This window comes from Kiloniella laminariae DSM 19542, assembly GCF_000374005.1.
Classification (GTDB): Bacteria; Pseudomonadota; Alphaproteobacteria; order Kiloniellales; family Kiloniellaceae; genus Kiloniella; species Kiloniella laminariae.
This window is the reverse complement of record NZ_KB893168.1, coordinates 1-57,400: the sequence shown is the minus strand read 5'-3', so window position 1 is coordinate 57,400 and position 57,400 is coordinate 1. Positions and strand designations below refer to the sequence as shown.

55 protein-coding genes (1 of these 55 cut by a window edge) are annotated in these 57,400 nt (G+C 49.1%); 37 read left to right on the top strand and 18 right to left on the bottom strand.

The features are described 5' to 3' along the window. A protein-coding gene (gene eutB, locus B152_RS0118140; RefSeq protein ID WP_020593862.1) for a hydroxyectoine utilization dehydratase EutB crosses the window boundary here: on the bottom strand, window positions 1-656 show its 5' portion. Its footprint begins 352 nt before the window's first position; 656 of the gene's 1,008 nt are visible here — the first part of the coding sequence; it begins with the start codon at window positions 654-656; the stop codon falls past the left edge of the window. 177 nt (window positions 657-833) lie between these two features. Between eutB and B152_RS0118135 the strand changes: the two genes are divergently transcribed. From B152_RS0118135 to B152_RS0118125, 3 genes are read left to right on the top strand one after another with little or no spacing between them, the layout of a single operon-like run. Then, the gene (locus tag B152_RS0118135) at window positions 834-1,952 is read left to right on the top strand and encodes an aminotransferase class I/II-fold pyridoxal phosphate-dependent enzyme (protein ID WP_020593861.1); all 1,119 of its coding nucleotides are present in this window, start codon (window positions 834-836) and stop codon (window positions 1,950-1,952) included. A 31-nt stretch (window positions 1,953-1,983) separates the two neighbouring features. After that, complete coding sequence (locus tag B152_RS0118130; protein ID WP_020593860.1) at window positions 1,984-2,607, top strand: helix-turn-helix transcriptional regulator; 624 nt, start codon at window positions 1,984-1,986, stop codon at window positions 2,605-2,607. A gap of 33 nt (window positions 2,608-2,640) precedes the next feature. Beyond that, entirely contained in the window at window positions 2,641-3,594 is a 954-nt protein-coding gene (locus tag B152_RS0118125; RefSeq protein WP_020593859.1) for an ornithine cyclodeaminase family protein, read from the top strand. 19 nt (window positions 3,595-3,613) lie between these two features. Here B152_RS0118125 and B152_RS0118120 read toward each other — a convergent pair whose 3' ends face one another. Beyond that, complete coding sequence (locus B152_RS0118120; RefSeq protein ID WP_020593858.1) at window positions 3,614-4,300, bottom strand: cupin domain-containing protein; 687 nt, start codon at window positions 4,298-4,300, stop codon at window positions 3,614-3,616. A 112-nt stretch (window positions 4,301-4,412) separates the two neighbouring features. On the opposite strand from B152_RS0118120, the gene B152_RS0118115 reads away from it, so the two are divergent. From B152_RS0118115 to B152_RS25565, 8 genes are all read left to right on the top strand, one after another. Beyond that, window positions 4,413-4,964 (top strand): TetR/AcrR family transcriptional regulator, encoded by a 552-nt coding sequence (locus tag B152_RS0118115; protein ID WP_020593857.1) that lies wholly within the window; start codon window positions 4,413-4,415, stop codon window positions 4,962-4,964. 291 nt (window positions 4,965-5,255) lie between these two features. Continuing rightward, on the top strand, window positions 5,256-5,975 hold the full coding sequence (locus B152_RS0118110; protein WP_157231163.1) for a hypothetical protein: 720 nt from the start codon (window positions 5,256-5,258) through the stop codon (window positions 5,973-5,975). Then, the gene (locus B152_RS0118105) at window positions 5,968-7,227 is read left to right on the top strand and encodes a DUF4350 domain-containing protein (RefSeq protein WP_020593855.1); all 1,260 of its coding nucleotides are present in this window, start codon (window positions 5,968-5,970) and stop codon (window positions 7,225-7,227) included. The genes B152_RS0118110 and B152_RS0118105 overlap by 8 nt, the downstream gene beginning before the upstream one ends. Then, entirely contained in the window at window positions 7,214-8,170 is a 957-nt protein-coding gene (locus B152_RS0118100) for an AAA family ATPase (protein WP_020593854.1), read from the top strand. Before B152_RS0118105 ends, B152_RS0118100 begins: the two co-directional genes overlap by 14 nt. Next, window positions 8,170-9,486 (top strand): DUF58 domain-containing protein, encoded by a 1,317-nt coding sequence (locus tag B152_RS0118095; protein ID WP_020593853.1) that lies wholly within the window; start codon window positions 8,170-8,172, stop codon window positions 9,484-9,486. Before B152_RS0118100 ends, B152_RS0118095 begins: the two co-directional genes overlap by 1 nt. Before the next feature lie 18 nt (window positions 9,487-9,504). Further along, on the top strand, window positions 9,505-10,512 hold the full coding sequence (locus B152_RS0118090; RefSeq protein WP_020593852.1) for a stage II sporulation protein M: 1,008 nt from the start codon (window positions 9,505-9,507) through the stop codon (window positions 10,510-10,512). Further along, a complete protein-coding gene (locus B152_RS0118085; RefSeq protein ID WP_020593851.1) occupies window positions 10,497-11,537 on the top strand; it encodes an RDD family protein in 1,041 nt (346 codons plus the stop codon). Before B152_RS0118090 ends, B152_RS0118085 begins: the two co-directional genes overlap by 16 nt. 135 nt (window positions 11,538-11,672) lie before the next feature. Beyond that, window positions 11,673-12,443, top strand: coding sequence for a DUF7847 domain-containing protein (locus tag B152_RS25565; RefSeq protein ID WP_020593850.1), 771 nt, complete (start codon window positions 11,673-11,675; stop codon window positions 12,441-12,443). A 56-nt stretch (window positions 12,444-12,499) separates the two neighbouring features. On the opposite strand, the gene B152_RS0118075 is transcribed toward B152_RS25565, so the two are convergent. Both B152_RS0118075 and B152_RS0118070 read right to left on the bottom strand, forming a co-directional pair. Further along, on the bottom strand, window positions 12,500-12,928 hold the full coding sequence (locus B152_RS0118075; RefSeq protein WP_026261688.1) for a DUF1801 domain-containing protein: 429 nt from the start codon (window positions 12,926-12,928) through the stop codon (window positions 12,500-12,502). A 78-nt stretch (window positions 12,929-13,006) separates the two neighbouring features. After that, the gene (locus tag B152_RS0118070) at window positions 13,007-13,750 is read right to left on the bottom strand and encodes a pyridoxine 5'-phosphate synthase (protein WP_020593848.1); all 744 of its coding nucleotides are present in this window, start codon (window positions 13,748-13,750) and stop codon (window positions 13,007-13,009) included. Window positions 13,751-13,854: 104 nt separating this feature from the next. On the opposite strand from B152_RS0118070, the gene B152_RS0118065 reads away from it, so the two are divergent. The 6 genes from B152_RS0118065 (at window position 13,855) to B152_RS25560 (ending at window position 18,999) form a co-directional block, all read left to right on the top strand. Further along, window positions 13,855-15,231, top strand: a complete 1,377-nt coding sequence (locus B152_RS0118065) for an aminotransferase-like domain-containing protein (RefSeq protein WP_020593847.1) — start codon at window positions 13,855-13,857, stop codon at window positions 15,229-15,231. A gap of 181 nt (window positions 15,232-15,412) precedes the next feature. Further along, window positions 15,413-16,003: an HD domain-containing protein gene (locus B152_RS0118060; protein WP_020593846.1), complete on the top strand. Its 591-nt coding sequence runs from the start codon at window positions 15,413-15,415 to the stop codon at window positions 16,001-16,003. A 138-nt stretch (window positions 16,004-16,141) separates the two neighbouring features. After that, window positions 16,142-16,492, top strand: a complete 351-nt coding sequence (locus B152_RS0118055) for an ArsR/SmtB family transcription factor (RefSeq protein ID WP_020593845.1) — start codon at window positions 16,142-16,144, stop codon at window positions 16,490-16,492. Beyond that, window positions 16,493-16,999, top strand: coding sequence for an SRPBCC family protein (locus B152_RS0118050; RefSeq protein WP_020593844.1), 507 nt, complete (start codon window positions 16,493-16,495; stop codon window positions 16,997-16,999). Between the two features lie 75 nt (window positions 17,000-17,074). Then, window positions 17,075-18,031 (top strand): LysR substrate-binding domain-containing protein, encoded by a 957-nt coding sequence (locus B152_RS0118045; RefSeq protein ID WP_020593843.1) that lies wholly within the window; start codon window positions 17,075-17,077, stop codon window positions 18,029-18,031. Between the two features lie 275 nt (window positions 18,032-18,306). Then, window positions 18,307-18,999 (top strand): substrate-binding periplasmic protein, encoded by a 693-nt coding sequence (locus tag B152_RS25560; RefSeq protein WP_157231162.1) that lies wholly within the window; start codon window positions 18,307-18,309, stop codon window positions 18,997-18,999. A 15-nt stretch (window positions 19,000-19,014) separates the two neighbouring features. Here the strand turns inward: B152_RS25560 and B152_RS0118035 are convergent, their stop codons facing one another. The 5 genes from B152_RS0118035 to ugpB all read right to left on the bottom strand — a co-directional run bounded on the left by B152_RS0118035 (window position 19,015) and on the right by ugpB (window position 24,079). After that, on the bottom strand, window positions 19,015-19,824 hold the full coding sequence (locus B152_RS0118035; RefSeq protein ID WP_169337436.1) for a DeoR/GlpR family DNA-binding transcription regulator: 810 nt from the start codon (window positions 19,822-19,824) through the stop codon (window positions 19,015-19,017). A gap of 50 nt (window positions 19,825-19,874) precedes the next feature. After that, window positions 19,875-20,939, bottom strand: a complete 1,065-nt coding sequence (locus B152_RS0118030; RefSeq protein WP_020593840.1) for a sn-glycerol-3-phosphate import ATP-binding protein UgpC — start codon at window positions 20,937-20,939, stop codon at window positions 19,875-19,877. 20 nt (window positions 20,940-20,959) lie between these two features. Continuing rightward, window positions 20,960-21,808, bottom strand: coding sequence for a sn-glycerol-3-phosphate ABC transporter permease UgpE (gene ugpE, locus B152_RS0118025; RefSeq protein ID WP_020593839.1), 849 nt, complete (start codon window positions 21,806-21,808; stop codon window positions 20,960-20,962). Further along, the gene (ugpA, locus tag B152_RS0118020) at window positions 21,808-22,689 is read right to left on the bottom strand and encodes a sn-glycerol-3-phosphate ABC transporter permease UgpA (protein ID WP_026261686.1); all 882 of its coding nucleotides are present in this window, start codon (window positions 22,687-22,689) and stop codon (window positions 21,808-21,810) included. The genes ugpE and ugpA overlap by 1 nt, the downstream gene beginning before the upstream one ends. 88 nt (window positions 22,690-22,777) lie before the next feature. Continuing rightward, window positions 22,778-24,079, bottom strand: a complete 1,302-nt coding sequence (gene ugpB / locus B152_RS0118015) for a sn-glycerol-3-phosphate ABC transporter substrate-binding protein UgpB (protein ID WP_020593837.1) — start codon at window positions 24,077-24,079, stop codon at window positions 22,778-22,780. Between the two features lie 356 nt (window positions 24,080-24,435). Between ugpB and B152_RS25555 the strand changes: the two genes are divergently transcribed. Both B152_RS25555 and B152_RS0118005 read left to right on the top strand, forming a co-directional pair. Next, window positions 24,436-26,883, top strand: a complete 2,448-nt coding sequence (locus B152_RS25555) for a mechanosensitive ion channel family protein (protein WP_020593836.1) — start codon at window positions 24,436-24,438, stop codon at window positions 26,881-26,883. A 146-nt stretch (window positions 26,884-27,029) separates the two neighbouring features. Further along, window positions 27,030-27,788: a DeoR/GlpR family DNA-binding transcription regulator gene (locus B152_RS0118005; RefSeq protein ID WP_026261685.1), complete on the top strand. Its 759-nt coding sequence runs from the start codon at window positions 27,030-27,032 to the stop codon at window positions 27,786-27,788. Between the two features lie 40 nt (window positions 27,789-27,828). On the opposite strand, the gene B152_RS0118000 is transcribed toward B152_RS0118005, so the two are convergent. Beyond that, window positions 27,829-29,115 carry an NAD(P)/FAD-dependent oxidoreductase gene (locus B152_RS0118000; protein WP_026261684.1) on the bottom strand — a complete coding sequence of 429 codons (1,287 nt, stop codon included), beginning with the start codon at window positions 29,113-29,115 and terminating at the stop codon, window positions 27,829-27,831. A 63-nt stretch (window positions 29,116-29,178) separates the two neighbouring features. Beyond that, window positions 29,179-30,525 carry an NAD(P)/FAD-dependent oxidoreductase gene (locus B152_RS0117995; protein ID WP_026261683.1) on the bottom strand — a complete coding sequence of 449 codons (1,347 nt, stop codon included), beginning with the start codon at window positions 30,523-30,525 and terminating at the stop codon, window positions 29,179-29,181. Window positions 30,526-30,769: 244 nt separating this feature from the next. On the opposite strand from B152_RS0117995, the gene B152_RS0117990 reads away from it, so the two are divergent. Further along, window positions 30,770-30,997 carry a hypothetical protein gene (locus B152_RS0117990; RefSeq protein ID WP_020593832.1) on the top strand — a complete coding sequence of 76 codons (228 nt, stop codon included), beginning with the start codon at window positions 30,770-30,772 and terminating at the stop codon, window positions 30,995-30,997. Window positions 30,998-31,148: 151 nt separating this feature from the next. Here B152_RS0117990 and gcvA read toward each other — a convergent pair whose 3' ends face one another. Then, window positions 31,149-32,051 carry a transcriptional regulator GcvA gene (gene gcvA / locus B152_RS0117980; protein ID WP_020593830.1) on the bottom strand — a complete coding sequence of 301 codons (903 nt, stop codon included), beginning with the start codon at window positions 32,049-32,051 and terminating at the stop codon, window positions 31,149-31,151. 258 nt (window positions 32,052-32,309) lie between these two features. On the opposite strand from gcvA, the gene B152_RS0117970 reads away from it, so the two are divergent. From B152_RS0117970 to B152_RS0117960, 3 genes are read left to right on the top strand one after another with little or no spacing between them, the layout of a single operon-like run. After that, the gene (locus B152_RS0117970) at window positions 32,310-33,497 is read left to right on the top strand and encodes an acyl-CoA dehydrogenase (protein WP_020593828.1); all 1,188 of its coding nucleotides are present in this window, start codon (window positions 32,310-32,312) and stop codon (window positions 33,495-33,497) included. A 45-nt stretch (window positions 33,498-33,542) separates the two neighbouring features. Beyond that, entirely contained in the window at window positions 33,543-34,784 is a 1,242-nt protein-coding gene (locus tag B152_RS0117965; protein WP_020593827.1) for a CaiB/BaiF CoA transferase family protein, read from the top strand. A gap of 46 nt (window positions 34,785-34,830) precedes the next feature. Next, window positions 34,831-36,465, top strand: a complete 1,635-nt coding sequence (locus B152_RS0117960; protein ID WP_020593826.1) for a thiamine pyrophosphate-binding protein — start codon at window positions 34,831-34,833, stop codon at window positions 36,463-36,465. Between the two features lie 102 nt (window positions 36,466-36,567). On the opposite strand, the gene B152_RS0117955 is transcribed toward B152_RS0117960, so the two are convergent. Together B152_RS0117955 and B152_RS0117950 are read right to left on the bottom strand one after the other, a co-directional pair. Beyond that, entirely contained in the window at window positions 36,568-36,777 is a 210-nt protein-coding gene (locus B152_RS0117955; protein WP_020593825.1) for a cold-shock protein, read from the bottom strand. A 230-nt stretch (window positions 36,778-37,007) separates the two neighbouring features. Then, entirely contained in the window at window positions 37,008-37,901 is an 894-nt protein-coding gene (locus B152_RS0117950; RefSeq protein ID WP_020593824.1) for a choline/ethanolamine kinase family protein, read from the bottom strand. A 116-nt stretch (window positions 37,902-38,017) separates the two neighbouring features. Between B152_RS0117950 and B152_RS0117945 the strand changes: the two genes are divergently transcribed. The 5 genes from B152_RS0117945 (at window position 38,018) to B152_RS0117925 (ending at window position 42,297) form a co-directional block, all read left to right on the top strand. Continuing rightward, complete coding sequence (locus tag B152_RS0117945) at window positions 38,018-38,566, top strand: MEKHLA domain-containing protein (RefSeq protein ID WP_211212241.1); 549 nt, start codon at window positions 38,018-38,020, stop codon at window positions 38,564-38,566. 276 nt (window positions 38,567-38,842) lie between these two features. Next, on the top strand, window positions 38,843-39,844 hold the full coding sequence (locus B152_RS0117940) for a GlxA family transcriptional regulator (RefSeq protein WP_020593822.1): 1,002 nt from the start codon (window positions 38,843-38,845) through the stop codon (window positions 39,842-39,844). A gap of 170 nt (window positions 39,845-40,014) precedes the next feature. Beyond that, complete coding sequence (locus tag B152_RS0117935; RefSeq protein ID WP_020593821.1) at window positions 40,015-40,935, top strand: NAD(P)-dependent oxidoreductase; 921 nt, start codon at window positions 40,015-40,017, stop codon at window positions 40,933-40,935. A gap of 3 nt (window positions 40,936-40,938) precedes the next feature. Then, a complete protein-coding gene (gene otnI, locus B152_RS0117930; RefSeq protein ID WP_020593820.1) occupies window positions 40,939-41,727 on the top strand; it encodes a 2-oxo-tetronate isomerase in 789 nt (262 codons plus the stop codon). Window positions 41,728-41,838: 111 nt separating this feature from the next. Further along, window positions 41,839-42,297 carry an Rrf2 family transcriptional regulator gene (locus B152_RS0117925; RefSeq protein ID WP_020593819.1) on the top strand — a complete coding sequence of 153 codons (459 nt, stop codon included), beginning with the start codon at window positions 41,839-41,841 and terminating at the stop codon, window positions 42,295-42,297. Window positions 42,298-42,361: 64 nt separating this feature from the next. On the opposite strand, the gene speB is transcribed toward B152_RS0117925, so the two are convergent. The 4 genes from speB to B152_RS0117905 all read right to left on the bottom strand — a co-directional run bounded on the left by speB (window position 42,362) and on the right by B152_RS0117905 (window position 46,705). Next, window positions 42,362-43,333, bottom strand: coding sequence for an agmatinase (speB, locus tag B152_RS0117920; protein ID WP_020593818.1), 972 nt, complete (start codon window positions 43,331-43,333; stop codon window positions 42,362-42,364). 116 nt (window positions 43,334-43,449) lie between these two features. Then, complete coding sequence (locus B152_RS0117915; RefSeq protein WP_020593817.1) at window positions 43,450-43,998, bottom strand: cupin domain-containing protein; 549 nt, start codon at window positions 43,996-43,998, stop codon at window positions 43,450-43,452. 42 nt (window positions 43,999-44,040) lie between these two features. Next, the gene (locus B152_RS0117910; protein ID WP_020593816.1) at window positions 44,041-45,315 is read right to left on the bottom strand and encodes an NAD(P)/FAD-dependent oxidoreductase; all 1,275 of its coding nucleotides are present in this window, start codon (window positions 45,313-45,315) and stop codon (window positions 44,041-44,043) included. A gap of 4 nt (window positions 45,316-45,319) precedes the next feature. Then, entirely contained in the window at window positions 45,320-46,705 is a 1,386-nt protein-coding gene (locus B152_RS0117905; protein ID WP_020593815.1) for a glutamine synthetase family protein, read from the bottom strand. A 285-nt stretch (window positions 46,706-46,990) separates the two neighbouring features. Between B152_RS0117905 and B152_RS0117900 the strand changes: the two genes are divergently transcribed. From B152_RS0117900 to B152_RS0117860, 9 genes are all read left to right on the top strand, one after another. Further along, on the top strand, window positions 46,991-47,752 hold the full coding sequence (locus tag B152_RS0117900) for a gamma-glutamyl-gamma-aminobutyrate hydrolase family protein (RefSeq protein WP_020593814.1): 762 nt from the start codon (window positions 46,991-46,993) through the stop codon (window positions 47,750-47,752). Between the two features lie 27 nt (window positions 47,753-47,779). Continuing rightward, a complete protein-coding gene (locus B152_RS0117895) occupies window positions 47,780-49,126 on the top strand; it encodes a glutamine synthetase family protein (protein ID WP_020593813.1) in 1,347 nt (448 codons plus the stop codon). A gap of 41 nt (window positions 49,127-49,167) precedes the next feature. Next, window positions 49,168-50,541, top strand: coding sequence for an aspartate aminotransferase family protein (locus B152_RS0117890; RefSeq protein WP_020593812.1), 1,374 nt, complete (start codon window positions 49,168-49,170; stop codon window positions 50,539-50,541). 98 nt (window positions 50,542-50,639) lie between these two features. Further along, a complete protein-coding gene (locus B152_RS0117885) occupies window positions 50,640-51,737 on the top strand; it encodes a polyamine ABC transporter substrate-binding protein (protein WP_020593811.1) in 1,098 nt (365 codons plus the stop codon). Window positions 51,738-51,806: 69 nt separating this feature from the next. Further along, on the top strand, window positions 51,807-52,955 hold the full coding sequence (locus B152_RS0117880) for an ABC transporter ATP-binding protein (RefSeq protein ID WP_020593810.1): 1,149 nt from the start codon (window positions 51,807-51,809) through the stop codon (window positions 52,953-52,955). A 9-nt stretch (window positions 52,956-52,964) separates the two neighbouring features. Further along, window positions 52,965-53,867: an ABC transporter permease subunit gene (locus B152_RS0117875; protein WP_020593809.1), complete on the top strand. Its 903-nt coding sequence runs from the start codon at window positions 52,965-52,967 to the stop codon at window positions 53,865-53,867. Then, complete coding sequence (locus B152_RS0117870) at window positions 53,864-54,679, top strand: ABC transporter permease subunit (protein ID WP_020593808.1); 816 nt, start codon at window positions 53,864-53,866, stop codon at window positions 54,677-54,679. The genes B152_RS0117875 and B152_RS0117870 overlap by 4 nt, the downstream gene beginning before the upstream one ends. A 342-nt stretch (window positions 54,680-55,021) precedes the next feature. Then, window positions 55,022-56,272, top strand: a complete 1,251-nt coding sequence (locus B152_RS24260; RefSeq protein WP_020593807.1) for a methyl-accepting chemotaxis protein — start codon at window positions 55,022-55,024, stop codon at window positions 56,270-56,272. Between the two features lie 274 nt (window positions 56,273-56,546). Next, window positions 56,547-57,400, top strand: an 854-nt coding sequence (locus B152_RS0117860) for a dihydropteroate synthase (RefSeq protein WP_020593806.1), incomplete at its 3' end; no start/stop codon positions are given.

Below are 57,400 nucleotides of genomic sequence, written 5' to 3'. Positions count from 1 at the left end.
TCCATCGACACACCAACAACACGGGTGTGGGAGGAAAGGGATTTTGTTGCCAAGGCAATTCCGGCAAGCAAACCGCCTCCGGACAAAGGCGTTACAATCATGTCGCAATCGGGCATATCCTGCAGAATTTCGAGACCGATTGTCCCCTGGCCTGTAATGATTACCGGATCATCAAAAGCTGAAATCCAGACCAGTTTTTTCTCCAGGATCAACCGCTCTGCTTCTTCCTGCGCCTCATCCTGGCTGTTTCCAGCTATATGAACAATAGCGCCATAGGATCTGATGGCCTCGACCTTGTTTTCAGGCACAAGCTTTGACAGACAAATGGTTGCTTCAATCCCGGCCTTTTGGGCCACCTGTGCTACTGCACGCCCGTGATTTCCACTGGAAACTGTTATAATTCCGCGCCGTTTTTCTTCTTCGCTGAGCTGGAGAATACGGTTTGCAGCGCCCCTTATTTTAAAACTGCCCGTGTTCTGGATGTTTTCCAGTTTCAACCAGATCTCTGCTCCTGTCTCTTTCGACAAAGCTCTGGAGTAGATCAGAGGTGTTCTGAGGATATAAGGTGTAATTCGGTTGCTCGCCAGAAGGATAGCTACAGCTGATATAGGGCCGGAAAAGGCACCTTTGGTCGAAGTGGTCTTGATGGATGTCATTGTCTGTCTGTCCAATAGGGAACCATATTTGATCGGGACAATAAATCACGAAATATACTAATTGTCCAATATAGACTTTTTTGTCCATTTGCTTTGTGTTAGATCTGCAAGGACAATTTGGCGTCCCTCTCTAACTTGATCTGGAAAGAGGGCAATTAATCAGAAAGGTTTTGTCCTGTGAAAATCGAAGAATTTTCTCTCGAACGTATTCAGTCCCTCTATGAAAATGTTGTTGAGTACAACCTTTCTGATAGCGGTGTGCATCCTTATTCTTTGCGGGAGCTTCTGAGCACGCAAGAACAGCAACAGCTGCTGGATATCGAGCTGGGCTATGGCTGGACCAACGGTGCGGTAGAACTGCGCCAGACAATCAGCCGCCTTTATCAGGCGAGAGACGAAGACAATGTAATTGTTACAAACGGATCTGCTGAAGCAAATTTCCTGATGGTTATGTCCGTGCTTGAACCAGGGGACGAATTGATTGTTTTTGTGCCGAACTATCTGCAGATTTGGGGGTGGGCCAGATCATTAGGTGTTGTCGTCAAAGAGGTTGTCCTGAGAGAAGAGCTGGACTGGACACCGGATCTTGAGGATTTGAAAAAAGTAATCACGGCAAAAACAAAAATGATTACAATTTGTCATCCGAACAATCCTACGGGCAGTCTGTTGAGCAGAACGGCAATGGATGACCTGGTGCAGGTTGCCAGCGATCATGGGCTCTATCTTCACGCCGATGAAGTCTACAAGGGATCAGAACTTGTGGGCCCGGAAACACCAAGCTTTGCTGATCTTTATGAGAAATCGATTGTCACGAATGGACTTTCAAAAGCAATGGCTCTGCCGGGTCTTCGGCTCGGCTGGCTGACGGGCCCAAAAGAGGATATCTACAAAGCCTGGCAACGCAAGGATTACACCTCGATCACAACCTCTGCCGTCAGTGAATTTGTTGCCCAGATTGCTTTGCAACCGGAATGCCGGGCCAGAATTCTCAACCGTAGCAAACGCATTCTCAAGGAAAATCTGGCGCTGCTTTCTGGTTGGGTGGAACGCAACGGCAACAGGTTTTCTTTTGTACCACCTAAAGCCGGGGGGATGGCTTTTGTCCGCTATGCCCAGCCGATCAACTCAACCAAACTGGTCCACCGTTTGCGCGAAGAACGCAGCATTTTGCTGTTGCCGGGTGATGTCTACGGACTTGATGGTTATTTTCGTGTCGGTATCGGTGCTCCGGCGGACCACCTTGAAGTCGGACTGGAGCGACTGGCAGAGTTCGTAAAAACGGAAATCGAAGACTAACTTCTTATCAAAAACATCAAGGTTTTACCCTATGAGCCCGGAATTACAGCGTTATGTTGATGTCTGTGAAGCAATTGCCAAGCTGTTCCAGCCCTATGTCGAGGTTGTCCTGCACGACTTGGAAAGCGAGACTGCGGCCCATATCGCCAATAACTTTTCCCACCGGGAGTTGGGCGAACCCTCCCTGTTACACGAGATAGATTTTCGGGGTGGAGAAGCCGTAATCGGGCCTTATGAAAAGGTGAACTGGGATGGACGGCGGATCAAATCCATCAGTGTTGTTGTCAGGAACGACAAAGCCAAAGCCATTGGTGTGCTTTGCATCAATATGGATGTTTCTCATTTTCACCAGCTTCAGCAAGTGATGGAACTGCTGTCTTCTGTTCCGCAGAATACCGAGAAACCTGAAGCTCTTTTCAAGGAAGACTGGCACGAGCGGATCAATGAATTCATTCTGAGCTGGACCTGGGAGCGCGGGGTAAGCGTAGAGACACTGACACGTCAGCAAAAACGTGAGTTGGTGGAGGAGCTGGCAGGGCAGGGAGGTTTCAGCGGCAAGAACTCAGCTAATTATGTGGCACGTATTCTCAATTTGGGTCGGGCGACCATCTACAACTATCTCAAGGATCAGAAAGAAAAATCCAGGATCAGTTAACCAGTTCAGAAAAATAAACAGCTAGAGATTACCATGCAGATAATTGAAAGATACCAGATTGAACAGGCGTTGGACTTGCCGGGCATCTATCACGCCCTGAAACAGGGCTTTATAGATTTTTCTGCAGGACTTGTTACTGTTCCACCTGTAGGGCATCTCGGTTTTGACAATCCTCCGGGCGATTGTCATATCAAATATGGCTGGATCAAAGGCGACCCGCATTTTGTTATCAAGATTTCCAGTGGCTTTTATGACAACCCCAAACAGGGTTTGCCCAGCAGCACCGGGATGATTCTGGTCTTTTCTGCCACAACAGGAGTGCCAGTTGCTCTGCTGAATGATGAAGGTCTTCTGACAGATATCAGAACCGCATTGGCAGGTGTTTTGGCAACAGAAACCATGAGCCGCCCGGACAGCCGAATTGCCGGGATTGTCGGCACGGGTATTCAGGCACATCTGCTGATCAATTATCTTGCCCGGTTGTCAAGATTTGATCGCTTTGTTGTCTGGGGCCGCAACAGGGAAAAGCTGGCGCGTTGCGTGGATAATCTTCAGGCAAAAGGACTTGATGTGGTTGCTGAACCGGAGCTTGAGCAACTCTGTGCTGATGTTGACAGTATTCTGACGGTCACACCCTCAGAAATACCCCTACTCAAACGGGGCTGGATCAAACCGGGGACACATATCACAGCGATCGGGGCTGATGCCGAAGGCAAGCAGGAACTGGATGTGGAGATCCTGGCCGCTGCGGAACGGGTCGTTGCCGATTCAAGATCGCAGGGCTGTCATCACGGTGAAATTTCCCATGCCTACAAGGCCGGAATTCTCACCGAGAATAATATCCTTGAATTGGGAGAGTTGCTTAACTCTGAAAAATCTTTTGTCCGTAATCCCGAGGCAATTTCCGTTGTCGACCTGACGGGTGTTGCAGTACAGGACATTGTCATTGCCAAGTCAGTTTATCGGGCTGTTAGCAAAACTGTTTGAGTGATTTATAAAGGGGACATCAAACAGCTGGTGCCTCGATGCGTTCGAGCAGATGGCCGGTCTTGCAGAAAAATGTACAGTCTTCGGGACAGTTAAACATCAGCCTGGTTGCTGCGGGGAAACGAAACCATGTTCCTTTCGGGTATATCCTTGCTGGATCTGCTGCCTCAATCAGGCGACCTTCAAGAAGCAGGATTTCCATTCCGCCATCGAATACCAGCCGGTCGATTTTACTTCCTGCCTGCCAGCGTTCCATAGTGACCACTTCATTTTTGAAATGGTGCAATTTCAGAATTTCCTGACCTGATTGATGGCCAGGTTTCCAGGTGGATTTGTGCGTATTAACGGAGATCTGTTTCTGGTCTTCCGGGTCAAATTGCCAGAGTTTTACAAAAATGGTGCAGCCCGGGATCGTGTGAGGAGAATGGCTGGTTCCAACCGGGTTTCGGACGTAAGTACCAGTCGGGAAATCCCCGTACTGGTCAGAAAACACGCCATCCAGAACCAGATATTCTTCGCCGCCATCATGGCTGTGTTCCGGGAAGAACTTATCCGGAGCAAAGCGGACAATGGTCGTTGCCCGGGCAATTTCACCGCCGATACGATCCAGCATAAAGCGCTCGACCCCGGCAACGGGCGAAGGAGAACTCTGTCGTTGCTCAGGAGTAATAATAACAGTCTGGTCAAAGTCGGCATTTAAACGCATGGACGGCTCCTTAATTGTATCAATCTATGCATAGATAGCTATGTAATTATTATTTAGGGCTTTAAAGACATTGCGCAAGAAGTTATCTATCAATCAGTAGAGAGAGGTTGATATGAGCAGTAATTCAGAAACCGCCACAAAAATTATGGATGCGGCCGAAGGTTACATCCGTACAAGAGGCTACAATGCCTTCAGTTTCCGGGATATTGCCGCAGACGTTGGCATCAAGACCGCCAGTATTCACTATCATTTCCCGACCAAAGGCGACCTTGGTGCCGCTGTTGCAAAGCGTTATACGGACAGATTTATGGCACATCTCGGTCCTGCTGACGCGCATTCTCCTCACCAACAGCTGGAGCGCTATGTACAGGCCTTCAGATCCTCTTTAGCAGATGAAGATAAAATGTGCCTCTGTGGGATGTTGGGAGCTGAAATATCCTCTCTGCCTGAGAATGTTGTTCTGGTGTCCAGGGAGTTCTTTTCAAAAAATTTGTCCTGGTTGACCGCAGTTTTTTTGAGGAATGAAACAAAATCGGGAACAATTACAGATCCAGAGACCAGAGCCCTGAAAACTCTTGCTCTGCTAGAGGGTGGACTTGTCCTTGCACGCAATCTCGAGGGACTTTCAACCTTTGACCAGCTGACGGCGGGTGTCTTTGATTAATCAGAAGCCTTTGAAAAGAAGTTCAAAATTCTGAATTTCATGTTGTACCCTAGTTTTATTTCGGAATGATAAAATCGTGGACAGATTTCCTATGGCTGTGTCATGGTTGCCCCTGTTCCCGTCAGGGTTAGGGTGATTGCGATTCCTGCTGGCAATGATGGCTGGAAATCCACCATTAATAATGTAGTACCTGGTATTTTTGTGGGGGATTGTTTTCCAGTGCTATTTTCTGGAGAAAATAACAAGATCAAGGGCTGGTTTTGCGCTTTAGGCAGAACGGTCTTTTTTTGCGTGTTTTTTGCCCTGTCAATACTTCAGGTTACGTTTTCCTCTTCGGCAAGTGCTGCGGCACCGGCCATCGAGGATGCCCTGAAAGACATCTATGCCGATCAAAATTATCAACAGGATCTCCCGCTTCGGGAGAGTGTCGGCTCAAGCAGTCAAAGTCCGGCCACCCCGCAAATAGAACCCGCCAAGCCCCCAAAAAAATCAGAACCAAGAGACCTGTCGGCTCTGGAGTTTCTCGGGCAGATCGTCCTGATCGGCTTTGCTGTTCTCGTTGGAATTCTTGTGATCAAGGCTCTGGGGAATTACCTGAAGGATCGCAAGCGCCGCCCGCAGAAACAAAAAATTGCAGAAGAACAGGTGTTATCACATTCCCGCTTTGCCAGTATATCCGAAGAACTCAGTGCCGAGACACTGGATTATGTGGATAGTCTGGCACAAAAGGGAGAGTTCGAAGCTGCTATCCGGGCGCTGCTGTTTTGTTGTTTCAAACACATCCGGGAAAGTTATCAGGCTGTTCTGCCGTCCGCCCTGACCAACCGCGAAATTCTGGCGCTCGGCTGGCTCCATCCTGAGATATCCCGGCAGCTTGCTGTTATCGTCGGTACGGAAGAGCTGACGCAGTTCGGTGGACGCTCGGCAGGAATGCCAGAGTTCACCACATGCCGTGAAGCTTTTATGGTTTTTGTCCAACCCCGGACTGACGGGGGAAAAGCACATGGATGACCGGATTTTTTCCTCCCGTACGCTTCTGTGGCTGGTTCTGATCGGTATTCTTTCTTTTGCGGGTGCTTTTGTTGCTTCGCTCTATCAGGACAAGATTATCCACTTGAGTTCGATCGGCACAAACTCCTATTCAAAGTCCGCTATTGGGCATAATGCCTTTAGCAGTTTGATGAAAAAGATGGAATACAGGGTTCGGACCAGTCGAAAAACCTGGGACAGAGCCGGTTATGTCGATGTCAGCCTGTTTATCGAGCCGGAAGATGCCAAGAGTGTAGAAGCCGTCCTTGAAGAATTTTATGGCGCAGGAACCCTTATTGTCCTGCCAAAGTGGCATGCCTATCCCGACCCGGATAATGAAAAATGGGTACGTTCTGCCATTTTGAAGTCTCCCGTTGAAGTCGAAAATATTATCCGTAGCTTTTCAACTGATATTGAGCTTGTACGGGGGGCATCCAAAGATGTGCTTGAGGACTTCAGCTGGGATAAGGATATCCTGACATTTGACCAGCAACCCTGGATACAGGCCCCACAGTTGATCCGGGCAGATGGTGATGTCTTGCGGCCACTGGTCTATAGCGATAAAGGCATTCTTCTGGCCGAACTTGTGCAGACCAATGATCTTCTGGATGGCATTGAACGCACCTGGATACTCAGCGACCCGGATATCCTCTCCAATCACGGGCTGGATAATGGCGGCAATGCCTATCTGGCAATCGGCATTATTGACGTCCTTACCCGAAACGGCGTTGGTGGTGTTGTGATTGATGAAACATCCCATGGTTATGCCAGCGAACCCAGTCTCTGGCGCCGGATGTTCGAGTTTCCCTTTGCTGTTGTCACCTTGCTGCTGGCTGTTGCCGTCGGGCTCTTGGGCTGGGCCAGTACTTCGCGCTTTGGCCCGCCACAGACAACAGAAAAAAGTTATCAGACGGGCAAGGGGTTCCTGATCGATAACACAGCAGATCTGCTGGCTTTTGGCGGGCATGGTGCCTTGATGTTAAAGCACTATGCCGAGCGCTCGCTGCACAGCGTTGCTCTGGGACTACACGCGCCAAAAGATCTGGAAGAATACGAGCTCTTGCAGTGGCTTGACCGTGTCGGACAGGCGCGGGGATCAGATCTGATCAGTCACGAAATTATACGAAACGCCCATTCTATCACCGAGGCTCCGGTGTTTGATGTCATGCAGGCACTCAAGGCAGCCCGGGATATTCATCGTTGGAAACAGGAGATGTTGCATGGAACTGGATGAACTCCGGACCATCAGTGAGAGTCTTAAAAATGAAGTGCGCCGCACCATTGTCGGTCAGGAAGGAGCGCTTGATCTGATGATGGTCAGCCTCCTGTGCAAGGGGCATCTGCTGCTTGAAGGGGTTCCGGGGACGGGAAAAACGCTGCTTGTGCGTTCTTTCTCAAAAGCCTTGAGCCTGAATTTTGGGCGGATCCAGTTTACGCCTGATTTGATGCCGGGTGATGTACTTGGGACAAATCTGTTCAACTTTCAGAGCAACGAGTTCTCCCTCACCAAGGGACCGATTTTTACGGATCTGTTGCTGGCCGATGAAATCAACCGGACCCCGCCGAAAACCCAGTCTGCCTTGCTGGAGGCCATGAGCGAACGCTCGGTGACGATTGATGGCACCAGCCATGATCTCGGTCCCGGATTCCTGGTTATCGCGACACAAAATCCGATTGAGCAGCAGGGGACCTACCCGCTGCCGGAAGCCCAGCTTGACCGTTTCATGTTCAAGTACATCCTGACTTATCCAAGCCGGGATGAAGAGAGGGCGATTGTTGCCCGTCATGGACATCAGACCTCCATGCCGGTTCTGGATGAATTCGGCATCAGAAGTGTTACCAATCTGGATAAGCTTGAGGAAATGCGCAAGCTTGTGTCTTCGGTGAAGATAAGTTCGGAAATTATTGATTATATTGTCGAAGTTGTTCGTCGAACCCGTGAGCATCCGTCGCTACAGTTCGGGGGATCCCCCCGTGCAGCAACCATGATTGCCGCTGCTTCTCGTGCCTATGCCGCACTGCAGGGCCGGGATTACGTCATTCCGGATGATGTGAAATTTGTTGCTGTTCCAGGCTTGCATCATCGGGTCGTGCTCTCCCCAAGTGCCGAAATTGAAGGTATCCGGACCACCCGGGTGATTGAAGAAATCCTTGAGCAGACGGCAGCACCAAGATAATGCGACCGACACTGCGAGCCGCTTTTCTTGTCGGTCTTGGTATTCCCCTCAGTCTTGTTCTGATTGTCGGGAATGAAGATCTCTGGCTGTTTGGCGTGCTCTATCTCTTTTTTGTCCTTCTTCTGGTCGGTTATGACAGCCTGAACATGGTTGTACCTTCCCGGTTGAACCTGCAGCAGGATATTCCTTCTTTGCTGCATGCTGGCGGGGATGACTATGCCTATTTCAAGCTGACGGTTGATACAACCCAGCGGGCTTTTGGTCTTGAAGCCCTTCTCGAGGTGGATGAAACCTATCTGAAGCGCCCGGAGCCAGCTTATGTTCCTCGCCTGGAGCGCAGTCTTCCTGTCGATCTGGCCTTTCCCCTGATGGTAAAAAGACGCGGCAGCTGTCAACTCTCGCGTCTTTGGCTGCGCTGGTACAGTCCCTGGGGATTGATAGAACGCAAAACAACCTGGAATTTGGAAAAGAACGTAACGATTATTCCGAATATTACCGCGGTTAAAAGTGCAGCTTTACAGCTGAGCAGTCGGGATGCTTTTCATGGTATCAAGGTGCAAAAACAACAGGGAGACGGGACCGAATTTGATGCCCTGAGGGAATACGTACCCGGTTTTGACCTGCGATCGGTAGACTGGAAACACTCCGCCAGGCACCGCAAGCTTGTCTGCAAGGAATTCCAGGTCGAACGCAACCACAATGTAATCCTGGCTTTTGATACCGGCCACCTGATGTGTCGCCCGCTCGATGGTTTGCCCCAGCTTGATCATATGATCAACGCGGGGTTGCTTCTGGGCTATATGGCTTTACGGGGCGGGGATCGTGTCGGCCTTTATGGCTTTAATTCGCGCATTCAGATGTTTGCCGAACCGCTTGGCGGCAGTCGGGCCTTTCATCACCTGCAAGCCAACTGTGCCCGGCTTGACTATCAGCATGATGAAACCAATTTCACCCTGGGACTGGCGAACCTTCTTGGCAAATTGCCTCGACGTTCGTTGATTGTAATTTATACTGATTTCGTCGATACGGTGACTGCTGAGTTAATGGTCGAGAACATAACCCGGCTGGCCAAACGCCATCTGGTTTTGTTTGTCACCCTTTCTGACCGGGAATTGATGAATATCTCGCAGCTTCGTCCCGGCTCCGTGACTGATATTGCCCGCTCTGTTATCGCCGATGATTTCCTGCGCGAACGCCGGATCGTTTTTGAAAGGCTGCGCCGTCTGGGGGTGCATTGCCTGGAAGCGCCAGCCGCATCCGTAAGTGCTGCACTTGTCGAACGTTATCTCGAGATCAAACAACAGGAACTGATATGATGAAGGAAAGATCAGGGAATGTCTGAGTTTGCCTTGAAGAGTTCTCGTTTTCGTGCCGAGCGGGAAAGTTCCTGGAAAGAGCTCCAGGCACTTGTCGAACGGGTTGAAAAGCAGGGGTTAACGTCTCTCTCTGCAGAAGAGTTGACGCGTCTGCCCAATCTCTATCGCTTTACTCTGTCCTCTCTGTCAGTCGCACGGGGCGTTTCACTGGATCGCAACCTGCTGGAATACCTTGAGCTGCTTTCTACCCGGGCATATTTTTGTATATACGGCGTCCGGGCAAGTTTTGGTGGAGAGATCATCAAATTTCTGGCCGAAGATTTCCCTGCAGCCGTCTGGCAAGTACGCTGGCGCACACTTGCCTCAACCTTGATCTTCTGCCTCGCTGCTTTTCTGGCTTTCTATCTGACAAACAGCAACGAGGAATGGTACTACACCTTTGTTTCTGACGGTATGTCGAGCGGGCGTACACCGGCAACCTCTACCGAAGACTTGCGTAAAGCTCTTTATGATGGTGGAGACGCCAATGCTGGTGATCTAAACTGGTTTGCTTCTTATCTTTTCTCGAACAATGCTTCTGTCGGTATGTTGTCTTTTGCACTGGGCTTTGCCCTTGGGGTGCCGACTGTCATGCTGATTTTTTATAATGGCGCTGTTTTGGGAGCTTTTGTTGCTCTTTACGTTGGCAGGGGCCTTGGGCTGGATATTGCAGCCTGGTTATCTATTCACGGCACAACAGAACTGCTGGCTATTATTCTCTGTGGTGCCGCCGGACTTGGTCTTGCCAAAGGAATTATCTCTCCCGGACGCGAAAGCCGCCTTGCCAACCTTGCCAGAGAAGGCCGGGAGGCTGGAAAACTGGTTATCGGCTGTGTCCTTATGCTGCTGATTGCCGCCCTTCTTGAGGCCTTTGGTCGACAGTGGATTACCGATATTACTCTGCGCCTTGTTATTGGCGGCGGCCTGCTTCTGTTTTGGCTGGGTTACTTCGGGTATCTGGGGAGAAAAGTATGTCTCGAACGCTAAATCCCGCCACAGGACATCAAACCAAGAGCCCCGGTTCAGGGGCGCAGCCCGAGGGGCAAAAGCCGAAACAGAAATACGATGAGGTTTGGCGTAACACCATTACCCCTGAGGGTGTTCCTGTCCGGATGGAACTGGGATCACGCGGGGATCGTCTGGGGGCATTGCTTATTGATCTGCTGCTGCTTTACGGCGCACCGATCCTTTTGTTGCTGGCGCTTCTTTTCTCCGGCGCATTTTCGCTTTTACCGGGCGGGGAGAATTTCGGAGCCACTTTGTTTGCCCTGATCCGGGTACTTTTGTTCCTCTGGTATAATTTCTATTTTATTTATTTTGAAATTCGCTGGCAGGGTAGAACACCGGGCAAGAGGCTTCTTGGATTGAGAGTTGTTGACCGGCGAGGGGGGCAGTTAACCTCTGGGGCTGTCTTCGCCCGCAATCTGATGCGGGAACTGGAATTGTTTCTCCCCCTGTCTCTTCTTTTTGTTCCAACCGGAAATACGGCTGAAATCCTGATTGCCCTGTTAAGTCTGACCTGGGTCGGCGTATTCTTCTGCATTCCTTTCTTTAACAAGGATAGAATGCGGGTCGGGGACATGATTGCCGGAACCTGGGTGGTTCGAATTCCAAAGACCGTTCTGATGGAAGATATCGTTCAAAATAAACCGGCTGTTGCAGACAGCAAAACAAACAGATCTGCGTCATCTCGTGAAGCTTATTCCTTTACTGATGAACAGGTCGATGCCTATGGCATCTATGAACTGCAGACACTGGAAGAAATTCTGCGCAAACCAGCAGTAACAGCAAAAACCATCCAGGAAGTTGCCGAACGCATTCGCAAGAAGATCAATTGGCAGACGGAACCAGCCCTGGAACAGGGGATCAATCGTTTTCTCAGTAAATCTTCCCGCTTCAGGGTTGAGGAAGACCGTGCGTTCCTTGAGGCCTACTACGCCGCTCTCCGTCGGCGTCTGGAAAACAGGATGCTCTTTGGTCAACGCAAGGAAAACAAACACCAAAAAGATTGATATAAATGTCGAGTCTTAAAGATGTCATGGAAGAGACAAGCCTTTTTCTTGAAATATCTTTTATTACTCCGTATTATTTTTGCGTTTATTTGAGTGCGTTAATGCAACTCAATTATCCTGAGGGGGATTATTAAAATGTCAGTTAGTGAAAATGTTGTCGGTCAAGAGTTCCAAATTGGCGAGACCATCAGCAAGACCTTTTCCGTTTATTTGAAAAACTTTGTACCTTTAACCCTGATCGTTCTTGTGCTTTCTGTGCCAAGTCTTCTGCTTTCCTGGTACTTTGGCCACTTTGATCAGGCGGCTTTACAGGCTGAACTGATGACAAATGGCTTTGGTGTAAGCTATTTCCTGCCTGTGTTTGTCTCCATGCTGACCATGTATCTGGTTGCAGCCTCCGTCACCTATGGTGTTTTCCAAAGCTTGAATGGTGGAACGGTTGTTTTGGGAGAATGTCTGTCAAAGGGTCTTTCCCGTATCGTTCCAGTAATTCTGGTCGGTATTCTGGCAACAATTGTTATCGGCATCGGGATGGTACTCTTGATCGTTCCGGGAATTATGGCGGCTGTAGCCCTGATTGTCGTTCTTCCCGTGGCCGTTATTGAAAATCCCGGCGCAATTGCGAGTCTGAAACGTAGCGCCGAACTGACTTCTGGTAGCCGCTGGATGATTTTTGGTTTGATTCTTATTCTCGGTATCGCCGTTGGTGCCATCGGTTGGGTGATTGGATTTGTTAGTGCCGGCCTGTTTATCTCTGGGCTTAGTATTGTCGCGATTTTAATCGGGGCAGTATTTAATGTTGTTGCGGGCACATTCTTCCAGGTGCTTTATGCCGTAGTGTATAACAACCTGAGAGTGGCGAAGGAAGGCATCTCGACTTCGCAGATTGCAGCTGTTTTTGATTGAGACACGTTAAATTAAACTTTGAAAAACCGGAAAGTTCATCTTTCCGGTTTTTTCTTTTATGAAGGCTTGTTCATTTTCTTGTCGAGATGATAAGTCAATGCCATGGAAATGCAGTGTTTTAAGGCTTGAACCGGAATGTCATCTTCAGCTCGGAAAACAACACAGCGGTTTCCTTCATAGGTCATGACCTCGGGGTAGAGTATTCTAAAACGATCAACAAGGTTACTCTGGCAATGAAGGTAAAGACCGTAGCTGTCCCTGGATGCCTTGATCTGGTCAAGGCGGATCGTTGTCCCACTTTTACTCTGGCTTGTCAGAAAGCTTGGCTGGCCCCATTTCAGAGTTTCTTCCAGCGGACCTACGCCAGCAGTTTCTGCGGCGGTTTGATAAATCAGGTCGCGTAAAACGAGCAGGCAATCTTTTACAGGAGGTGAATAGCTGTCGTAAACAGCCTTCATCTTTTCTGAAATTGGAAATATGGACATTTCTTGCTTACGATCAATTCAATATTAAACCAATTTGATCTTAACCAACCGATGAGTGCTCGGCTAGAGTTTCTCAGATCATGACTTCCGGGAGATCTCTTTCAGGTAAGCCTTGATTGCACCGTCCATACCATAAATCAGGGCATCAGCTGTCAGAGCGTGGCCAATCGACACTTCGTCGGTCCAGGGGATCGCCTTGAGGAAATGGGCTAGATTGTCAAGATTGAGGTCATGCCCGGCATTGACCCCCAAACCAGCATCCCGAGCTGCCTCAGCGGTGTTTTTATAGAGGGACAAAACCTGTTCACGATCATCCCGGAAGAAACATTCAAAATAGGGGCCAGTATAGAGTTCAATCCGGTCAGCACCAATTTCTGCAGCGGCAAGGGCCATTTCAGGCTCATGATCAACAAAGACCGAAACCCGGGCTTTCTGGCTGTGCAGCCTGGAAATGATTTCTTTCAGCCACGCGTGGTTACCTGGGATATCCCAGCCATGATCTGATGTTTTCTGATCGGGATGATCTGGCACCAGCGTTACCTGATCCGGCTTGGTCTCGGCAACCAGCTTCATAAAGTCTTCGGTGGGATAACCTTCGATGTTGAATTCAACTGGAGAGCCATAGTCTTTTTTGAGCATCTCTGCGAGTTCATAGACATCAGACCGCCGGGTGTGGCGTTCATCCGGGCGCGGGTGAACGGTGATCCCGCCTGCACCAGCATTAAGGGCAATACGAGCCATCCCAGTAACATTTGGGTAATCGACATCCCGCTGGTTTCGCAGTAAGGCAACTTTGTTCAGGTTGATGCTCAGGACAGTCATATCGGGCCTCGTATTGTTACCGTAACAATTTTTAGTATTGCTGTTCTTGTTTGAATAATGTTCTTATTATCAAGGCAGTCAATAGAATTATTGTTAGGGTAACAATGTGGGTTCCTCAAAATCTTGATCCGGATCTTTCCTGTTACCGGGCAATAACCGAATGTCTTGTCCGGGATATTTCGTCAGGTCGTTTGGCCGACGGGGACAAGCTGCCGCCGATGCGGGAGCTGGCAGATCATCTGGGCGTAACTGTGGGGACAGTGCTGCGCGCCTATAACCTGGCAGAACAGCGCGGAATACTGGTCAAGCAAACCGGCAGAGGCAGCTTTGTGCGCAAAGGCAAGATCGAAGCCTGGCAGAAACAACAACTGCTCGACGAAACAGGCACCGTGGATCTGAGCCGCAATGCGCCTCCCTTTATCAATCTGGAGGCCCTGCTGCGCCGCTCTCTCATGGAGATCAGTCGCGACAGCAATCTGGATGGCATGCTGGAATACGGGCAAAGCCAGGGGCTGCAACGACACCGGGAGATCCTCTGTCAATGGCTGGGGGGCCGCGGTTTTACCGCAGATCCTTCCCGGATTATTATTACCGGAGGAGCCCAGCAGGCTTTGACAACGGCTCTTGGAGCCTTGACGTCTCCGGGAGATACTGTGCTGGTCGAGGAGCTTTCTTATCCAGGCATCAAGAACTTTGCCCGCTTTTTCGGCATAAACCTGGTTCCTGTGGCCCTCGACGACGGAGGGCTGCTGCCTTCTTCTGTTGAACAGGCCTGTTTGCGAAATTCGGTCAAAGCACTCTATTGCATGCCCTTTGCCCATAATCCTACGACAGCCACAATGTCAGAAGAGCGCCGGGCAGATATTGCAGGAATGGCGGATCGTTATGGGTTTTATGTTGTAGAGGACGATGTTAATCCCCGACCTTTTTCCAGTGACTTTAAACCAATTGCGGCCCTCAATCCCGAACGTACGATCTATATCAGCTCACTGTCCAAAACCATTTCTCCGGGCTTACGTGTGGGAATTCTCATGCCCCCTGCAGCATTGCTGTCCCAGTTTCTTGCCGCCAGCCAAACCACCAGCTGGATGGCGCCTCCACTGATGGCCGAGGTTGCCTGCCACTGGATCAAGGATGGCACAGCAACCGAACTGGAACATCAACGTGCGACAATCACTGCAAATCTGCTTGATCAGGCAGCACAGTCTCTTGTTGGAATTCCCTATCGCCACAATGCTGCAACATCACATCTCTGGCTGCCTCTGTCCGGACCATGGAAAGCCGTAGAGTTTGCTGAAGCCCTTTCCAACCGCGGGGTGAGGGTTTCTCCTTCTGAACTTTTTGCCGTTGATCCGGTCTCTGCCCCTTCGGGTGTTCGGATCAACCTGACAAACATCGGCGAAGAACGCCTGAGGAAATCCCTGTCATCCATCGTCGAACTTTGGAACAGCAAACCCCAGGCGACCAATTTTCAGATGTAACTTTCTCTGGTCGATACCCTGCTAATCCATCGCCTGTTCTGTTAATTACAAAGCAGATTACACGAAGTACACCATATAATAATTATATGGAGCATCTGAATTTTTTGGACTGTCTTATAATCCTGATACAGCTATCTTTATGAAATAATGATGTTGGGGTTGAACAGGTGAGGCAGTCGCTATGGAAAAGGTAACCTTTACGAGATTACAAGATGGCACGGCAGAGGAATATGCTTTCCTTGAACCACTGGAAGAGCAGTATTGCCACGAGGTGGTGGACCGCCTGTTTGAACACCTGCGTAAACTGGATGACTCTTTAGGGGGCTATCAGGTATCCCGGTTGGAGCATTGCCTGCAGTCGGCGACCAGGGCTTTGAGGGCAGGAGAAGACGATGACATGATTGTCGGTGCCTTGCTTCATGATATCGGTGATATCCTGGCACCCTGTAATCATGATGAACTTGCTGCAGCCATTGTCCGACCCTATCTGCGTGAAGAGATCACCTGGATTGTTCAGTACCATGCCACTTTCCAGAAGTTCTATTACGCGGACAAGATGGGAGGCGACAAAAATGCCCGGAACAGATTTACCGGACATCCTTATTTTGACGCCTGTGTCCGCTTTTGCGAGGATTACGATGAAAACTGTTTCGATGGTTCTTATAACAGTATGAAACTTGAAGAGTTCAGGCCCTATATGGAACGCGTTTTTAGTCGAAAACCCTGGGATCAGGCGAATATCAAGCCTCACACTGATGTAACCAGGGGATAATCATAAAAATACAGAAGGAAACAGGCTCGTAAGAAAACTGATAACGTTTCTTCTGGTCGACAAATTATCTGATTTTTATTGACGCTGTCAGTTAATTCAATAAAATTAACAAAACGGTTAATTAACTTTTGGGTTAAGATGGATAATTTAAGTGAGGTATTTTTTGCTCTTTCTGATCCGACACGACGTTCAATCCTGAACAGACTGTCTTCGGGCGAAGCAACTGTCGGAGAGCTGGCCGCGCCTTTCACCATGTCTGCACCGGCAATCACCAAGCATCTCAAAGTCCTTGAACGCGCGGGGCTTGTTCATAAAGAAAGAGCAGGCCAGACCCTGCGTTGCACTCTGCAACAGGCTCCTCTGAAAAAGGCAACGGATTGGCTTTCATATTATAGCCAGTTCTGGGAAGACAGTTTTGATCAGCTTGACCAGTTTTTACAGCAGGAGCCCTCTGACAAAAAGACCGAGACAAAAGCAGGAAAAGGCTAGATGTCAAATCACCAAAGTGAAGCCGTCGCCGGGAAGAAGAGACCTGTTGATGACATAACATCCGATCCCTCTTTTCAAACACTGCAAATCAGTCGCCGATTTCCTGCTCCCCGGGACAGAGTGTTCAAAGCCTTGAGCCAGCCGGAAATATTCCAGCTCTGGTGGGGACCGAAAGGCTGTCATTGTACAGTTTGTGAAATTGATTTCAAAGTCGGCGGTAAATGGCTGACAATACTGGAAAATACACAAGATTGCCAAAACCATATAGTCGGGGGCGAGTACCGAGAAATCCTGCCACCTGAGCGACTCGTCTTCAGCTGGGCCTGGCGATCACCGGACGGTAATCTGGGGCATGAAACTGAAGTTTCAATCCAGTTACATGATGAAGGGGACAAAACGCTTCTGGTATTGATACAGAAGGTTTTTGAGGACGCAGCATCTTGTGACAAGCACCGTCAGGGGTGGGAAAGCTCCTGTGACTGTCTGGATTTGTATCTCACAGAATAATTTAAACTGTTTCAGCTTACGACAATTCTTCGCTATACAGGACTATGCCTATAATAATTGTATGGGATAGAAAGTATGTCCAGCTTGCGAAAACGTCTTCCATCCCTGAATGGTTTGCTGGCTTTTGAAGCTGCGGCAAAACATGAAAACTTTACCGAAGCTGCAAAAGAACTGGGGGTTCATCAGCCGTCAATCTCCAGACATATCTCCTTACTTGAACAGTTTATGGGGCGAAGCCTCTTTGTTCGCAGTAATAATCAGCTGTTGTTGACAGAAGAGGGACGGCGTCTGTGGCAAGCTGTTAATGCCGGACTGGGACAGATTGCCGATGCGACAGATGAACTGCGAGAGCCCCCCGATCAGGGCATCGTTACAGTAGCCTGTTCTTTTGGCTTTGCTCATCAATGGTTATTGGCACGGTATGGTGTGCTGCAAAAAGCAGTTGCACCAGTTAAAGTTAAACTTCTTACCACCGATCACCATATTGAATACGATCAGAAAGAAGCAGAAATTCTGGTGCGCTTTGGTCAGGGCGACTGGCCCGACTGCTTCGCCAGAAAATTGTTTAAGGAAGAGGTCTTTCCAGTCTGCTCACCAGATTTTCTCGCACGACATCCGGATCTGCAAGGAAATATTCCACAAAACAAGCTGGCCGAAAGACTTAAAAAACTGTCGTTGTTACATTATGATACCGGAGGGCAGGGATGGTTTACCTGGGATCAGTGGTTCAGGATACAGCGCGTTTCCTACCAGACACCTTCTGACGTCACTTATTACGAAAATTACCCGTTTCAAATCAGAGCAACACTCGATGGCGAAGGCATCTCACTTGGCTGGAGTTGTCTGGTCGCGGAACACTTGGAAAAAGGAGAACTTGTCTCTCTTTGCCAGCCGGTACAGCGGGAAAAATGGGGATACTATCTGGTCTGTCGAAAAAATCTTGCTACAAGACCGAGTATCAAGGCTGTCTTTGACTGGTTTTCCAATGCCTGTTTGATTATCAATGACAAAAGAATAGATTATGACAATTAAGCGATGCCTCTGGAAACCCGACAACAATACTGGAGTTTTATGGTATTATGGAATTAACAGGCGGTTGATGGATAAAATCGATAATACTGCCGTTCCTGATACAGTAACATAAAAAGATGTCTAAAGTCAGGGGACGAGGTCTTGGATTTGTGACTTTTAAAGTTCTTTGCTTAAATTTTAACGATACCCCTTCAAGCAGATCAGCTCTTTTGCTGGTAATGTTTTTTTTCTGTGGTTTTGTATCTTCAGCGGCATTTTCTCAGGATATAAAGCTGGTGACAGGGAAGGATTACCCTCCCTATGCCTCCCCCGATCTTCCGGAAGGTGGTGTCGTAACCGAAGTGGTATCAAGGGTTTTTGAGGCAACAGGCCATACTGTCAGCTTGAAATACTACCCCTGGAAACGTGGACTTGCCATGGTCCAGAGCTTAAAAAGTGATGCAACATTTCCCTATGCCAAAACGGCTGAGAGAGAAAAAAACTTTCTGTACAGTCGGCCAGTGAACGAGCATACGGTCAGTATATTTCAGAATGTTGAAACCTCCCGGCTTTTCCGGGAACCAGATGATCTGGTTGGTTTGGCTTACTGTCAACCACTGGGATATAAAACCGAAGAGGAAATCGAGGTCCTGATTGATGCGGGGGATATAAATCTGGTTCGCGCTTCAACTGTTGATGGATGCCTGGATCTGCTCGCGCAGGGGCATGTTGATTTTATCGCTCTTAACAGGGCTGTCGCCTGGGCTGTTGCCCACAAACGTTGGTCTGAAAAAGCAGTTGGAATACTTGATGAAGCAAAAATCCCCCTGAGATCGGCAACAGAGCATCTTATTGTATCCCGCAATCATCCTGATGCTGAAAAAATTATCGAAATGTTTAACCTGACATACCAGAAATTGCTGGAGAAGGGAGAAATCGCGGCCATTTGGAAACGTCATCTGGGCGCGGGAAGTTTTCCGGGAATGTAGAGAATATGACAGATGTCAAAGCCGAAAAGATGGCGGTTGTTCGTCAGAGCGGCACTCGAGAACTTTTAGCTTACTGGCGAAAAGCTGGTTTGTTTCGCTGCTTGAGCATAGCGTTTCCGGTAAATAGTCTGTCACCATAAGATCGAGATTCTGGAAGGGGGTAACCTTTACATTCGCGGCCCGGTTCCATTTGGAATGGTCCGCAACCAGAAATTTTCTGCGACTGTTTTCCAATATCGCCTGGGTAACATGAGCTTCGTCCGGCTTGAAATCCATCATGCCGAAGGCCGGGTCCAGCCCTCCGGTACCGACAATGGCAAAGTCAGCTTTAAAGGCATCAAAAAAACGGATGGTTTCCACACCAACCAGATCATGATCACTGTGCCGAAGCTTGCCGCCAGAGACATGTGTATCTATTTTTGGTTTTTTACACAGAATGGCCGCGACCTGGAGGTTGTTGGTAAGAACACGCAGATCGTTATGTTTAAGCAGCGCTTTCGCAACATATCCAACCGAGGTGCCAATTCCGAGAAAGATTGTCGAACCCTCGGGGATCTGCCTGGCGGCCAAGGCTGCAATGCCCTCTTTATTTCGGGCATTCATCACCTGACGGGTGCTGAAAGACAGGTTTTCTATGGCCGAAGGTAAACAAACCCCGCCATGAACCCGCCTCAGCATCCCGATTTCACAAAGAGCATTGATATCCTTGCGGATCGTCTGGGTACTCAACTGAAAGTGTTGGGCAAGATCATCGATGCTCAGGGCGTCCTCGCGCCCAGTCCATTCCAGTATCTGATACTGCCTTTCACTCAGACGTAATGTCATGTTCTTACCCATTATTCTCTGTTCAGAAACTAACAGACATCAATTCCTGATCAAGGTAAACGACTATTGGTCGTTGGATCAAAGTAGTGGAGTTTTTGCTGGTTGAAGCGGACAGAAAATGTCTCTTCTTCCTGAACAGTGGCCTTGTCACGGACCCGGACGACCAGATCCTCTTTCATGCCTTCACAGCTTCCATAAATCAGGCTGTCAGCCCCCAGAGGTTCGATAACCGAAACCTTGAGTGTCAAATCAGCTAGATCTGGTGTTGTAATTTCGATGTCTTCTGGTCTGATTCCCAGCAGCACGTTCTCATGGCCTGATGGGACAGAGAAATTAAGGTTCTGACCAGAAGGAAAGGTGGCGCCTTTTTTGTCGACCCGGACCGGGATAAAGTTCATTGCCGGGGAACCGATGAATCCTGCGACGAATGTTGTTGCGGGACGATCATAGAGTTCCATGGGAGAGCCGATCTGCTCTGGCAAGCCGCCGTTCATAACAATGAGCCTGTCAGCAAGTGTCATGGCTTCAACCTGATCATGGGTCACATAGATGGCTGTTGTTTTAAGTGCCCGCTGCAGTTTCCGGATTTCGATCCGCATCTGGACCCTGAGTTTTGCATCCAGATTGGACAGGGGTTCATCAAACAGAAATACCTTGGGATCACGGACAATCGCCCGTCCCATAGCAACCCGCTGGCGCTGTCCCCCGGAAAGCTGGGAAGGTTTACGATCAAGCAGGGCACCGATTTCAAGGATATCAGCCGCCCTGTTGACCTGCTGCGCAATTTCTTCTGTGGATTTTTTCCGGATTTTCAGGCCATAGGCCATATTGTCATAGACACTCATGTGCGGATAAAGCGCATAGTTCTGGAAAACCATGGCGATATCCCTTTTACCCGGCTCAACCTGATTGACCCGCCTATCATCAATCATCAATTCGCCATCAGTGATGGTTTCAAGTCCGGCAATCATACGCAACAGTGTTGACTTGCCACAACCGGATGGCCCAACGATGACAATGAACTCGCCATCCCTGATCTCCATGTCGATGCCATGAATAGCCTGAAAGCCGTTGGCGTAGGTTTTCTTCAGGTCTTTTAACGTTACTGTAGACATTTATCTTACTCCAACAGGCCTTATTTTTCTGTCTCGATCAGCCCTTTGACAAAGAGCTTTTGCATGGTGACGACAACGATAACGGGCGGGATCATACCCAGAATTGCAGTGGCCATGACGTAGTGCCAGATCGGGTCTGAATCTGGTACGGCCATCATCCGCTGAATACCCATAACCACGGTGTAATAGGAAGCATCCGTCGTCACCAGCAATGGCCAGAGATACTGGTTCCAGCCAAAGATAAAGAGAATGACAAAGAGAGCAGCGATATTTGTTCGTGAAAGTGGCAGAAGGATATCAATAAAGAAGCGGATTGGTCCGGCACCGTCCATTCTGGCCGCCTCAATCATTTCATCTGGAATGGTCATATAAAATTGTCGGAACAGAAACGTTGCCGTTGCCGAGGCAATCAGCGGAATGGTCAGTCCAGCATAGCTGTTGAGCATTCCCAATTGGGCAATGACTTCAAAGGTTGGAAGGATTCTGACCTCGACCGGCAGCATCAGGGTCATGAAAATCATCCAGAAAATTGCTTGCCGGAACGGAAACTGAAAATAGACAATCGCATAGGCCGAGATGATCGAAATGGTAATTTTTCCAACAGCAACACAAATGGCCATAACCAGACTGTTTGTGATCATCAGAAGAATGGGCGGTGCACCAGAGTTCTTTTCTCCTTCAAAAAGAATACTGCTGTAGTTTTCGATAAAATGTTCGCCGGGCCAGAGAGGAACCTGACCGGAAAAAAGAGCAGAAGCTTCCTGGGTTGAGACAACAAAGGCAAGCCACACCGGCAGTGCAATAAAAGAAATGCCGATAATCAGCGCCAGATGTGAAAAAAAGGTGAGGAGGGGGCGGTTCTCGACCATCAGTAGGTTACCTTCTTTTCAACATACTTGAACTGGAAGACAGTCAGCCCCGAGACAATAATCATCAGGATGACTGACTGGGCTGCTGAGCCACCAAGATCAAGACCGATAAAACCATCATTGAAAACCTTATACACCAGTATTTCAGTGGCCTTTGCTGGCCCCCCCTGCGTGGTCGCATGGATAACCGGGAAGGTTTCGAAAAAGGCATAAACCAGATTTACAACCAGCAGGAAGAACGTGGTCGGGGAAAGCAGCGGGAAAATAATGGTTTTGAAACGATGTGCCGGTCCTGCCCCGTCGATAGCCGCAGCTTCGATCAGCGGTTTGGGGATCGACTGCAGACCGGCAAGGAAGAAAATGAAGTTATAACTGATCTGTTTCCAGGCCGAGGCCACGATTACCAGTACCATTGCCTGCCATCCATTGAGGTAGTGATTCCATTCGTATCCCAGCGCATTAAGACCAAAACCAATGACACCAATGGTCGGATTGAACATCAGAAACCACAAAACCCCGGCAAGGGCAGGGGCAACGGCATAAGGCCAGATCAGGAAAGTCTTATAGAGCGTTTCCCCCCGGATTACCCGGTCGGCCATAATCGCCAGAAACAATGCCATGGATATAGCCAGAAAGGCCGTTGAAAAACTGAACAGCAGCGTGCGTCCAAATGCATCCAGATAGGTGCTGTCTGCAAAAAGCTCTTCAAAATTGGCAAACCAGACAAATTCACTCGAAAGCCCAAAAGGATCCTCGACGAGAAAAGATTGATAAACAGATTGGGATGCTGGCCAGATAAAAAAGATGATCGTGATCAGGACCTGTGGTGCGACCAGAAGATAGGGCAGAACTTTGTTATCAAAACGGACCTGTTTCTGCATTTCGTTATCCATAGGGGAAAGTAGAAGGAAAGGTGCCCGGTAAAATAACCGGGCACCTGACGTAGAGATTCAAAACCTGGAAAAAACCTTAATTTGTTTTTTCAAATTTGCGCAGAAGCGCGTTGCCACGTTCAGCTGCTGTATCCAAAGCATCCTGTGCAGATTTATCACCTGCCCATACGGCTTCGAGCTCTTCGTTGATGATGTCACGGATCTGAACAAAGTTGCCAAAACGCAAGCCTTTGGAATTGGCTGTTGGCGCCTTGTTGTTGATCTGCTTGATCGCCACATCAGTTCCAGGATTTTCTTTATAGAAACCTTGTTCTTCCGTCAGGGTTGCTGCTGCGTTTGTAATCGGCAGATAGCCGGTGAACTGGTGCCAGTCGGCCTGAACCTCTGGTGAGGAGAGGTAGGTGAAAAACTTGGCAACGCCTTTGTACTCTTCAGACTCACCTCCGGTCAGGACCCAAAGGGTTGCACCGCCGATAATAGAGTTCTGTGGTTCAGCAGCCAGTTCAGGCCAATAAGGCATAGGCCCGACACCAAAATCAAACTTTACGTTGGTTTTCACACCGGCATAGGCAGCAGAAGAGTTCATATACATGGCGCATTCTTCGCTATAGAACTTGGGCGCGGAATCCGAACGGCGTCCACCATAATCAAAGATCTTGCTTTTTTGCCATTCAGCCAGCTTAGAAATATGCTTCACCTGAGCCGGGCCATTGAACTGGAACTCTGTATCCAGACCAGCAAAGCCGTTTTCCTTGGTACCGAAAGGCAGGTTGTGCCAGGCGGAGAAATTCTCAAGCTGCACCCAGGATTGCCATGCAGTCGTCATGCCGCAGGTATAACCGGCAGCCTGAAGTTTCTGGGCTGCTTCTTCAAACTCAGGCCAGGTGCTCGGTGCCTTGTCTTCCAGTCCGGCTTTTTTGAAGGCATCTTTGTTATAATAAAGGACCGGTGTTGAGCTGTTGAACGGCATGGAGAGCATATTGCCGTCCGTATCGGTGTAGTAACCTGCAACTGCCGCCAGATAGTCTGCTGGATCAAAACTTTCTCCTGCATCTGACATCAACTGGTACACAGGGTAAACAGCACCTTTGGCACCCATCATTGTCGCGGTGCCGACTTCGAATACCTGAACGATATGTGGCTGTTGTTTCGCGCGGAAGGCGGCGATCGCTGCTGTCATTGTTTCGGTGTAGTTGCCCTTATATACGGGAACCAGTTTGTAATCAGCCTGGGAAGCATTAAAATTTTCGGCGATAGAGTTCACTTTTTCGCCCAGGGTCCCCCCCATGGCATGCCACCATTCAATTTCTGTTGCGGCATTGGCGGTTGAAGCCAGGCACGAAAGTGCGCCAACAGCTGCAAGCGTTTGTTTGAACATTGTATTCTCCCTGTTGCGAGGATCTTGAAAAATATGCGGGACCCACTTAATGCGAGTTCATTTGAGCTATTTATATGCTTCATATGAAACTAAAGCTACAACTATTAGTCAATTAAAAGACACGGTAGGAAATCTTTTTCTATCTTCATCTGTTCCTCTGTTCCTATTAATCCTTGGCCCGTGTATAAAAGGACCCTAGGAAAAGAAGCCAATGAATTCAGTATCTATAGCGATTTGGCATTTTTGACTTGAAATGCAGATTGACGAAATCTGCCCCAAAGAGCATCACTGAGCAGGGCAGAATCAAGGCTGTCAGATCTATTACTGTTTGTCTCGTAAAGCGGAGTCCCGAAAATATGTCCAAGTGGCGCAGAAACTTTAACAAACTTGGTTTGATACTGTTGGTCTGTACCTTTTTGCCACTCATTTTCTCTGCCGCCTCGGCAAGAGTTGATCCTGACAGCGAATTTGATCAGATGCTTCTTTCCTGGGAAGGGGTTATTGCCGAAACGTCCCTGTTTTTCAAGGAGGGGGAACCGGACAGCAAGGGCATCAAAAAAATCCGGGAGCGACTTGAACTAACCCGTAAAGAGGCCTTCACCTTTGTTGAGTCTCTGCGGCCGACAGAAATCCAGTTGCGTAAACAGATCAAGGATTTGGGGCTGGAAGGTGAAACGCCCGAGCTTCCACAGGCAGACAGAACCGCCACCATCAAACGCAAGCTTGAATCTGATGCTTCAATCATCAACGGAAAAATCAAACAGACAGAACTCATTATAAATGAACTCGACGAAGCCCTTGCCCTGCTCACCAGAGTTGAGGGGGAGCAGTTTGTTCAACAGGTTTTTATCAAAGGCCCCATACCTATATCTCCCGGGTTGTGGAGTGACTTTTTTGTGCTGCGTGGCACGGCCTGGGAGCTGTTCTTTGGGCAGTTGAAAGATGATCTGTCTTTGGTCCGTTCCGAATTTGATGCTGAACAGGTTGTGCCTCTCTGGCTGATATTTCTCTCTGGCATGTTATTGATTGTTTATTTCCTCAACAAGATGTCCAGCCGTTACGGAATTGATACATCGGCGGAAATGCCTGCCTATCACAAGCGTGTTCTCTCTGCTTCGATCTATGCCTTGCGACGCTCGCTCTGGACATCTGTTGTTCTCGGGTTGACCAGTATTGTCCTGTTCTGGGGCAATTCACTTGAACCTGCCATAATGGAAACAGGTACAGCCCTTCTGGTTGGTTTACTTTTCTTTACCATAACCGAAGCCATAACCAAGGCTGCACTCTTTCCTCATAACCAGCAGTGGCGTGTCATACCCATTCCTGACTGGGCGGCACGGCAGATCAGGGGGATTGCCCTGGTTATTGCTCTCATTTTCTCTTTTGATCTTTTCCTCAGTGTCATGATGGATGTTGCTCAGGCGTCAGCCAGCCAGATCCTCTTGTCAAAATTCTTTACCTCTACAGCAATGGCGCTGCTGATCATCTTCCTGCACCGGAAAAAACTGTGGCGGATTGCAGGGGAGTTGCCGAACGAGCTTGTCCAGGTTTCTGCCCTTTGGTCCCGGTTCCGTAAAATCATTGTTGTGTTTATGACAGCAATGATAGCAGCAGCCCTTCTGGGGTTTATTCCTTTGTCCCACTACGCAGTCTTTAATGTGGTTGAGACAATTGAACTCTTGCTCTTGCTGATACTGTTACATGTTTTGATCCAGGAAGTCGCTCGTTACGAATTATCTGGCGAAACCCACCTTGGCCGAAATCTGCTCAATATACTCGCACTCGACGAAGAGGGGGCAAACAGACTGTTTTTCTGGATTGTTTTTGTCGCCAACTGCGGAATCTTTGTCATTGGCTTTATTGGAATCCTTCTGGCCTGGGGAGTAAGTGCCCAACACCTTTTCAATGTCATCCAAAGTATTCTCACTGGTTTCAAAATCGGGGAAGTCAGAATTTCTCTGGTAGATATTGCGGTAGCTGGCAGCATTTTTCTAGGTCTTCTGTTCGTTACAAGGCTATTTGCCCGCTTTCTGGAAGAACGACTTTTACCAAACACCAAGCTGGATTCTGGGGTGCGGAACGCGATCAAGGCGTCGGTCGGCTATGCCGGACTGGGACTGGCTGTTCTTATGGCTGTTTCAGTTGCCGGGCTGGATCTGTCCAATTTGGCGATTGTCGCTGGTGCCCTATCTGTGGGGATTGGTTTTGGATTACAAAGTATCGTGAACAACTTTGTTTCAGGCCTGATTCTGATCTTTGAGCGCCCGATAAAACAGGGTGATTGGGTGGTGGTAGGTACTGAAGAAGGGATCGTAAAGAAAATCAAGGTCAGAGCGACAGAGATCGAGACATTCGACAGGGCTTCGGTAATTATCCCAAATTCTAATCTGATTTCGGGCACCATGAAAAACTGGACCCACAAAACCAAGATCGGACGTATTTCGGTTCTCGTCGGCGTTTCCTATGACAGTGATGAAGAAGAGGTCCGGGATCTGCTGGTTGAATTGGCTTCTGCGCATCCGGCACTGTTGAACAAGCCGGGACCTTATGTCCTCTTTACAGGTTTTGGCGCCAGCTCTCTTGATTTTTCTCTTAGGGCTTTCCTGCGGGATGTTGAGGATAGTGCCTCCGTTGCCAGTGATCTCCGCTTTGCCATTCGAAAAGCTTTTCGGGAGAGAGGGATCGAAATTCCATTCCCGCAGCACGACCTTCATATCAGAACAACAGCTCTGCCGTCCCCGGCAACGGCAGACAAAGGGGACAATAAATTACCCAAAACAGAGCAACCTGAAGAGAAACTCTGAACAGTCCTGAATACATCTGTTGTGGTTTCTGGTGAGTGTTTTTGCCATATATTTGGGAATAATGTGGGAATTGAGCTTTCTATCTTGCGTTGCGAGGGAGATGACTTCATAAAGAAAGTGGTTCTCTATCGCATTGTGAGGGTTTTATGTCAGCATCTTCTCGTCAACAGGAAATCATGCGGGCTATCCGTCTGAAGGGAACCTGTGCTGTGTCTGAAATTGCAGCCTCCCTGTCTGTTTCAGAAGAAACCATTCGCCGTGATATCAAGCCGATGGTGGCTGAGGGGCTGGTGATCAAGACCCACGGCAAGGTTACCATGCCAGATGATATCAAGGAGCCACCATTTCATCAGCGCATGCAGGAAAATATGGATGCTAAGGTAAAAATTGCCAAGGCAGTAGCGCGGCTGATTGAAGATGGAGAAACGGTTTTTCTGCACCCCGGTTCGACAACAAATTATGTTGCCCGCGCCCTGTGTGATCATCGTGATCTTGTCATCCTGACCAACTCTGCCGAGATTTCTCGCACTTTGGTCAGTGGGCCGGGGAATGAAGTCTATATGGCGGGGGGATTGTTACGAACCGATGATGCCGCGGCTGTCGGCCCTACGGCAATTGATTTCATTAAGAATTTCCGCGTTCAGACGGCCGTGTTTTCAATCGGTGCCGTCACGGCTGGCGGATTGATGGACTTTCGCTTGAGCGAAAAAGAATTCTGTCGGGCGGTAATGGACCGGGCTGAGCGGGTTATTGTCGCCGTGGATCACACAAAATTTGAACGCAAAGGTATTGTCCATCTGGCTGAACTGGGTGAAATGGATCTGTTGGTTACAGATCAGGAGCCGCCAAAAGATCTGGTCGAGGCTCTTGATTCCCTTGATGTCGAGTGGTTCGTGGCCAGTTGACTGTTCCCGGTTTTTCCGAATGCCGTTTTCTGAAAAAAAATTAACGGGTGACTGACTTTCTTTCGTTCCACCAATCGGTAAGCTTTAAGCCCCAATAAACGGATTGAGCCACCAAAGGTCCAGCAGGACCGCCATTCCACTGCAGATCAAACGCTTTAAAAAGTTTATATCTTGAGCTTTCCCCTGTAATGGCTTCAGCAATCAAACGTCCGCCAATCGGTGCGGTATTCATGCCGTGTCCCCCAAAAGCAGTACAGGTCCAGACACCCGGTTTGATTTCACCTATATAGGGCATTTTGTGACGAGCATAGGCCATCAAACCGGACCAAGCAGTTTCAATTTTCACTCCCGCCAGAGCCGGATAAACATCAAGCATGTCTTGTCTGAGTAACGCGGCTAGATCTTTGGGTTCACTGGTTCTGGTTGTAACCCTACCACCCCACAGCAGCCTGTCTTCATCGACAATGCGGTAATAGTCAGAAGCCATACGATCATCAAGGATTGCCGCACCGGTTTTGATACATTCTTGCAGTAAAGGCCCAATTTTTTCGGTGACAACAACATAGGTCGTAATCGGCAGAAGTGATCGCCTGACTTTATCGAAAACCTTACCTGAATAACCGCCGCCACAAAGAACAATATCCTGGGCGTTTACTTTGCCCCTGGCAGTTGTGACAGATTTGACTGGGCTGTCCTGATCCATAGAAAGGACTTCACAGTCCTCAAATATTTTTCCACCGCGTTGCTCGATTACTCTGGCCAGCCCAAGGCAATAGTTCAGGGGGTGAAAGTGGAAACCCTGATTATCCAGATACCCCTGATGATAGCGATCCGTATTCATATAGTCCGGCAGGTCGGCTTTTGAGAGGTAGGTTAGTTCATGACCGTAATCCCGGGCCATTTTATCACAATATCGTTGCAGGCTATCCGGGTCGTGATAGCGAATAACAGATATCTTTCCCGGGGAAGGGGAGGTTTCCTTAAGGTTCAAAGTTTGAATATTGTTCCTGACAATATCAACACCCTCGCGTGACAGATCGAACAGTTGTTTAGCCCCTGTCATACCAAGCCGTTGCTCGGCAAGCTCTTCTCCTCCGGCGAAACCAGCTGTGACGAAACCACCGTTGCGGCCTGATGCCCCCCAGGCCACACGCCTGGATTCAAGAACGACGACACTTTTACCCCGGTTAATCAGTTCCTGCGCGCAACTCAGCCCGGCAAGACCACCGCCAATAATACAGACATCTGCCGATAGTGTTTCTGTCAGGGAAGGTCGCTGTGAGACATCGATTGCCGTGCGGCTGTAATAGGTATCAGGATAGGTCATGGTTTCAAAAGCTTTGTACAGAGGGGAGGGCAAGAAGAGAGAAAAACTTTTACCGGTGGCTTCTCAGAACCACTCATCTTTCAACTGATAATAAAGGTAGGCAGCCTTGAGATAGGCCAACCGAAGTGGTGGCAGCGGAAAGCGAGAGAAATTCCTGTTTAGCATTGCCGGTAAAGCAGAGGAGCGGCCCTTGTCTTTGCCGACAATTTCATCCGCAAGTGCCTGTCCGGCCCAACTTGCCATAGCAACACCATTGCCGTGATACGCCAGTGCCGCCCAGGCAGAGCGGTCCATATTCAGGGGGCCGATATAGGGAATGAGGTCATTGGTAAGGCAGACAAAACCTTGCCAGAAATGGGTGTGCTCTACTGAGGCCCATTCGGGGAACATTTTCTCAAAATCATACCGCAGGTGTTTTTCTGCAGCTTGCCTGCCCTCGGGAGAAGCATCCGTGCCGCCACGCCCGCCGAAAAGAAATCTGCCATCCGGCAAGAGACGGAAATAATGCAGCAGTATGCGGCTGTCATAAACTGTTGTTGTGCTGTGCCAGCCCTGCTGTTTGATTTCGATTTCACTCAATGGACGGGTGACAAGGATACTGGACAGGGCTGGCAACAGCTTTCCCCTGGCATCTTCAGAGAGATCTTCAGGAGTGTAGCCGTTTGTTGCCAGGACGACCTGTGTGGCCTTGAGAGAACCATTGGGCGTTTGCAGGATATGGTACTTTCCATCACGTCGCCATCTGAGTACCGGACTGTCACCATAAATTTTTACATTTTTCTGACGAAGTTCTTCGGCAAGCCCCCTGGCATATTTCAAGGGGTGGAGCCCAAATCCTACGGGGTTGTGCAGCCCGCCGAAAAGCGAGGATTTCAACCCCTGTTCCTTCAATTGATCTGCTGTAAGCAGATGCGTCTCATGAGTAAAAGTGGATCTCAGGAAGTTCTGTTCACGGCGAAAGTCCTCCATTATTGAAGCTTTGTGGGCAAGCGATATCTCTCCCTGACCGGTTTGATCAGCAGCAATCTGATGCTCATCAAGAAACGATCCGACAAAGGCGACAGACTCTTTTTGGATTTGGAAAAAGGCCCTGGCATTATCCAGGCCGTAGCGACCAATAATTTGCTGATAACTCAGTTTTGCAGCACCCATACAGCAGAAGCCGCCATTGCGGCCAGAAGCCCCCCACCCAGGTTGTGCTGCCTCAAGTACTCTGACCTCAACTCCGTGCCGTTGTTGCAGGTGATAGGCTGCCATCATCCCGCTGTAGCCACTGCCAATAACGGCAATCTCACAACTGTCATCCTTGTCCAGAGCAGGAAAAGGCGCGATCTCGGGAGCACTATCCATCCAGTAACTCTTGGCCCAGTTAGACGGCGAAAAGGCTTCTGGATGGTAGAGATACTTCATGATGGAGGGCTTTCTGTTTACAGAGGGCAGCAGATTGGCACTGAAAAGTTCCTCAGCATCACAGTACAAGCAAAGAATAACGTCAAGACTGATCTGATGCTTCCTTTAGGGGGGGGGGCAAATTTTTCAAAAGATCGTTTTACATCTGACTGCGACAACTTGCGCCTTTGCCTCATGGCTCTTGATTGCTATAACATGTATATTAAATACATATTATGATGATTAAAATCACAAGGAGCAGCAGATGGCTTACATAGTAATCATTGCAGAGATTATGACCATTGCCTGGTTTTTGCTCTTTACCCTGATGATTGACGGGTTCTACCGGGAGGGACTTACTGTTCGTCGTCAGGTCCTTGATCCTGTTGTGACATTCTTTATCGCAAACGCAAAATGGGCATACATCACAGGCATATCTGTGGTTTATGTCGGAAGTATAGTTGTTCTTTATCAATTTGTTATGGGAAATTGATAAAGTTTTAGCTTAGGAGAAGCCCTATGGAAAAACAAGATCAGATGATGATGAAAGTATCTGCCGTCACACTTATTTGGTTGCTGGTACCTATGCCACTTTATATCTGGGGAATTTTAAGCCTTTATCTGTGATGACGTCCTGAAAACACCTATTCAGACTGATGTTTGGAAGCCTCTCTCAGGAGCCATCGTCTGAAAGTCTGAAGCCGGGGAAGTCCGCGTTTTTTTTCAGGATAGACCAGATAGTAGGCATTTTTGCCACGAATACTGTGCTCGAAGGGCTGGATCAACAACCCCTTGCTCAGTTCCTCACGGATCAGAAATGCGGGGAGAAGTGCTATGCCCAGACCACTTAATGCGGCATTGATAATCATATGAAACTGCTCAAATTTGGGACCAGCAGCAGGATTGATATCCTGCGCATCAGCACCTTTGAGCCACTCCTGCCAGGCGTAGGGACGGGAGCGCAATTGTAAAAGAGTGTGGTGGCGCAGATCATTCGGCTTGTGCAGTCCCTGGCCTCGTTCCATCAAGGTCGGATTGCAAACCGGGATCATTTCTTCTCCCATCAACTTGTCCGTTATTGCTCCCGGCCAGTTCGCATCGCCAAAATGGATCGCCGCATCAATATTTTCACTTTCAAAATTAAAAGCCTCGATCCGGGTGATGAGATTGACATTGATTTCCGGGTGTTGCGAGGTGAAGCGCCCCAGACGCGGGATCAACCATCGACTGCCAAAAGTCGGCAGGCAAGCAAGCAACAACTCTCCACCGACACCCTGATAGGCCAGAAGGTTAAGCGTCGCAGCTTTGAGGTGGTTGAGGCCAGATCTGACTTCCTCAACATAACTTGCACCTGCTTCAGTAAGAACAAGGCGTTGTCGTACGCGCTCAAACAACCGGATGCCCAATTCATCTTCCAGTTGACGGATTTGGCGGCTGACGGCGCTCTGTGTCACATTCAGTTCTTCGGCCGCTTTCGTAAAGCTCATATGCCGGGCAGAAGATTCAAAAGTCCGCAAAGCAGTCAGGGAAGGGACATAACGGTACATCAATGGTTTAAACTCGCCAGTTGGGATCAGGAATCCAAAGAAACAGTCTATCGCGCGACAAACAGTCAGTCATGAGTTTAATGAATGACATTGAGAAAATATATCATTGGCCTTTGCCCGCAACCCGGCACAGAATGATAATCACAATATTCTGCCTAAAGCGGTCCTCATGTTTCGGATACTGTTTGGACCACGGCTGAAGATGACCAAGCTGGATCAGAATATTTTCTGATAAGCACAGAACAGGAAATGAACACAATGTCAGCATCTGCCAAACTCGGTAAATTTTCATGGGAAGATCCCTTTTTGCTCGACGCCCAGTTAACCGATGAAGAACGCATGGTGCGCGACAGTGCCCATGCCTACGCTCAGGAAAAGCTGATGCCACGTGTTCTTGAGGCCAATCGCAATGAAATTTTTGATCGCGAGATCATGAATGAAATGGGCGAACTGGGGTTCCTGGGGGCCACCATTGACGGGTACGGTTGTGCCGGGGTGAACTATACCAGCTACGGCCTGATTGCCCGAGAAGTAGAACGGGTAGACAGCGGTTATCGTTCCGCCATGTCGGTCCAGTCTTCTTTGGTTATGCATCCGATCTATGCCTATGGGTCCGAAGAGCAGAAACAAAAGTATCTGCCCAAACTGGCAACGGGAGAATATGTCGGATGCTTTGGCCTGACAGAACCGGATGCCGGGTCTGATCCCGGCAGCATGAAAACCCGGGCGCGCAAGGTCAAAGGCGGATACGAACTTTCCGGGGCCAAGATGTGGATCACCAATTCACCGATTTCTGATGTGATGGTGGTTTGGGCCAAGAATGATGAGGGGATCATCCGCGGCTTTGTTCTCGAGCGGGGCATGAAGGGTCTCAGCACTCCCAAGATCGAAGGAAAGTTCAGTCTTCGGGCTTCGGTAACGGGTGAGATTGCCATGGATAATGTCTTCGTGCCTGAAGAGAACATGTTCCCGGAAGTAACTGGCCTGAAAGGACCTTTTGGTTGCCTGAACCGGGCACGTTACGGGATTGCCTGGGGCGCCCTTGGTGCTGCAGAATTCTGCTGGCATGCAGCCCGTCAGTACACGCTGGATCGCAAACAGTTTGATCGTCCTCTGGCACAGACCCAGCTGGTCCAGAAAAAACTGGCGGATATGCAGACAGAAATTTCTCTTGGCCTTCAGGGCTGTTTGCGGGCAGGACGGCTGTTTGATGATGGTATTATTGCACCGGAACTGATCTCGCTGATCAAACGCAATTCCTGTGGCAAATCACTTGATATCGCCCGCATAGCCCGCGACATGCATGGTGGCAATGGTGTGTCAGATGAATATCATGTGATCCGCCATGTCATGAACCTTGAGGCCGTCAATACCTATGAAGGCACCCATGATGTTCATGCGCTGATCCTTGGCCGGGCCCAGACCGGCCTGCAGGCCTTTATGTAATCGTCACTCAAACCGACATCCCCTCTCACTGTCAGGAGAAATCGATTGAGTGATCTTAATGCTGCAGATCAAGGCAGCGCCCCGCTAGAGGGGATCAGGGTCCTTGACCTTTCACGAGTACTCGCCGGGCCATGGGTTGGTCAATCTTTGGCTGATCTCGGTGCTGATGTGATCAAGGTCGAGCGCCCGGGGGCAGGGGATGACACCCGCGCCTGGGGCCCACCTTTCATTCAGTCACCCGAAGGGGAAAACACCGGAGAGTCAGCCTATTACATGGCAGCGAACCGAGGCAAAAGATCCCTCGCCATAGACATGACCAGACCGGAAGGGCAGAAGATCCTTCAGGATCTTGCCTGTAAAAGCGATATTGTGATCGAGAATTTCAAGGTCGGTGGCCTGAAAAAATACGGTCTTGATTATCAAAGCCTCTCTGCGATTAATCCCCGTCTGGTCTATTGCTCCATTACCGGGTTTGGTCAAACAGGACCCTATGCAGAAAAAGCAGGGTACGATCTGATGATCCAGGGTATGGGTGGTTTGATGAGCATCACGGGCGAAACTGATCGCCAGCCGATGAAGGTTGGTGTTGCCGTAGTGGATGTCTTTAGCGGCATGTACGGGCTTTCAGCCATTCTGGCAGCATTGTTTAAACGTGAACGCAGTGGCAAGGGTGATCATATCGATATTGCGCTGATGGACTGTCAGACGGCGATGCTGGCCAATCAGGCCACTAATTATCTGGTATCCGGAAAAGTCCCGCAACGACGGGGCAACGCGCATCCCAATATCTCGCCCTATGAGGTCTTTGGCACCAGTGATGGTTACATGATCCTGGCCGTTGGAAATGACCGGCAGTTTGTTGAATTCTGCAAGGTTGCCGGGGCAGACGACCTTGCCCAGGACCAGCGGTTCTCAACCAACAGCTTACGGGTTGAAAATCGGGAAATACTGGTGCCTATGGTCGCCGAAATTTTGCGTCAGAAAACAACGGCACATTGGGTTCGCTCTCTTGAAGGTGCCAGTGTTCCTGCTGGTCCAATCAATGATCTCTCCCAGGTTTTTGCCGATCCCCATCTGAAGCAGCGTGGTATTCTCAAAAACTACCCGCACCCGAGTGGAACCCGGCAGGATCTGGTCTCGACACCGATGCGGTTTTCACAATCCCGGTCAGGTGCAGAAAGGCCGCCCCCTATGCTCGGACAACATACAGATGAAGTGTTAAAAGAGCTGCTGCAGGCAAGCAGCGAGGAAATTGCTAAGCTACGCCGCGTTGGCGCGATTGCCTGAAGATGTAATCTGAAGCCAAAATCACCAAGATCAATGGAAGATAATCATGACAGCAGTAACATTGAAAAAACGTACCGGTGGCGAAATCCTGGCGCAGGGCCTCAAAGGACATGGTGTCGATACAGCGTTTTGCGTTCCGGGTGAAAGTTATCTTGCTGTACTGGATGCACTCTATGACCTGAAAGATGATATCAAGGTTGTGACCTGTCGCCAGGAAGGCGGAGCGGCCTACATGGCAGAAGCTTATGGCAAGCTTAAGGGCAAGCCGGGGATCTGTTTTGTAACCCGGGGCCCCGGCGCAACCAACGCTTCCATTGGTGTACACACGGCCTTTCAGGATTCCACGCCGATGATCCTGTTTATTGGACAGGTTGCCCGTCATCAGGAAGAACGGGAAGCTTTTCAGGAAATTGATTACCGCCGCATGTTTGGCCAGATGGCCAAGTGGGTTGCCCAGATCGAGACCGCAGAACGTATCCCAGAATATCTCAACCGGGCTTTTCATACGGCCACTTCAGGCCGCCCCGGGCCTGTCGTGCTTGCTCTTCCAGAAGATATGCTGACTGAGTTTGCTGAAGTCGCTGATGCTCCTGCCTACAAAAAGGTCGCTTCTGCTCCACGACCGGAAGACATGGAGCAGTTCCGGGGTCTTTTATCCGAAGCACAACGTCCCCTGCTGCTTATCGGTGGAGGCAGCTGGACACCAGAAGCGAGTGCGGGGATCACTCGTTTTGCCGAGGACAACCGTCTTCCTGTATCCTGTGCTTTCCGGCGACAGGACAGCTTTGACAACCACCATGAACTCTATATCGGGGAAGTCGGTATTTCCCCAAATCCTAAACTGGCTGCAAGAGTTCAGGAAGCTGACCTTCTTATCGCTGTGGGTCCGCGTCTGGGAGAGATGACCACCAGTGGTTACAGCTTACTTGACAGCCCCAACACCAAACAGAAACTGGTTCATATTCTGCCGGGGGCAGAAGAATTGAACCGGGTATATCGTGCCGAGCTGGCAATCCAGAGCGACCTGACCGCTTTTGCCCGTGCAGCCAGAAAACTGGAACCGATAAAAAATCCGGTATGGCAGAAAGGTCTTGCTCAGGCCCGTACTGATTATCTTGATTTCATGAATGTGCAGCTGGGCATCAAAGACTTCCCCATGCATAAGATCAGCAGTTATCTGAGAGAAAACCTTCCCAACGATGCCATTATTACCAACGGTGCGGGGAACTATACTGTCTGGGGACAACGTTTCTATCAGTTCACTTCCTACCCCAGCCAGCTTGCCCCAACATCCGGTGCGATGGGCTATGGTGTTCCTGCTGGAATAGCGGCCAAAATTTCAGCGCCGGAACGTACGGTTGTTACCTTTGCCGGTGACGGTTGCTTTATGATGAACGGGCAGGAGATTTCGACCGCTGTGCAGTATGGCGCAGCGGTTATTATTATCGTGGTAGATAATGAATGTTTTGGAACGATCAGGATGCATCAGGAACGTGAATATCCGGACCGGGTGATCTCGACAGCTTTACGCAACCCGGATTTTGCCGCTCTGGCCCGTGCCTATGGTGCCCATGCAGAAACAGTCGATAGTGCTGAACAGTTTGCGGCAGCTTTTGAGCGTTCCAAAGCCAGTAACCTGCCATCCCTCATTCATGTCAAAGTCCCCAATCTCTGGGATTAAGCCCCTTCTGCGGTTACCCAAGCAAAAAGGGCGTTCGGAAGAACGCCCTTTTTGTATTTCGCATTGCTTTAAACAGATCAATGCCCGGTATTACACCTGATATTATTCGGCAACAGCAATTGTAGAAACTGCCATTTTACCGTTACGGCCGCGCTCAAGTTCGAACTCTACGCGCTGACCTTCGTTTAGACCCTGCAGGCCTGCACGCTCAACTGCAGAGATATGAACGAAAGCATCGTCCCCACCAGCATCAGGCTCGATAAAGCCAAAACCTTTGGTAGAGTTAAACCATTTAACTACGCCAGTCGCCATTGAAGTGACTCCTAATAACAATTCTAGTGTGACGGCCATCTAAGCCGCGGATAAGGGTTCGGCAAGGCCGGGAATCTTCTTCAGTGACCAGTGTAGGGCAGGCAGAGGAACGCCGGGACTTTTAAAACCATGCTTTATTTATCCATGAACTGCGAATAAGTGCAAGTGGGAACAGCATTTTAAGCGGCAAAAAATTGCATTTTTCATATAACGACAACAGTAATGCCGTATTATATAGCCTCGATCTCTTCGAATTGTCTTTGAGATTTGATGACTAAGCTTTGAGCGTAGTGTTTATAGTTAAAGTTACTGTTCCCCAAATCGTGTCGGATAAAACCCCAGAGTGCGGAAATTACCCCTGACAGGCAGAAGTTCACCAAAAAGCTGTACTTTTGGTTCTCTGGAATCTCTCCCTCAAAGTAATGATACAGTAATACATTCTGTTTTTCAGGAGAGAGTTCTTCTGTTAAGGCGAGGTAAGCGAGATCCCACATAGGATTGGCATTGCCAGAATACTCCCAATCAATCATATAAACTTTTGTCCCGTCATCCAGAAGATTTCCAGCCACAGGGTCGCAGTGGGAAGGGACCATATATTTTTCAATTTCTCTGGCCCGTCTGGTTATCTTTTTACAAATATCGAGAAGTTCCGGTGAAAGATCAATTTTCATTTCCTCTGCCTGGTGCAAATACTTCCAGAGTGTATCCAGGGGTGAAAAATCATTGACAAACAACTGATCAGAACTGTGTAACTTCTGAAAAGCTGTCGCAATGCGGCTCAATTGCTGGTTATTGGAAAAAGAGCTTCTCTCTAAAACCGTCGCGGTTGAAAGATAATGGCTCAGCTGTACTCCTTCAGGCGAAAAATAGAGGATCTTGCTATTTAAACCGAGCTGTTCAGCAATCGTGGCATTGTGTTTTTCATGAGCGCGATTAACAAAAAGATGACCGTCTTCTCCGGGAAGCCGCAAGACAAATTTATCAGGCAGGTGCAGCATAACAGATGATGCAGGGGCATCAGCGGCTACAGAAACAAGAATATTGTAGTTAGACAGTCCCCCCAAAGGAGAAAATGTTAATTGTCTTCTCGGGATTTTATTTAAAAAGGGGATTTCATCAATCATTTGTAGAATCTCTTGAGATGAAGGAAACATGTTGTCCCACAATAAATGAAGCCCTGATCTAACCCGTAATTTATTTAATGTTTATATAGACAAATTATCAGGACATCACCAGCTTGATGACAATGCACAGTGTGTACATGTGTTGTTTTATAAAAAGTAATTCAAAAACTAAGGACATTCTGCTCGTGGATAAACACCATAAATTTATTGAGGACCATGGCGTACGGTTAGTCAAAAGCTTTAAACTGGCTACTGGCCGCGATCTGTTTCCTCTTCGGCAAGAACAACTTGGGACAGGAGATGATCTCACGGTGGGGCAACAGCTGTTTTCCGCTCCACAGATCATTGTGTCCCATGATGGATGTGAAGACCCTTTGCTGAATTATGGCAACCGGGCAGCACTGGAGTTGTGGGACATGACCTGGGATGAATTTATCGGCACACCCTCGCGTTACACCGCCGAACCCCAGGAGCGAAACGATCGCTCATCGATGCTCGAACAGGCAAAGGTGAAAGGATATATCGACAATTATCAGGGTATCAGAATCTCCAGTAAAGGACGGCGATTTATGATCCGGAATGCAATTATCTGGTCCGTTCCCGCGTTTAACAACGGAAAGACAGGGCAGGCGGCAACATTTAGTGAATGGTATTTTTGCGATTGAATTAAGTCGCGTATAGGATATAAAGCGACGTGAATATGGTTTTTGTTTTCTTGATAGCTGAACCCGAACCAAATCACAGTCAAAAATTTTGGTTGATATCTACCCGGACTTTTTACATCCAGTGAGTAAAACCATCTGATCTGTGAGTTATTCGAAGTTTACCTGCTGGATTGTTCATGAAACCATAAAACAAGTAATGTCCCTGCTGGATGCAAAATTCCTGCTGAAAACAAGATTAGGGGCTTGAGTTGACCCGAAGCGGTTAGGAGATACCAGATGCAGTTCAAGGTCTATAGCTCGGATCACACAGTGAACCGCAAGAACATCAAACGTGATTTACAACGCATTGTTCTTGTCGTTTTACCCGGGACAGCTTCCCTTGATGTCAGTCTGATGATCCAGGCCTTGAAAACGGCCAATGCTGTCACCGGGTACGCTGCTTTTCACTGGCGTATTGCAACACTGGATGGGAAATCTATTGATCTTGAAGACGGTTTTATCCTCCATCCTCAAATGCAGATCGGCGAAGATGAAGCTCTCGACCTCGCCCTGATCTATGGGGAATGGGGAATTAACACCGGACGCTCTGTCCTGCTGTCCAACTGGCTGAAGCGTCTGGATCGTCAGGATGTATATCTCGGTGCAATCGGCGGCGCCTGTTACGAGCTTGCCAATGCTAACCTCCTGAACGGATTTGACTGTGCAGTTCCCTGGTCGTATCACGACAGCTTTCGCGAACTTTTTCCTGAAGTTCATATCAAGGAAGCCTTGTTTTACTGGGATCGAAAACGCGTTACCTGCACAGGTCGTGCGGCTTGCCTTGATATGGTCCTCAGGGTCATTGACCACCAGTGCGGGGCTGAGGTTGCAGGTCAGGTGGCAGAAGCCTTTAACTACGAAGTACGTGGCGCAGCGGCCGTGCCATTGCGCCAACGTAATCTGACACTTCAGAAGATGTCCGGAAAATTGGCTGAAGCAGTCCGGATAATGGAAGAAAATCTGGAAATGCTTATGTCAGCCGAAGAGATAGCAGAAGAAATCGGCAGCTCCAAAAGGCAGCTTGAACGCCTCTTTTCTCGCCATCTGGATTGCAGCCCAAAACGCTATTACAAACGGTTGCGCCTAAAAAAAGCCCGTGCGCTCTTGCGACAGACTGCCTTGCCTGTAAGTGAAGTAGCCGTTGCTTGTGGATTCACTTCTTTTTCTTATTTTTCAAGGGCATACCGCGGTTTCTTCGGATCAACCCCAAAAGAAGATCGCATCTCCAGACTGGGGTAGTTTACCAGTTATAATCTGGCCGGATATATAAAAGCGGAAGCGTGAAGCACTTTACAAACTGACTTGCGATTCTGATCAGATAATGCTCTCATCCGTCAGATTTTCTAAGAATTTCCAGTGGAAAAGCTACTGGAAATTATGCAATTTGTGAAAATCTGCAGGATGAATAAATGGCTCTTCAATTGAACCCTCTATCCGGACAAAAGGTTGGCATCATCGGATTGGGCAAAATGGGACGACCAATGGCAACCCGGCTCAAAAATGCCGGGGCTGAGGTCTATATCCATGGTCGTAATCGCTCCAGGCTTGCTGAGCTGGAACGATCAGGAATGATCTACTGTTCTTCTGCCGCTCAAACAGCAGAAAAGATAGACAGAGGAACTCTTCTGGTTTGTGTCAGTGATACCGCTGCACTTGAAGATGTGATCCACGGAGATCACGGTATTCTTGCCGGATTGCTCCCGGGTACCCTTGTGATTGATATGGGGACCAGCCAGGTGATGAACACCCGTTCCATCGCCGCATTAGTCCAACAAAAAGGGGCCTGTTATCTGGATGCTCCGGTCAGCGGCGGGGCTGTCGGTGCGGAAGAAGGCAGCCTCTCCATTATGGTTGGAGGTTCTGAAGAGGGTTTTCTGCGTGCGTGTCCACTGTTTGAGGTTCTGGGAAAGAATATCAATCACATAGGGCCAAGTGGTACCGGACAAATCACCAAAACAGCCAACCAGATGATTGTCGCCATGACAATTGATGCAGTTGCCGAGGCACTGGTTCTGGCGCGCGCCGCCGGAGCTGATCTTGGCAAGGTGCAAAAGGCTTTGAAAGGAGGCTTCGCTGACAGTCGTATCCTTGATCTGCATGGTCAACGCATGATTGACCGGGCCTTTCAACCCGGTGCGACAGCAACAATCCAGTTAAAAGACGTCCATCAGGCCCTGGATCTGGCCAGTCAGTCCGGTGTAACACTGCCCGGCTTATCCAAAAATGCCGAATTATGGGAAGAAATGCTGGCTCAGGGATTGGGGCAACATGATCAGTCCGGTTTTATCTGCATGCTGGAAAACCTGCAATCTGAACGGAAGAACGACTAATCGATGATACGTTTTGCCGCGAACCTGACTATGCTTTTCACCGAACTGCCCTTCCTGGAACGTTTTAAAGCAGCACGCGACTGTGGCTTTGAAGGGGTGGAGTTTCTCTTTCCTTACGCCTGGTCACCGGAAACGCTCAAAGACAGGCTCGATACAGAAAACCTGAAGCAGGTTCTGTTTAATGCGCCACCGGGTAATTGGGATCTTGGGGAAAGAGGTATTGCTGGACTTCCCGGAAGAGAAACAGAATTTCGGGAAGGGATAGATCTTGCACTTGACTATGCCAGGGCCCTCGACTGCCGGAACATTCATGTTATGGCAGGCATCTGCCCTGAAACACATTCTTTTGAACAAAATTTTGAAATCTATACACAAAATATCGCCTATGCAGCAGAAAGGGCAGCCCCCCACGCTGTTTCTATTTTGCTCGAGCCAATCAATACCCGATCTTTTCCAGGATATATCCTTTCCCGCCAGGCCCAGGCACGTGAGATCATTAACAACCTCGGTTATAAAAACCTTCGCCTGCAGTTGGACTTTTTTCATGCCCAGATTATGGAGGGGGATCTGACCAGCCTGATCCGACAGCAGCTGTCCTATGTTGAACACATCCAGCTTGCAAGTGTTCCCGACCGTCATGAGCCTGATGAAGGAGAAGTAAACTATACCTGGATATTCAGGGAGTTATCTCGCTTGTCCTACAGGGGCTGGATTGGTTGTGAGTACATTCCCCGAGGGGACACCAAAGCCGGATTATCATGGCTGAAAGAAGCCAGAAGAATTTTCGACTGAAAAGATCAGTTTTCTCACTCCAGCTGATCAAATATACTCCCTTGATAACTTTCTGATTTGATACTTGTCGTTGTTGCCCCCATATCCAACTATGTGGACCAGACACGATAAATGGCACAAGGGCCCAAACAGCACATGCGATTGACGACCTATACAGACTACTCTTTGCGGGTGCTGATTTTTGTCGGATTAAAGGGTGACAGCCTTTCGACAATTTCCGAGATTTCAGAACGATACAGTATTTCTCGTAACCACCTCATGAAGGTCGTCAACCAGCTTTCCCAGGATGGATACCTCAAGACAATCCGGGGGAAAAACGGCGGGATGCTGCTTGCCCGTGCCCCGGATACAATTGGTCTCGGAGATGTTGTTCGCGATATGGAAGACAATCTTGATATAGTCGAATGCTTCGACAAAAAGAAAGGCTGCTGTCAGATTGACGGCTATTGTCAGCTACAGGGTATTTTGGGGGAAGCGATTGTCGCTTTTTTTGAAGTGCTTGATCGTTATACCCTCAAAGATCTTATGCACAACAGGCTGGATTTACAGCGTGCGCTAAGCCTCACATGAAACAAAAAAATGCAGGCAATACAATGATATATTGCCTGCATTTAATCCATTTAACTTGCGTAGTTTATCCTTTTTTCTGCTGCTTGCGTCGCGCCATTAGATACAGCATTTCAAAAGCCATCGTAGCACCTGCCAAGGCCGTGATATCACTGATGTCATAGGATGGGGAAACCTCAACCACATCCGCGCCAACGATATCAAGACCTTCCAGTCCCCTGAGGATGGTGAGGGCCTGATGAGGAGTCAGTCCGCCTGTGACCGGTGTGCCTGTGCCCGGGGCAAAGGCCGGATCAAGGCAATCAATATCAAAAGTCAGATAAGCTTTGCGATTGCCGACAATACGACGGATTTCAGCAACGACGGCTTCTGGGCCATTTTCATGCACCCAGGGAGCATGAAGAATGTTAAAACCATGGGTCTTGTCGTTATGGGTGCGTATACCCACCTGTGCTGAAGCAGAAGGGTCAATAATGCCCTGTTTTGCGGCGTGATAGAACATGGTGCCATGGTCAATACGCTGCTGGTCTTCTTCCCAGGTATCGGAGTGGGCATCAATCTGGATCAGGGCAAGCTGCCCATGTTTTTCCGCATGTGCCTTGAGGATCGGGTAAGTGACAAAGTGGTCGCCGCCCAGTGTCAGCATGGCGGTATCTGTCGCAAGAATGCGGCGGGCATGCTCTTCAATTGCCTCGGGGACACGCATCGGTTCACCCGGATCAAGGACCAGATCACCATAATCTGCCACCGCCAGAACTTCGAACACATCCAGGCCAGAGGGGAAATGCGGGGCCCAGGAGAGGTTGGAAGATGCGCGTCGCACAGCCTGCGGACCAAGTCGTGTGCCTGAGCGTCCCGTTACTGCACAGTCATAGGGAATACCGGAAATGGCAACATCTGCTTCTGCCAGGTCACGGGTGTATTTTCGGCGCATGAAACTGGTTGCGCCGGAATACATGGGCTCAACGTCAGTTCCATAGAGGCTCTTGGCCGTAAAGGCGTTGTCGCCGGCGGAATTTACACCAGAAATTTCTGTCATATTTTTAATTCTCCAGGTCGAATTAAGTTATCATCGGGCGCGGTTTCCCCCTGGTGGAGGATTGATCTTGTCCATAAACGAGGAGACAAGAGATCCTCTCTTTTATCGGGTACCAGCTAGAAAGAGGGAGGGGTGGCAGCACTGACCACTTCACACTCTTCATCCCCGATATTCCGAAAACGATGCGGGATTTCAGCACTGAAATAATAGGCCTCACCAGCAGAGAGAACCTTTACATCAGTTCCCACAGTAATTTCAAGCTGTCCGCGAATGATTACCCCGGCTTCTTCACCGGGCTGGACAATCATTTTATCCCCCGTCGTGCCATTCGGGGGGTATTTTTCATGCAGGACACGCATTTGCCTATTTTTTCTGTTCGCCCCGACCAGTCTTACAGACATGGTGCCGTCGGACATCTCGACCAATTCATCCTTGCTATAAAAGATCTTGTCTTCCTGCTCGGGCTCCATGGTAAAGAACTCGATCATGGTAATTGGAAAGCCTGAAAGAACCTTGGACAGGGAATCGATAGAAGGACTGACCCGCTCCTGCTCGATCATCGAAATTGCCGAGTTGGTAACACCGGCCCTGCGGGCCAGCTCACGCTGAGAAAGCCCGTGTATTTCCCGCAAGGCCTTTAATCGAATTCCAACACTCGTGGTCATATTTCGCGGTCCATCCTTGGCTAAAGCATTACTATCCATATTTTATAACAGATCTCTCAGTCGATAATAGGTCATGGCGAGGGCAAGAGCTGGAGTTCGCATCAATTTCCCACCAGGAAACGTCCGGTGAGGAATACGGGCAAAAACATCAAACCGTTCGGCATCTCCAGCAATACTTTCAGCGATCAATTTACCAGCAAGCCCGGTAAGCACAACACCGTGGCCAGAAAAACCGTGCGCAAAATAAGTAGAAGAGCTGATTTTACCAAAATGAGGCAGGCGATTGACAGTTATGGCAACATTTCCACCCCAGGCATAGTCAACCTTCTTATGCGCAAGTTGTGGGAAATACTCCAGCATGGTTTTTTGCATGGCCCTGCCGATATCAGCCGGGTCTTTGCCGGAATAACTGACCTTGCCGCCAAACAGAAGTCGACGGTCACCGGAAAAACGATAATAGTTCAGCACAAAAAGAATATCAGCGACAGCAGCGTTACCAGAAATAAGCTCTTCAGCTTCTTCCTTGCTAAAGGGATCAGTTGCCAAAATATAGGTGCCGACAGGCATAATCTTCCTGTCAATCTGCTGCTCCAGGCCATCAAGATAAGCATTGGCACAAAGCGCGACATGTTTGCACCGGACAGTGCCCTTGTCTGTATAAACCCGGGGAGAACTTCCATGCGTAATCTTGATAACCCGGCTGTTCTCATAAATAACAGCCCCTGCATTTTCAGCAGCCGAGGCAAGACCTAAAGTGTAATTGAGCGGGTGAAGATGTCCACCTCTGGGATCAAAAACACCGGCAAGGTACCGATCGCTGGCGATTTTTGTTCTTATCGCCGTCCGGTCGAGCAATTCGCACCCCTTGTAGCCAGCGCTTTCCAGATCGTCAGCATATTCCTGTAAATCATCTATATGTCGCTGCTTGGTTGCGACATGATAATGACCAGAGGCCAGATCACACTCAATATTGTGTTTGGCAATGGTGTCCCTTGCCAGATCCATGGCTTCTTCCCCCATGGTCCACAATTTCTGGGCATCATCACGCCCGAGCATCTTGATCATGTCCTGATAGGACTGGTTGTAGCCGATAATCATCTGGCCGCCACTGCGCCCCGATGCACCCCAGGATATGCAATTGCCTTCAAGCAAGATAACCCGGTAGCCTTTTTCTGCAAGATGAAGGGCAGCCGAGGTTCCTGTCATGCCTCCACCCACAACACAGACATCGCAGTCATGCTCCCCTTCCAGAGTAGGGCGAAGCGGGGCAGGGTTCATACTTGCGCTGTAATAGGAATTGATATGGTCGTGGCTCATGTTGTCACACTGTCCTGAGATACCAGTCAAATTCAACAGGAGAAATCAGACTGTTAAACCGCTGTCTTTCTGCACGCCTGCACATCGTGAAAATCTCACAATATTCCTTGCCGAGGTATTCCGGGAGGATCGTTGCGCTTTCAAAGGCATCAATCGCATCGGGCCAGATAATCGGCAGGGTGGTTTCCAACTGTTCGTACGCATTTCCTTTGATCCGTGGCCCTGGATCAATTTTGTTCTCAAGGCCATAGAGAATTCCTGCCAGAACAGCTGACATGACAAGATGGGGGCTGGCGTCGGCACCAGCAACCCTGTGCTCGATACGTGTTGCAGAGGGATGTCCTGCAGGGATGCGCAAAGCAACTGTTCTGTTGTTGATCCCCCAGCAAGGTGTGTGGGGGGCATAGGATCCAAGCTGAAAGCGTCTGTAGGAGTTGGCATTGGGGGCAAGCAAGGCCATTGATTCGACCATAGAGGCATTCATTCCCCCCATCGCCCATTTGATCTCGTCACTTAAGCGCTCTTCGCCATGCAGTCCGGGGCCCTGGAAAACATTCTTGCCGTTTTCATCCAGCAGGCTGACGTGGATATGGGTTCCGTTCCCAGATTCTGCGGTATAGGGCTTCGCCATGAAAGTTGCTTCCATGTCATGACGTTGAGCGACGTGTTTGATAAGTCTTTTCAGCAAAATTGCCTGATCACAGGCGAGCAGGGGGTCATCAACATGATGAAGGTTGACCTCATACTGCCCGGGAGCATATTCGGCAACCATCGTGTCTGCAGGAATCCCCTGAGCCTTGGCTGTTGCGGCAACTTCATCAATAAAATCATCGTAATCATACAGTTCATCAATGCCATAAACAGCAGGGGAATCATGGCGCAAACCGGATATCGGAGAAATCGGCGGTTGGGGGTGTCCGGCAGGTGTTCTGTTCTTGTCGATCAGGTAGAACTCCAGTTCGACGGCCGTTACCGGCTTGAGTCCCATTTTTGTGAAGCGGTCGATAAGGTTTTGCAAAACATGTCGTGGCTCTGCAAAGAAGGGCTCGCCGTCCTCTTCATGCATTGTCAGTAATACCTGGGCCAAGCCCTTGCGGTGCCAAGGGACAGGTTTTAGTGTCCCGGGAACGACCCGACACACCCGATCGGCATCCCCGTCACGCCATATCAGGCCAACACCTTCCACGTTGGCGCCAGTGGTATCCAGACAGAAAATGGACCCGGGCAGCAAAATTCCTTCTTCATATACAGCAGCCAGCTTGTCGCGGGTAATCCGTTTGCCGCGTAAGATACCATTGCCATCTGCGATCAGCAGTTCAATCAGGCCGATCTCAGGATGCTCCTCAAGAAAGGTAATGTGTTCAGAATTTTGATCTGTTGTCGTGTTCATTTTATTTATCGCCTTTGGGTACGAAACTCGGTAAATTATGCTCATTCCTGAGCTTACCTTGTCAAGAGATGTTAAAAAAAAAGAACTACAATTCTTGAATAACCAACAAATCACCATGCCCGTTCTATATTTTTTACACACATTTAATTGCATGATAATAAATAACAATATTTGTTTTTTGTAAAAAAATTGAATTATAATTTCTTTTTTTAGTTCTCTTTCGTAAAAATCAGCTCTATCATTTGTTCAAAATAACGATCATCGCGTTTTGGAGTCATGCATCCCATGCGTTCAAGAAAAGCTGTCATTGGCATATCAACCTGCCGAACATCCCGTAACGGCAACGAATATGACAGTGTCAGCAGGTATTATTCCGAAGCTGTGGCTTTTGTTTCCAAAGCCATTCCTCTTGGTATTCCCTCTTTGGGGGACAGGCTGGATAGCGACGAATTACTGGAACAGATTGACGGTCTTCTTTTTACAGGCAGCCCTTCAAATGTAGAGCCCGGCCTCTATGGGGCGCCCCCCAGTGAACAAGGAACCCTTCATGATCCGGCCCGGGATGCCACCACACTGCCTTTGATCCAAAAGGCACTTGATAAAAAGATCCCGTTTCTGGCAATTTGTCGGGGTTTTCAAGAGCTTAACGTTGTTTTGGGGGGTACCCTTCATCAAAAAGTGCAGGATGTGCCGGGAAAAATGGACCATAGAGCCGATTATGACGCACCGATTGCTGATCGGTTTGCTTTGGCTCACGAAATTGAACTTGCACCGGATGGCAGACTTTTTAATCTCATCAAAACAAACAAGGTTCAGGTAAACTCTGTGCATGCGCAGGGTGTGAATCGCCTTGGGGAGGGGCTGCTTGCAGAAGCTTATGCCCCAGACGGGTTAGTTGAAGCCGTCAGTGTTTCCGGGGCTTCTGCATTTGCACTGGCAGTGCAGTGGCACCCGGAATGGAATGTCAGTGATAATGAACTCTCCAATGCGATATTCTCGGCTTTTGGAGAGGCTTGCCGGGAACGGGCGAACCACCGGCAAGTTTGACGACAAACAAAACACAACAGGTGAATTATGACGTTTGAGGAATTGGAAAAATGGTGCAAGGATCGCCGGATTACTGAGGTGGAGTGTATGATTCCGGATATTTCCGGAGTGCCTCGCGGTAAGATCCTGCCAACCGAGAAATTCCTGCGCGGGATTGGCAGTCAGGGACACCGTCTGCCCGAGAGCATCTTTACACAAACTGTCACAGGCGAGTTTCCAGAAGAAGACACCTGGGTCGACATAGTGGATCGGGATGTTATCCTTGAGCCCGACCTGACAACCATCCGCCCGGTCCCCTGGTATAAAGAACCTACCGCCCAGGTGATCTGTGACTGTGTTTATCCTGATGGACGTCCTGTTGATATTTACGCCCGTCAGATCCTTCGCACGGTTCTCAAGCTTTATGAGGCAAAGGGATGGCAACCGATCATTGCCCCCGAGCTTGAGTTTTATCTGGTACAGAAGAACATCGATCCGGACCTTCCGCTAGTGCCACCTATTGGTAAAAACGGTCGCCCAGAAACAGCCCGTCAATGTTATGGCATTGATGCTGTGAACGAATTCGACCCGGTGTTCGAGGATGTCTATGACTATTGTGACGCACAGGGACTGGATATCGATACTCTGAACCACGAAGCCGGGGCAGCGCAGATCGAGATCAACTTCCTTCATGGGGATCCGCTGTCACTGGCAGATCAGGTTTTCCTGTTCAAGAGAACTGTGCGCCAGACGGCTCTTGCCCATGATATCTATGCAACTTTCATGGCCAAACCGATGGCAAATGAGCCGGGCAGCTCCATGCATGTTCACCACTCGGTTCTTGATGTCAAAACCGGCAAGAATATTTTCACCGATGAACAGGGTAATGCATCGCCACTGTTTGGAAACTTTATTGCGGGTCTGCAGCATTACGCCGGGGCTGCGACATTGTTTTTTGCACCGAATATCAATTCTTATCGTCGTTTTTCCTATGAAGAAGCGCCAATCAATATCCACTGGGGAGTGGACAACCGCAGCTGTGGTCTTCGGGTTCCCAATTCCAGCCCTGAAAGCCGTCGGGTAGAAAACAGACTCTGTGGTTCGGATGTTAATCCTTATCTGGCTATCGCAGGCAGTTTGCTCTGCGGTTATCTGGGGATTGAAAAGAAACTGAAAGCGCAACCTGAAATGACGGGCAGTGCTTATGGTCTGCCTCGGGGTGTTCCCATGTATCTCTCAGATGCAGCCGCAACGCTGATTGCATGTCAGCCAATTCGGGATGTACTCGGAGACCGCTTTGTTGAAGCTCTCTGTGCGACCAAACTGGTCGAGTACCAGAATTACCATACAGTTATCAGTTCGTGGGAACGCGAACATCTGTTGCTCAATGTTTAAGGACCGGATGTTCCCTGACCGGGAAGTCTGAGGAGGGTGTTATGAATCATATGAATAAAAGTACAGAATACTGGCAGGGCCTGGACCGGGAACATCATCTCCACCCCTTTACTGATGCCAAATCCCTGAATGAAAAAGGGGTGCGCGTCATGACCAAGGCGGATGGCGTTTACCTCTGGGATTCAGAGGGTAACCGGGTTCTTGACGGGATGGCAGGACTTTGGTGTGTCAATCTGGGATATGGACGCAAGGAACTTGTTGATGCCGCACAACGGCAAATGCTGGAGCTGCCTTTCTATAATACTTTTTTCCAGACATCGAACATTCCGGCAACTGAACTTGCGGGCCTCCTGGCAGAAGTCGCCCCTGCGGGTATGAAACATGCTTTCTTTGCCAATTCCGGTTCAGAAGCTGTTGATACGGCCATCAGAATGGTGCGTCGCTACTGGCAAGCAGAAGGCATGCCAGAACGCAATGTCATTATCAGCCGGAATAACGCTTATCATGGAAGCTCAGTTGCCGGTGCCTGTCTTGGCGGTATGGGAGCGATGCACGACCAAAGTGGCCTGATGATGCCAGGGTTTGAGCATATCATGCAGCCTTATTGGTATCAGGACGGCGGTGATATGAGCCCCGAAGAATTCGGGCTGGTAGCCGCAAGGGCTCTGGAAGAACGCATTCTGGCTGTCGGACCGGAAAAGGTTGCTGCCTTTATTGGCGAACCCATTCAGGGGGCAGGGGGCGTTATCGTGCCGCCGGACAGCTACTGGCCTGAAATCCAGCGCATCTGTACCCAGTACGGTGTTTTGCTGATTGCCGACGAAGTCATCTGTGGCTTTGGTCGTACAGGAAAATGGTTTGGATCGCAGACTTTCGGTTTCACGCCTGATCTTATGACCATGGCCAAGGGGATGTCCTCAGGCTACATGCCGATCTCTGCAGTGATGGTTGGTGAAAGAGTCGCCAATACTCTGATTGAAAAGAGTGGTGAATTCTATCACGGCTATACCTATTCAGGCCATCCTGTTGCCGCAGCAGTTGCCATCGAAAATATCCGCATCCTAAAGGAAGAACGGATCATTGAACGTGTCGCAGAAGACACTGGCCCCTATTTCCAGGAAAAGATGAAGGATTTTGAGGAACATCCACTGGTCGGGGAAGTTGTGGGCAAAGGCCTGGTCGCAGGCATGGTTCTGGTAAAAGATAAAAAAACACGTGAACTCTATGAAAATGGTTCGGATGTTGGCACCATGTGCCGGAACCACTGCTTCAGCAATGGATTGATTATGCGGGCTTGTGGAGACCGGATGGTACTCTCTCCACCTCTGGTGATTTCCAGAGCAGAAATTGACGAGATGTTGGACAAGGCAAAGTATTGTCTTGATTTAACTGCCAAAGATCTTGGAAAATTGTAACTGGAAATGGGAACCCAGACTCGAGAACATAAAAATCTTGGGTCTGGGGTTTCGAGTTACATTTGCAGGATAGATAAAAAACAACAGGAGGCTACATCGTGAAAACCTTAGGGAATGGTTTGTTCACCAGTATTATTGCATTGGGACTGACACTCGGAGCTCAGGCCCAGGCGGAAGAGGTTGTAAAGGTTTACAACTGGTCAGATTACATCGACGAAGAAATCCTCGCAGAGTTTGAAGCAGAGACTGGCATCAAGGTTATCTATGATGTTTTCGATTCAAACGATGTTCTTGAAACCAAGTTGCTCGCAGGCAGCTCTGGCTATGATATTGTTGTTCCGTCTGGAACATTTCTTGGTCGCCAGGTTCAAGCCGGTGTTTTCCAGAAACTGGATAGATCCAAGTTAAGTAATTACGGCAACGTATGGGATGTCGTCTCTGAAAGGGTTGTAAAGTACGACCCGGAGAATGCCTATTCAATCAACTATATGTGGGGCACCACCGGTATTGGCTACAATGTTGACATGATCAAGGAGCGCCTTGGCATTGAACGCATTGATAGCTGGGATGTTGTATATCAGCCAGAAAACATTGCCAAGCTTGCTGATTGCGGTGTCTTTTTGCTCGACGCGTCTGACGAGATGATCCCAGCTGCTCTGAATTACCTTGGTAAAGATCCTGATAGCCGCGACAAGGCTGACTTTGAAGCTGCAGAAGAGCTTTTGATGTCAATTCGCCCATATATCCGGAAATTTCACTCTTCTGAGTATATCTCCGCCCTTGCCAATGGAGACATCTGTCTTGCTGTGGGCTGGTCAGGAGACATTCTGCAGGCACGTGACCGTGCCGCAGAAGCAAACAATGGTGTTGTCGTTGATTATGCCATTCCTAAACAGGGTGCCCTGATGTGGTTCGACCAGATGGCCATTCCCGCCGATGCTGAAAATGTAGATAATGCCCACAAGTTTCTCGACTACATTCTACGGGATGACGTAATGGCGAAAGCCTCAAACTACGTCTACTATGCAAACGGCAATCTGCCGTCACAGAAACTCCTGAATGAAGATGTGATTGGGGACCCTGCAATCTATCCTGATTCAGAAACGATGCAGAAGCTCTATACTCTGACTCCATATGACCCTAAATCGCAGAAGCTGGTTACACGTTCCTGGACACGTGTAAAAAGCGGAAGTTGATTTGAAAAAAGCGCCGCCTCATGAAAATGGGGCGGCATTTTTTATGCAGGGTTTCGGATTGAGGGCATCATGAATATTTCACCAAACAAGAAACCATCAGCTCGTTTTGCGCCCTGGGAAGATCCCGCGCAAAAGCCGCTGGTGCGTTTTGGTAATGTTACAAAGCGTTTCGGGTCATTTACAGCAATCGACAATATCAGTCTGGATATTTATGAGCGTGAGTTTTTTGCTCTGCTTGGTCCATCCGGATGCGGCAAGACCACCATGATGCGCATGTTGGCCGGCTTCGAAAAGCCTAGCGAGGGAACAATCTCGTTAGGGGGAGAGGATATTGCAGATATTCCTCCTTACAAGCGACCTGTAAATATGATGTTCCAATCCTATGCACTCTTTCCCCATATGACCGTCGAGGCGAATATTGCCTTTGGGTTGAAACAGGACAAATGGCCAAAACAGCAAATTAGCGAACGTGTTGAGGAGATGCTTTCTCTTGTTCAGCTGACCAAGTTTGCCAAACGGAAACCGCATCAACTTTCCGGCGGACAACGTCAGCGCGTTGCACTTGCCCGGTCTCTGGCAAAAAAACCCAAGCTCCTTCTGCTCGACGAACCACTTGGTGCACTTGATAAAAAACTGCGTGAAAAAACCCAGTTTGAACTGATGGATATTCAGGAAAAACTTGGTATGACCTTTGTGATCGTGACCCACGATCAGGAAGAGGCCATGACGGTAGCAAGCCGGATTGCGGTGATGGACGATGGAAAACTGATTCAGGTTGCCACGCCAGAAGTCATTTATGAATATCCCAACTGCCGTTACGTTGCCGACTTTATCGGCGATGTAAACCTTGTCGAAGGGCGGATCAGCTCCAAAACCGAAGAGATGGTAAAGCTCGCCTGGGCTGAGGGGCAGGGGGACATTGATATTTCTAACAAAAATGGTTGTGCTGCAGGTGAGAATGCCTGTTTGGCAATCCGCCCCGAGAAAGTTCATGTCACGCGGGAAGAACCACAGGATGTTGATAACAAGATCAGGGGCGTGATTCACGATATAGCCTATATCGGTAATCTCTCGACCTACTACGTAAAACTTGGAAACGGGCAGATTTTCAGAGCCCAGGAATCCAACCGCCGCCGCCTTGCCAACCGCGAATTTACCTGGGATGACCAGGTTTGGCTGTCCTGGCGGAATACCGCAGGCGTTCTTTTACAGAAATAGGAGGAAACAATGGATAGAAAATCTGGACGTTTCCTTCTCATAGGTATTCCCTATCTCTGGCTTGGATTGCTTTTTCTCGTCCCCTTTTTTATTGTCCTAAAAATATCTCTATCGGATATTGCTGTTGCAATTCCACCCTATACCCCGACCTTTGATCTCGGTGCGGGATGGAGCGGTTTCATACAGTTTCTATCTGGACTGGATTTTGAAAACTACATCTGGCTGATTGAAGATGACCTCTATATCAACAGTTATCTGTCGAGCCTGAAAATTGCATTTTTTTCTACTCTGTTTGCCCTGCTAGTTGGTTATCCGATTGCCTATGCAATGGCGAAGGCACCATCTGAATGGCGACCGACACTTCTGATGCTGATAATCCTTCCATTCTGGACCAGCTTTCTGATCCGGGTCTATGCCTGGATTGGCATCCTGAAACCGGAAGGGTTCCTCAACCAGTTTTTGATGATGCTGGGCATCATTGATGAACCTTTGCAGATTATCAATACCGATACCGCTGTCTATATCGGCATTGTCTATTCCTATTTGCCCTTTATGGTTCTGCCGCTTTATTCCGCCCTCGAAAAACTGGATGGCGCTTTACTTGAAGCTGCCGAAGATCTGGGCTGCACAGCTATCCAGGCTTTCTGGAAAGTCACCTTTCCTCTTTCCATGCCCGGGATCGTGGCGGGTTGTTTCCTGGTTTTCATCCCCGCAATTGGCGAATTTGTTATTCCGGACCTTCTCGGAGGATCTGATACGATCATGATTGGAAAAACGCTCTGGGCGGATTTCTTCAGCAACCGGGACTGGCCTTTGGCATCTGCAGTTGCTGTGGTCTTGTTACTTCTCTTGATCGTGCCGATTGTTCTTTTCCAAAGACAACAAGAACGGGCACAGGAGGCTGAAAAATGAACAGTCGTTTTACCTGGTTTAACGCGACAAGCCTCACCCTTGGTTTTGTCTTTCTGTATCTGCCGATTCTGCTGTTGGTGATCTTCAGTTTTAACGAATCTCGCCTAGTTACGGTCTGGGCCGGTTTTTCGACCAAATGGTATGTTGAACTGTTTCAGGATGAAGCTTTTCTTGATGCCGCTCTGGTCACCTTGCGGGTCGCCCTGTTATCGGCAACAGTTGCAACAATTCTGGGGACTCTTGCCGCTGTTGTGATGATCAGGGCAGGGCGCTTCAGGGGACGTACACTCTTTTCCGGAATGATATATGCTCCTCTGGTGATGCCAGAAGTTATTACTGGCTTGTCATTACTATTGCTATTTGTTGCCATCGGGATTGATAGAGGATTCTGGACAATTACAATTGCCCATATAACTTTCTCCATGTGTTATGCGGCTGTCGTGGTATCTTCCAGAATGGTGACTTTCGATACTTCGCTGGAAGAGGCTGCCACAGATCTGGGCTGTACCCCTTTTCAGTCCTTCATCAAGGTTACCCTGCCGATTATGGCACCGGCAATTGTATCAGCATGGCTTCTGGCCTTTACCCTCTCTCTTGATGATCTTGTAATTGCATCGTTCACCTCTGGTCCTGGTGCCACAACCCTGCCCATGAAAATATACAGTCAGGTCCGCTTGGGTGTAACACCACAAATCAACGCTCTTTCAACCATTCTTATTTCGGTTGTAACGCTTGGGGTGCTGACGGCCTCTTTCTTGACCCGGCGCGCAGAAACCAAACGAAAAGCAGACGAGCTTCTGGCTGGCTCCTGATATAGGCCAGCTGTAGTCCAAAACAAATCCCTGCGATTTTTAGGTGAAAATCTATTATTGCAGGGATTTTTTTATCCAGAATCCTCACCTGCGTTATCTTGTCGCAAACAAAAAAATAAGTAGTGATTAATCTTTATATTCATAAAGTTATAAAAATATTTTCTTTGTCTTTGCTCTATATCAATCTCAAAAATTTAATTTTGCTTAATCATTATCCCTGATTGTAAAGCCGAAATTTGATCTGACCTGTCTAAAGCAGGGCAATCTAATTCGTTCACAAGATTCGTATGGGGCAAAAGTCGCCATCTGTGGCAACAGGCTTGTTTTTCCGAGGGAATGCCAATGTTCATTAATAATTTCCAGATCAAACATCTGGGTATGATTTTCTCCGCGTTGATGCTGGCTGTTGTCGGCGTCATTGGTGCCGCAAGTTATTTTAGTAACAATGAAGAAGCCAACGTCATCAACGACCTTGCAATGACAGTCGTTTTTTCATCTCTGCTTCTCATGGCCGTCATGAATATCTGGTGGACAAGAACCCACCTGACAAACCCCATGACAGCCTTGACACAAACAATGACCTCTCTTGCAGAAGGGAATCTGAAAATCGACGTTCCTGCTGTTGGCTGGAAAAACGAGATTGGTCAAATGGCGGGAGCAGTACTTGTTTTCAAAGAAAATGCCATTCGTATTCGCCAGATGGAAGCAGAACAGCAAGAACAGGAAAGCCGGTCTGCATCAGAACGAAAAGCCCTGATTGAAAAAATGGCCAGCGATTTTGAAACCCGGGTTGGAAAGACAGTATCCGAGGTAAAAGACGCTGCAAACGATATGAAATCTTCCGCACAGATTTTGACGGGAACAGCAGAAAAAACATCCGTCCGAGCCACGACGGTTTCTGCAGCATCGGAGGAAGCGGCAACAAATGTTCAGACGGTTGCTTCAGCCGCAGAAGAGCTTACAGCCTCCGAACGTGAAATCAGCCGTCAGGTCAATCGCTCTTCGGAAGTGGTTGCTGGTGCTGTTGAAAAAGCCCAGGGTGCCCATCAGACCGTTGGAACCCTGGTCAGTTCAGTGAGTGAAATTGGCAAAGTTATCGAGCTGATTACAGGTATCGCAGAACAGACCAACCTCTTGGCTCTCAACGCGACAATCGAGGCAGCCAGAGCGGGAGAAGCGGGAAAAGGGTTTGCTGTGGTTGCCAGTGAAGTCAAAAACCTGGCCAACCAGACCGCGAAGGCAACTGAGGAGATCAGTGGCCAGATTTCAGGTGTTCAGTCCGTTACCGAAGAAGCCGCTGCCGCGCTTGAAGCCATCGGGAACTCTATTCGCGAAGTCAGTACAATCTCGAATGCCATCTCCATTGCTGTTGAAGAACAGGCAGCGGCAACCCAGGAGATCGCGCGCAATGTCGAACAGGCTTCAGCCGGAACACAACAGGTATCCCGGAGTATCGAAGATGTAACGGAAGCTGCCAGCCAGACGGGCAAGACAGCACACATGATACTTGATGCATCAGAAAACCTCTCCAAACAGGCGACTCACCTACAGGAAGGCCTTGATCAGTTTCTTGCACAGGTACGAGCTGGATAGTTTCTGTTGCAGCATCAGAATATTGTGACCAATAAACCGGGTTCTGTCAGGGAGCCCGGTTTCTCTTTTTGACAATACAGCAATCTGCCGGGGACGTATTTTGCATTGTCGTTTTGCCTCTGGTGCGTAATTGGGCTACAAAGTGTCGCGCAGACGTCTGCGACACAACCTGATACCGTTTACTCAGGGTAAAACCCTGATAGGATCAGGGTTATTGATAACAAAAATTCATGGACAGAGCTTGTCTCTGCCTGCAAAACGGAGACCATAAACGATGACCCGCACGATCGTCAGTTCCGCCACGAAAGAATTTGCAATCGGTTTTGACGAGCCTTTCTGCATCATCGGCGAGCGTATCAACCCGACTGGCCGCAAGCTGCTGGCCGCAGAGATGGCGGCTGGAGATTACAGCCGGGTCGAGGCTGACTGTCTGGCCCAGGTTGCTGCGGGTGCGCACATGCTGGACGTGAACGCGGGCATTCCTCTGGCAGATGAGCCAAAGATCCTGGCCGAAGCCATTCAACTGGTCCAGAGCCTGACCGATCTGCCGCTGTCGATTGACTCCTCCATCATTGATGCACTGGAAGCTGGCCTGAAGGTCTACAAGGGCCGGGCGCTGGTAAACTCGGTGACCGGTGAAGATGAATCGCTGGAGCGGGTTCTGCCACTGATCAAGAAATACGATGCGGCTGTTGTCGCTATTTCCAATGATGAAACCGGAATCTCCGAAGATCCGGACGTGCGTTATGAAGTGGCCAAGAAAATTGTCCAGCGCGCTGCGGATCACGGTATTTCCCATGACCGTATCGTGGTTGATCCCCTGGTGATGCCAATCGGTGCCATGGGCACAGCCGGGAAACAGGTCTTTGCCCTGCTGCACCGTCTGAAAACCGAGCTGAAGGTCAACACCACCTGTGGTGCTTCCAACGTTTCTTTTGGTCTGCCNAACCGTCACGCCATGAACGCCCACTTCCTCGCCATGGCGGCAGCTGCTGGCATGACTTCTGCGATCATGAACCCGCTGCACGAAGAAGAGCTGGCCGGGATCCGCGCCTCTGACGTGCTGCTGGCCAAAGACGCAAACTGCCTCAACTGGATCAAGAAATACCGTGAACCAGCCCCTGAAGG

Excerpts from the sequence above, each read along its gene's own strand:
- B152_RS0118130 (WP_020593860.1), top strand. The coding sequence starts at position 1,984 with ATGAGCCCGGAATTACAGCGTTATGTTGATGTCTGTGAAGCAATTGCC.
- B152_RS0118125 (WP_020593859.1), top strand. The coding sequence starts at position 2,641 with ATGCAGATAATTGAAAGATACCAGATTGAACAGGCGTTGGACTTGCCG.
- B152_RS0118120 (WP_020593858.1), bottom strand. The coding sequence starts at position 4,300 with ATGCGTTTAAATGCCGACTTTGACCAGACTGTTATTATTACTCCTGAG.
- B152_RS0118115 (WP_020593857.1), top strand. The coding sequence starts at position 4,413 with ATGAGCAGTAATTCAGAAACCGCCACAAAAATTATGGATGCGGCCGAA.
- B152_RS0118105 (WP_020593855.1), top strand. The coding sequence starts at position 5,968 with ATGGATGACCGGATTTTTTCCTCCCGTACGCTTCTGTGGCTGGTTCTG.
- B152_RS0118100 (WP_020593854.1), top strand. The coding sequence starts at position 7,214 with ATGGAACTGGATGAACTCCGGACCATCAGTGAGAGTCTTAAAAATGAA.
- B152_RS0118095 (WP_020593853.1), top strand. The coding sequence starts at position 8,170 with ATGCGACCGACACTGCGAGCCGCTTTTCTTGTCGGTCTTGGTATTCCC.
- B152_RS0118090 (WP_020593852.1), top strand. The coding sequence starts at position 9,505 with ATGTCTGAGTTTGCCTTGAAGAGTTCTCGTTTTCGTGCCGAGCGGGAA.
- B152_RS0118085 (WP_020593851.1), top strand. The coding sequence starts at position 10,497 with ATGTCTCGAACGCTAAATCCCGCCACAGGACATCAAACCAAGAGCCCC.
- B152_RS25565 (WP_020593850.1), top strand. The coding sequence starts at position 11,673 with ATGTCAGTTAGTGAAAATGTTGTCGGTCAAGAGTTCCAAATTGGCGAG.
- B152_RS0118075 (WP_026261688.1), bottom strand. The coding sequence starts at position 12,928 with ATGTCCATATTTCCAATTTCAGAAAAGATGAAGGCTGTTTACGACAGC.
- B152_RS0118070 (WP_020593848.1), bottom strand. The coding sequence starts at position 13,750 with ATGACTGTCCTGAGCATCAACCTGAACAAAGTTGCCTTACTGCGAAAC.
- B152_RS0118065 (WP_020593847.1), top strand. The coding sequence starts at position 13,855 with ATGTGGGTTCCTCAAAATCTTGATCCGGATCTTTCCTGTTACCGGGCA.
- B152_RS0118060 (WP_020593846.1), top strand. The coding sequence starts at position 15,413 with ATGGAAAAGGTAACCTTTACGAGATTACAAGATGGCACGGCAGAGGAA.
- B152_RS0118055 (WP_020593845.1), top strand. The coding sequence starts at position 16,142 with ATGGATAATTTAAGTGAGGTATTTTTTGCTCTTTCTGATCCGACACGA.
- B152_RS0118050 (WP_020593844.1), top strand. The coding sequence starts at position 16,493 with ATGTCAAATCACCAAAGTGAAGCCGTCGCCGGGAAGAAGAGACCTGTT.
- B152_RS0118045 (WP_020593843.1), top strand. The coding sequence starts at position 17,075 with ATGTCCAGCTTGCGAAAACGTCTTCCATCCCTGAATGGTTTGCTGGCT.
- B152_RS0118035 (WP_169337436.1), bottom strand. The coding sequence starts at position 19,824 with ATGACATTACGTCTGAGTGAAAGGCAGTATCAGATACTGGAATGGACT.
- B152_RS0118030 (WP_020593840.1), bottom strand. The coding sequence starts at position 20,939 with ATGTCTACAGTAACGTTAAAAGACCTGAAGAAAACCTACGCCAACGGC.
- ugpE (WP_020593839.1), bottom strand. The coding sequence starts at position 21,808 with ATGGTCGAGAACCGCCCCCTCCTCACCTTTTTTTCACATCTGGCGCTG.
- ugpA (WP_026261686.1), bottom strand. The coding sequence starts at position 22,689 with ATGCAGAAACAGGTCCGTTTTGATAACAAAGTTCTGCCCTATCTTCTG.
- ugpB (WP_020593837.1), bottom strand. The coding sequence starts at position 24,079 with ATGTTCAAACAAACGCTTGCAGCTGTTGGCGCACTTTCGTGCCTGGCT.
- B152_RS25555 (WP_020593836.1), top strand. The coding sequence starts at position 24,436 with ATGTCCAAGTGGCGCAGAAACTTTAACAAACTTGGTTTGATACTGTTG.
- B152_RS0118005 (WP_026261685.1), top strand. The coding sequence starts at position 27,030 with ATGTCAGCATCTTCTCGTCAACAGGAAATCATGCGGGCTATCCGTCTG.
- B152_RS0118000 (WP_026261684.1), bottom strand. The coding sequence starts at position 29,115 with ATGACCTATCCTGATACCTATTACAGCCGCACGGCAATCGATGTCTCA.
- B152_RS0117995 (WP_026261683.1), bottom strand. The coding sequence starts at position 30,525 with ATGAAGTATCTCTACCATCCAGAAGCCTTTTCGCCGTCTAACTGGGCC.
- B152_RS0117990 (WP_020593832.1), top strand. The coding sequence starts at position 30,770 with ATGGCTTACATAGTAATCATTGCAGAGATTATGACCATTGCCTGGTTT.
- gcvA (WP_020593830.1), bottom strand. The coding sequence starts at position 32,051 with ATGTACCGTTATGTCCCTTCCCTGACTGCTTTGCGGACTTTTGAATCT.
- B152_RS0117970 (WP_020593828.1), top strand. The coding sequence starts at position 32,310 with ATGTCAGCATCTGCCAAACTCGGTAAATTTTCATGGGAAGATCCCTTT.
- B152_RS0117960 (WP_020593826.1), top strand. The coding sequence starts at position 34,831 with ATGACAGCAGTAACATTGAAAAAACGTACCGGTGGCGAAATCCTGGCG.
- B152_RS0117955 (WP_020593825.1), bottom strand. The coding sequence starts at position 36,777 with ATGGCGACTGGCGTAGTTAAATGGTTTAACTCTACCAAAGGTTTTGGC.
- B152_RS0117950 (WP_020593824.1), bottom strand. The coding sequence starts at position 37,901 with ATGATTGATGAAATCCCCTTTTTAAATAAAATCCCGAGAAGACAATTA.
- B152_RS0117945 (WP_211212241.1), top strand. The coding sequence starts at position 38,018 with ATGACAATGCACAGTGTGTACATGTGTTGTTTTATAAAAAGTAATTCA.
- B152_RS0117940 (WP_020593822.1), top strand. The coding sequence starts at position 38,843 with ATGCAGTTCAAGGTCTATAGCTCGGATCACACAGTGAACCGCAAGAAC.
- B152_RS0117935 (WP_020593821.1), top strand. The coding sequence starts at position 40,015 with ATGGCTCTTCAATTGAACCCTCTATCCGGACAAAAGGTTGGCATCATC.
- otnI (WP_020593820.1), top strand. The coding sequence starts at position 40,939 with ATGATACGTTTTGCCGCGAACCTGACTATGCTTTTCACCGAACTGCCC.
- B152_RS0117925 (WP_020593819.1), top strand. The coding sequence starts at position 41,839 with ATGGCACAAGGGCCCAAACAGCACATGCGATTGACGACCTATACAGAC.
- speB (WP_020593818.1), bottom strand. The coding sequence starts at position 43,333 with ATGACAGAAATTTCTGGTGTAAATTCCGCCGGCGACAACGCCTTTACG.
- B152_RS0117915 (WP_020593817.1), bottom strand. The coding sequence starts at position 43,998 with ATGACCACGAGTGTTGGAATTCGATTAAAGGCCTTGCGGGAAATACAC.
- B152_RS0117910 (WP_020593816.1), bottom strand. The coding sequence starts at position 45,315 with ATGAGCCACGACCATATCAATTCCTATTACAGCGCAAGTATGAACCCT.
- B152_RS0117905 (WP_020593815.1), bottom strand. The coding sequence starts at position 46,705 with ATGAACACGACAACAGATCAAAATTCTGAACACATTACCTTTCTTGAG.
- B152_RS0117900 (WP_020593814.1), top strand. The coding sequence starts at position 46,991 with ATGCGTTCAAGAAAAGCTGTCATTGGCATATCAACCTGCCGAACATCC.
- B152_RS0117895 (WP_020593813.1), top strand. The coding sequence starts at position 47,780 with ATGACGTTTGAGGAATTGGAAAAATGGTGCAAGGATCGCCGGATTACT.
- B152_RS0117890 (WP_020593812.1), top strand. The coding sequence starts at position 49,168 with ATGAATCATATGAATAAAAGTACAGAATACTGGCAGGGCCTGGACCGG.
- B152_RS0117880 (WP_020593810.1), top strand. The coding sequence starts at position 51,807 with ATGAATATTTCACCAAACAAGAAACCATCAGCTCGTTTTGCGCCCTGG.
- B152_RS0117875 (WP_020593809.1), top strand. The coding sequence starts at position 52,965 with ATGGATAGAAAATCTGGACGTTTCCTTCTCATAGGTATTCCCTATCTC.
- B152_RS0117870 (WP_020593808.1), top strand. The coding sequence starts at position 53,864 with ATGAACAGTCGTTTTACCTGGTTTAACGCGACAAGCCTCACCCTTGGT.
- B152_RS24260 (WP_020593807.1), top strand. The coding sequence starts at position 55,022 with ATGTTCATTAATAATTTCCAGATCAAACATCTGGGTATGATTTTCTCC.